Genomic DNA, 57,671 nt, shown 5'->3' on the forward strand with positions numbered 1-57,671 from the left:
CAGGCCCGGCAGCTGGCGGTGTGTGACAAGCTGGACGTGGTGGCGCCGGAGTCACTGGACTGGGCCGTGATTGATGCGGTGCTGACGTCGGCGACGCAGGTGAAGGATTTAACCGCGCTGGATGCCCTGATCCCGCTGTCGGCTTGCTTGAACTGGCAGAAAGTCGCGGCGGCGGTGGCCCTGACCCGGCAGTTTGCGGTAATTTCCGGCGGACCGGGGACCGGAAAGACCACCACGGTTGCTAAGCTGCTGGCCGCGCTGGTGACTCAGGCGATGCAACAGGGCGAGCGTGATCCACAGGGCCAGATGCTGTTGCCGGAAACCAAGTTGCCGGAGATCAAGCTAGTGGCGCCGACCGGTAAAGCGGCGGCACGACTGACCGAATCCATTGGTGCGGCGGTGGCCTCGCTGACCGTTGACGCGGCGGTGAAGGAAGCGATCCCGACCCAGTCCAGTACCTTACACCGCCTGCTGGGGGCGATCCCCGAGCGGGTGGCGTTTCGTCATCACCGCGACAACCCGTTGCACCTGGATGTGCTGGTGGTCGATGAAGCCTCGATGGTCGATTTGCCGATGATGGCGCGTTTGCTGGATGCGCTGCCGCCGCATGCCCGGCTGATCCTGCTCGGTGATCGGGATCAGCTGGCGTCGGTGGAAGCCGGTGCGGTGCTGGGGGATATCTGCGCCTTTGCCGGGCAAGGCTACAGCCCGGCGCACAGCCAGTTGCTCAGTCAGTTGACCGGGTTTGCGTTTGCCCCCGGGAATGGCGAGCAGAGTGTGGTGAGCGACAGCCTGTGTATGCTGCAAAAAAGTTACCGCTTCCATGCTCAGTCCGGTATTGGTCAGCTGGCCAAAGCGATCAACGCCGGTCAGCCGCATTTGGTAGATCAGGTGTGGCAGCAGGGCTATGCGGATATTCAATTCCATCCGCTGACCACTGACCATTACCAGGCGATGATCAACCGGACGGTGACCTTTTATATCAATTATCTCGATGGGATCCGGGACGACTTGCCGCCGGGCGACGTACTCAAAGCATTTTCACAGGCGCGTCTGCTGTGCGCGCTGCGGGATGGGGATTTCGGCGTCACCGGGTTGAACCAGCGTATTGAGCGAGCGCTGGCGAAACGAGGTCGGATCAAACCGGACGATGAAACCTGGTATCTGGGGCGTCCGATTATGATCACCCGCAATGATCACGGCCTCGGGCTGTATAACGGCGATATCGGCATCGTGATGCGCGATCCGGCGGCGGATCCAGAGAGCGGCGAGCGTCGGCTGCGGGTGTTTTTTGAAATGCCGGATGGCTCGATCCGTGGTGTGCTGCCGAGCCGGTTGCCAGAGCATGAAACCGTCTACGCGATGACGATCCATAAATCCCAGGGCTCGGAATTTGCTGATACCCTGATGGTGTTGCCGGCCGAGTTCAGCCCGATCCTGACCCGTGAGCTGATCTACACCGGGGTGACCCGGGCCAAGAAAAATCTGTATCTGTACGCCCAGCCGGAGGTGGTCAGTCGTGCGGTGCGACTGCGGACCGAGCGGGCCAGTGGTCTGGCCCAGTTGTTGGCGTAAAAGAACGTTATTCGTCGCTGCGTGTCGAAGTGACGTCACCAAAGAGAGTGCGCAGCTCGGGGAAACCTGAGCTGCGCTTTTGTCTTGTTATCCCAATCGCAGTAAATAACGGGTCATCCTAGCTTGTTAAAATGCTCGATAACTGCGTTACAATTTTTGATTGTAGAATAACTACTTATCAAAAAGTTCTGCCTTGTTCTCAAACATTTTTCCTGCGCTATTTCTGATCACAGACTTACTTTGATTGGTATTAGAGATCCAGCATCAGGATTTTGGAGCGGCGCTGGAAGTTATACAGTGCTTTTTTCGCCATCGGTAGCTGCTCGACATCACACTCGTAAAAGCCCTGCTCCCGGAACCAGTGCAGGCTGCGGGTGGTCAGGACAAATATTTGCGTCAGTCCCTGGGCCCTGGCCTGTTGCCGGAGGCGGTTGAGGAGCAGCACACCGCGGTCGCCATCACGGTAATCCGGGTGAATGGCCACGCAGGCCATCTCTGCCATTTTCTCTTCTTCAAACGGATACAGGGCCGCGCAGCCGATGATCAGGCTGTCACGCTCGATAATGGTAAACTGTTCGATCTCCCGCTCCAGCTGCTCCCGGGAGCGGCGCACCAGCAGTCCTTCCTGCTCCAGCGGGCGGATCAGCTCTAGGATCCCGCCGATATCATTGATCCCCGCCTGATGGACTTTCTCGGCGCTGGCCATCACGATTTGGGTCCCGATCCCGTCAAACGAGAACAGCTCCTGGATGAGGGCACCGTCTTCTTTGTAGCTGATCAGGTGGCTGCGGGGGACACCGGCCAGGCAGGCGGAGATGGCCCCGCGCAGGAAGCGCCCGGTTCCGCTGCCGGCGGCGCCGCGGGCGATCAGTTTCTGGAGTGCATCTTCTGCTTCGCTCGGCAGCATTTCCGACGCCACGCTGCCGTCTTCGGTTAATACGCCTTGCTCAGAGCAAAAGCCGATGAGCTTATCGGCCTGCATTTTGATCGCCAACTGGGTGGCAATCTCTTCCGAGGTCAGGTTAAAGCATTCGCCGGTCACCGAGCTGGCGATTGGCCCCAGTAGGACAATCGCCCGCTGATCCAACTGGCGGCGAATCCCTTCGATATCGATTCGGCGCACCCGGCCGCTATGGTGATAATCGACCCCGTCATCGACGCCTAACGGCTGGGCAATAACGAAATTGCCGCTGACCACATTGATCTGCGCTCCGGCCATCGGGGTATTATTCAGCCCCATCGAAAAGCGGGCGGTAATATCGAGCTGCAACTGGCCGGCGGCCTGTTTGGCCAGCTCCAGGGCGCGGGCATCGGTGATCCGTACCCCTTTGTGATAGGGCGTGGTGAAGCCGTGCGATTCAATTTGCTGGGTGATTTGCGGCCGGGCGCCGTACACCAGGACAATCCGCAGACCCAGGCTGTTGAGCAGGGCAATGTCATTGACGATATGGGCAAAATTACTGTGGGCGATCGCCTCTCCCCCAAGCATTACAATGATGGTCTTCCCGCGGTGGGAGTGCATATAGGGGGCGGATTGGCGAAATTCCTTCACCAGATCAGTACTTCTGAGCTTCACTGTGCAACATCCATGATTGGTCGCGGTCATTAGCGATTGGAGGGGAACCCTAATGAGCGATGGGTGTATAAGTATTCAGTATTATTGGCTAACTATGCCTTTAACTTCAAGCAAAATGAAATTTGGGGTGCATGATTTTTGGATACAAGATCTCGTTATTGTATGACAAGCACGGGATTTCCCTGAATTATTCAAGGAATGAGGTATATTGTTTTTAATAATAGGTAGTTAGGCTCGGAATGACAAAAGTTCAGTACAAAACATTGCAAGCAACCCTGTTGCTCGCGGTGGTATCCACCGGACTGGTTTTCTCGGCGCTGATGGCCATGGGGGCGATCGGGCGGGAATTTCTGGGCGGCTTCGGTGGTACTGATATTAATATCAATGGGGTCTGGGTCGAGCGCAATGTCGCGCCTTATGTGGCGGAGCAGTTTGAGCTGCGCCCGGAAGGGGTGTTTGTCAACGGCCGCCAGGTGAGTACCCGTTATGAATGGGACGGTACCACCTTGAGCTATCGCCGTGGCGAAGATCTCTATATCTACACCTATCTGCCGGGTGAGTTTATCCGCCAGCAGCCGGCGCACTATATCTCCTCCTTTACCCGCCAGGGCACGACGCTGAGAGACATCAAAGCTGCGCGACAGGAAATGCGGCTGTAATACTCATTTTAATAACGATCTGGCAAGGTGGTGAGCTATCCGCTCTTGCGTCAATTGCGCTTTGCTGGATCTCCTTGCTTTCTATCACATCCCGCTGACATCCGACCGGACATCTTTTGTAAACTATCCCCTCTTTCTTGCGTTGGACGCTTTGGGCATACTCAGCAACAGCGCTTTATTTTATTTCATAGGTTTTTGACTGTGCTTCGTAAAGCAACAATTGCAATGATGATTCTGGGGTTGGCCGGATGCGCCAAACCCACCGACCGCGGCCAACAGTATTTAGATGGTGAATTTGAGCAGGTGCTAAACCCGGTGCCGGTTATCAGCTCTGATAAGTCCCGCGACTTCAGTCAGTTTAGCGGCCAGATGGTGAAGGTGTTGGAACGCTCGCCGTCTATGGCAGCGCAGTATGAAATGCTGTATCAGCAACTGGAACAATGGATCGCACAGGGCGGCGATCCGGCGGCGCTGGGTAATTTCGGGATTGAGGCAGCCCAGATGGGCGGCGGTGACGGTTACGGTAACGTCATGTTTACCGGGTACTTCTCGCCGGTGATTGAGCTGCGCCATGAGCCGGACCCGATTTTCCGCTATCCGGTCTACGCCATGCCGGCTTGTGAGCAGCAGTGTCCGACCCGGGCCGAAATTTATGCCGGGGCGCTTGAGGGGCAGGGGCTGGAGTTGGGCTACAGCGCATCGATGCTGGATATATTTATGATGGAAGTGCAGGGCAGTGGCTTTGTCCATTTTGAAGATAATGATCAGTTGCAGTACTTTGCCTACAACGGCAAGAACGGTCATCCGTACGTGAGTATCGGCAAGGTGCTGATCGAGCGTGATGAAGTGCCGCGCGAGAAGATGTCGCTCAAGGCGATTGAAGACTGGGTTAAACAGCAGGATGAGGACACTGTCCGCGAGCTGCTGGAGCAGAATCCTTCGTATGTGTTTTTCCAGCCGCAGGCCAGCCTGGATGTGATGGGGACCGCCGGGATCCCGCTACAGGCGCATGCGTCGGTGGCTGCCGACCGGGATTATTTACCCATGGGCAGCGTGTTGCTCGCCGAAGTGCCGCAGCTCGACCGCGACGGTAACTGGAACGGTCAGCATGTGCTTAAATTACTCATGGCGCTGGATACCGGCGGCGCGGTGAAGAAAAATCACCTCGACCTTTATCACGGCATGGGCACCCAGGCCGGGGTCGATGCCGGCCATTACAAACATTTCGGCCGGGTGTGGAAGCTGGATCTGCAACACCCGGCGGCAGCGCCGCAGTTGCTGACCGCCCAGGAGTAGGCCTGCTCGCCGCGAGTCTGGACAATTGTGATCAGAGCGCGTATAAAACGCGCTCATTCTTTTTCTGAACGACTGAAAGTTATGCGCGAATTAGACACCCCGGCTTCAGACCAATACAGCCAACGCTTCGGCGGCACCCGACGTTTATACGGCAACAGCGAAGTAGAGATCCTCCGCGCGGCCCATGTGTGTGTGATTGGGATTGGCGGTGTTGGCTCCTGGGCAGCTGAAGCCCTGGCGCGGACCGGGGTTGGTGAGCTGACGCTGATTGACATGGATGATGTCTGTGTCACCAATATTAACCGTCAGATCCACGCGATGAGCGGCACGGTCGGTCAGAGCAAGATTGAAGTGATGGCCGAGCGGATCCGGCTGATTAATCCGGAGTGTCAGATTAATCTGATTGATGATTTTATTACCCCGGAAAATATCGCGGAGTACATCGACAGCCGTTATGACTATGTGCTGGATGCCATCGACAGTGTGAAGCCGAAAGCGGCGCTGCTGGCGTACTGTAAGCGCAACAAAATCAAGGTGATCACCACCGGCGGGGCCGGGGGACAGACCGATCCGACCCAAATCCAGATTGCCGATTTGACCAAGACAATTCAGGATCCGCTGGCGGCAAAAATTCGTAACATGCTGCGCCGGTTCCACAATTTCAGCAAAACCCGTAAGTTCGGGATTGAGTGTGTCTATTCGACCGAGCAGCTGAAGTACCCGCAGGCTGATGGCTCGGTGTGCAATGTGAAAGCCACCGCTGAAGGGCCGAAGCGGATGGATTGCGCCAGCGGCTTTGGTGCCGCGACCATGGTCACGGCCACCTTTGGTTTTGTCGCGGCTTCACGCATCGTGCAAAAGCTGATTGATAAGCACCGGAAGTAATTTCGGCGGTGTCAGCCCCCAGGCTTGGAATCAAGCCAATAAAAAACGACCGCCAACCGGCGGTCGTTTTTTATTGGAGAGCGGGGAGGGGCCGGAAGCGATCAGCTCGCCGCCAGTTGCTTGATCTGCTCGACAATCGCTTTCAGGCCGTTGCCCCGGGACGGGCTCAGGTGGGCCATCAGCCCCAGGTGGTCAAAATAGCCATCGATATCAAAGTCGCGGATGGCTGCGGCATCTTGGCCTTCATAGGCCGCCAGCACCAGGGTGATCAGGCCACGCACAATCCGGGCATCGGAGTCGGCCGCAAAGTGAAACACTTCACCGCGTTGCTCGTGGGCCAGCCACACCTTGCTTTCACAGCCGCTGACCAGCAATTGAGCCTGTTTATATTCCTCCGGCAGTGCCGGCAGTTTTTTCCCCAGCTGGATCACCTGGCGGTAGCGGTCTTCCCAGCCTTGAGCGGCCTGCATCTGGGCCACAATGGTGTCGGTGGTGATCTCGGTCCCGAATGGGTGGGCTGGTAAGGTCATGCGTTTTCTCCTCAACCTAAAGCCTAAAGTAAATCGCAGGCTTTGTGCAGTGCGGCGACAAAGCGGGCAACGTCTTGTTCGGTGTTATACAGCGCCAGTGATACCCGCAGTGTGCCGCTCAGGCCGAGGGCATCGAGCATCGGGTGGGCACAGTGATGGCCGGCGCGCAGGGCGATCCCCTGCTGATCGAGCAGGGTGGCGATATCCTGGTGATGTACACCCTCGACAACGAAGGAGAATAGGCTGGCATCGGGTTGCAGGCCGACAACCCGCAAGCCGTCGATCTCCCGGATCCCGTCAATGGCCAGCTGGCGCAGACGGTGAATATGCGCTTCGGCAGCGGTGTGGTCAATCTCGCTCAGCCAGTCAATGGCGGCTGCCAGGGCCAGGCTGCCGGCGACATTCGGGGTGCCGGCTTCAAATTTGCCGGGCAGGTCGGAAAAAGTGGTGCCGTCAAAGGTCACTTTCTCCACCATCTTGCCGCCGCCATGCCACGGCGGCATAGCATCAAGCAGGGCCCGCTTGCCGTACAGCACACCAATGCCGGCCGGGGCAAAGAGTTTGTGGCCGGAGAAGACATAAAAGTCGGCATCCAGCACCTGCACGTCAATTTTTTCGTGGGCCACGGCCTGGGCACCGTCGACCACCACCACTGCGCCTTGCTGGTGGGCGGCGGCAATGATGGACTCAATCGGGTTGCGGGTGCCGGTGACATTGGTGATATGGGCTACGGCGACGATCTTGGTGCGTGGCGTCAATAACTGCGCGAAGGCTGCCATATCCAGGGTGCAGTCCGGTTGCATCGGTAGCTTGACGACTTTGGCGCCGGTCTGTTCGGCGACGATTTGCCACGGCACGATGTTGGCGTGGTGCTCCAGCTCGCTGACCAGGATCTCATCGCCCGGTTGTAATTGCTGGCGAGCGTAGGTCTGAGCAATCAGGTTGAGGGCTTCGGTCGCGCCGCGGGTCCAGATGATCTCTTCCCGTTGTGCCGCATGGATAAAGTGTTGTACCGTGGTGCGTGCCTGCTCGAACTGCGCGGTGGCAGCCGCAGTCAGACTGTGACTGCCGCGATGGACATTGGCGTTGTGGCCGCTGTAGTACCGCTGGATGGTTTCGATCACCACCAGCGGTTTTTGGCTTGTGGCGGCGCTGTCTAAATAGACCAGGGGCTGGCCGTGACATTGTTGGGCCAGGGCCGGAAACTGTTGGCGAATCATGTCGATATCAAATTGCGCAGTCATGGGGAGTCACATTGCTGATCAGAAGGAGGCGATCATGCCATTATTTGCGCCAAGAGCAAGGGCTAAGGTCATTTGTTACTGGTAATTATAGGGGGAGTGCCAGGGGCAGGCAGAAAAAAAGCACTGCGTTGGGGCGCAGTGCCAATCAGAAACTTTGACAGACAGGTCAAAAAATACAGGAAGTAAAAAACGGTAGATGGACTACCCGTCCGGCACAACCCGGACAATATGCAAACACAACATCGCAACTCGAGTGAAAATTCGTCAAACGATCGGTTAAAACGAAGCCTCGCTCACCGTTGCGGTGCAAATCATATGGTTTATGTAGCACTTGAACAATCGACAATTTATAATGTTTAGCATAAAAAAATCTAATGCAGGAAGGCCATGTCGAGACGTTTACCGCCGTTGAATTCGCTCAAAGTGTTTGAGGCTGCCGCCCGACACTTGAGTTTTACCCGGGCAGCTGAAGAGTTATTTGTCACACAAGCTGCTGTAAGTCACCAAATTAAAGCCCTGGAGGAATTTTTAGGGCTCAAATTATTTCGCCGGAGAAACCGATCTCTGTTGCTGACCGAGGAAGGGCAGAGCTATTTTCTCGACATCAAAGACATCTTTTCGGCCATCTCTGATGCCACGGATAAAGTCCTGGAGCGGGGATCAAAAGGAGCGTTAACCATTAGTTTACCTCCTAGTTTTGCCATCCAGTGGCTGGTACCGCGCCTGGCGGATTTCAATGAGAAGCACCCGGATATTGATGTGCGGATCAAGGCGGTCGATCTGGATGAGGGATCGCTGACCGACGACGTCGATGTCGCCATTTACTATGGCCGGGGCAACTGGCCGGGACTGCGTGCCGACAAGCTTTACCAGGAGTTCCTGCTGCCGGTGTGCTCGCCGATGTTGCTGACCGGTCCCAAGCCGCTGCGCTCGCTGGCTGACCTCAAGCATCACACCCTGCTGCACGATACTTCGCGCAAAGAGTGGAAGAGCTTTGTCCGCCAGCAGGCGCTCGATGGTATGAATGTCAATCAGGGGCCGATTTTCAGCCACTCCACTATGGTGCTGCAGGCGGCGGTGCATGGTCAGGGGATTGCGCTGGGTAATAACGTGCTGGCGCAGCCGGAGCTTGATGCCGGGCGTCTGGTCTGTCCGTTTGATGAAGTGCTGGTGAGTAAGAATGCATTCTACCTGGTGTGCCAGGAGAAGCAGGCGGAAACCGGCCGGATCCAGATCTTCCGCGACTGGGTGCTGGCCAAAGCTGCCCGTGAACAGGAGGATATGCCGGATGTCTGAGCTGGCTGAATATTTGATTGACGGTCCGTCGGCTGAGGCGGCACAAGCGACGTTTCTGTTTGCTCACGGTGCCGGCGCCGGGATGGATCATGCTTTTATGACCACCCTGGCCGAGGGGCTGGCGGCGCACGGGATCCGGGTGGTGCGGTTTGATTTTCCGTATATGGTCAAACGCCGGGAAGACGGCAAGAAACGGCCGCCGGACCGCCAGCCTAAGTTGTTGCTGGACTTTCAGCGTCATATCGATACCTTTGCCGCCGACGGTAAGCTGGTGATTGGCGGCAAGTCCATGGGCGGGCGGATGGCCAGTTTGATGGTCACCGAGATTGCCGCACAGACGCCGGAGGTGCAGGATTGTCGCGAGCAGGTCAAAGGTGTGGCTTGTCTCGGCTTTCCGTTTCACCCGCCAGGGAAACCGGAAAACTTCCGTGGCGATCACCTGCGGGATATTGCAGTGCCGACTCTGATCTTGCAGGGCGAGCGGGATACTTTTGGTACGCGCGCCGAAGTGGAAGGCTGGTCTTATGCTGACACGGTGCAAACCGCGTTTTTACCTGATGGCGATCACAGCTTCAAACCGCGCAAAGCATCCGGTCATACGGAAGCGGATAACCTGGCGCTGGCGATTGCGCAGTTGGCGGCGTTTATCAAGGAATGTGTCAATGATTAATGGATGGAGCCGCGGTTTACTGGTGTTGGCCGCATTAAGCGGGGCGGTGACGGTATCGCTCGGGGCCTTTGCTGCCCATGGCCTGAAAGGCCACTTGTCGCCGTATCTGCTGGGCGTGTTTGAGACCGGGGTGCAATATCAGGCCTGGCACACCCTGGCGATCATTGCTTGTGTGATCTTGGCACGCATTCTGTCGTCAAAAGCGGTATTATACGCAGCCCTGTTTTTCGCGGCGGGGATTGTGCTGTTCAGCGGCAGCCTGTACGGCTTGGCGCTGAGTGGTATCAAGTGGTTTGGCCCCATCACTCCGATGGGCGGCGTCTGTTTTATTATTGGCTGGGTGGCCCTTGCGGTAGCTGCCTGGCGTTCAGCTTGAGGGTAGAAAGTGAATCACGTTCTGTTGTACTGCCGTCCCGGCTTTGAGAAGGAATGTGCCGGTGAAGTTCAAGACAAAGCCAATACACTGGAATTGTTTGGTTTTCCTCGTGTCAAGAATAACAGCGGTTATGTGTTGTTCGAGTTCTATCAGCCGGGTGATGCGGAGCAGTTTATTCAGCGTCAGCCGTTCTCAGAGCTGATTTTTGCCCGCCAGATGATGGCGGTGGTGCCGATGCTGGCTGATTTGCCGCCGGACGATCGCATCTCCCCAATCCTGGAAGCCGTGGCGGATTTCCCGCGCTGTGGCGATCTGCGGGTTGAGACGCCGGATACCAATGAAGCCAAGGAGCTGCTGAAGTTCTGCCGCAAATTTACGGTGCCGCTGCGTCAGGCCCTGCGCAAGCAAGGGGGCATGTATGCCAAGGACAATCCCAAGAAGCCGGTACTGCACCTGTGCTTTGTTGCGCCGGGTTGCTGTTTTGTCGGCTATTCGTACAGCCATAACAATTCGGCGTTCTTTATGGGGATCCCGCGCCTGAAGTTCCCGGCCGATGCGCCGAGCCGCTCAACCCTGAAACTGGAAGAAGCCTTTCACGTGTTTATTCCGCGCGAGGAGTGGGATACGCGTCTGGCCTCCGGGATGTGGGGGGTGGATTTGGGGGCTTGTCCGGGCGGCTGGACCTATCAGCTGGTAAAGCGCTCAATGTTCGTCCATGCAGTGGATAATGGCCAGATGGCGCAAAGCCTGATGGATACCGGCCAGGTGAAGCATCATGAAGCCGACGGGTTTAAGTTTGAGCCGCCGCGCAAGAACGTGACCTGGCTGGTGTGTGACATGGTCGAGAAACCAGCCCGGGTCGCGCACCTGATGGGCAGCTGGCTGATCAAGGGCTGGGCCAAAGAGAGCATTTTTAACCTCAAACTGCCGATGAAAGGCCGTTATGATGAGGTGCTGCAGGATATCGAAAATCTGAAACTGTACCTGATTGAGAATGGGGTGAAGTTCAAGCTCCAAGCCAAGCACCTGTATCATGACCGCGAGGAAATCACGGTGCATATTCAGCGTCTGGACAATCGCGCACCGTACTAAGTCGCTCCCGGCATCCAGCTAAATCAAAAACGCCGTCACTGCAAAAGGACGGCGTTTTTTGTTGCGTGGCTTTGGTGACTGCTTGCCTTGGCTTCGCGGTATCGCACAATCGCGAAGTGCTCAGGCGTTAGGCTCCTCGCTCGTCACCGCCTGACGGAAGCGGATATCCTGAAGGTTGAAGCCCAGCTGGAGGTCAGTTTTCAGGGCAGCGACCTGTTTGCAATGGGTCGCTTGCTCGCGGTATGGGTCGATTTTCTTGTGCCACTTGTCAGGGAGATCATCGGCAGCCAGGATCGCTTCCAGGCTGGGGTAGTGGCTGAGGAGCTCAACTGCCGCCTTGGGGCCGATGCCGGGTACGCCGGGAATTTTGCTGGAGCTGATCCCGGCCAGGCCCCAGTAATCGCTCAGCTGCTCAGGACGCACCCCGAACTCTTTTTCGATATACGGACTGTCGAGCCAGCGTTGCTGGAAATAATCGCGGATCCGCAAGGTCGGACGCAGGAGCTGGCAGTAGCCTTTGTCGGTCGAGACGATGGTGACCTGCTGGCCGTGATCGGCCACTTTCAGGGCCAAAGTGGCGATCAGGTCGTCGGCCTCATCCCCGTCGGAGAGCAATGAGTCAACGCCCATTGCCATAAAGGCGTCTTGAATGAGATCCATCCCGGCCAACAGTTCAGGCGGCATCGGCTTGCGGCCTTCTTTGTAGCGCGGCAGCAACTCGGCCCGCCAGCCCCGATCCTCTCCCAAGTGATCAAACACGGCGACGATATGGGTCGGCTCACTGACGGCGATGATTTTAGTCAGGGCTTGGCAGCAAACCCGGGCGGTATTCTGGACATCCGGCTCACCCGGTTGGGCGGCATGGACGCGGCGGATCAGGTTCAGGGCATCAATGATGACAAGATGGATAGACATAGAACTTCAGATAATGAAAAGGGCCGACTCAGGCCCTTTATTGTACATCTGTGCGTGAAGCTGTCACCCCCGGTCGGGGAGCTGGGGTCATTTCCCACCTATTTCCCGCCTATCGGGGTGGTGAGGATTTCGTAACAGGGCTCGTAATGAGAGCCGGGCAGTTTCATCCGCTGTTGCTCGACAAAACTTCTGAGCAATTTGTCCATTCGTTTCATCAACGCTAAGTCGCCGTTGATTTGGAACGGCCCCTTGCGCTCGATGAGTTTTATCCCTTCTTCCTTCACATTCCCAGCGACAATCCCGGAAAAGGCCCGGCGCAGGCTGGCTGCCAGGTGCTCCGGCCGCTGATTCATATGGAGATCCAGGCCGGCCATGGTTTCGTGGTTGGGCTCAAACGGTAGCTGGAACTCCGGCGGAATTTTCAGCGACCAGTTGTAGCTGTAGGCATCCCCGGTGGCCTGGCGGTGTTCTTTGATGATCGGCATCGCCGATTTCATGATCCGGGCGACCTCGACCGGGTCATCGATGACGATTTCGTAATGGCGGGTGGCATCTTCCCCCAAAGTGTCGCGGATAAAACTGTCGAGTGTGCGGAAATATGGCTCGCTCTCGCGTGGCCCGGTTAGCACGACCGGCAGCGGCTGATCGGCGTTTTCCGGTTCCATCAGGATCCCGAGGATGTACAACAACTCTTCGGCTGTCCCGGCCCCGCCGGGGAAAATCACAATACCGTGACCGGAACGCACGAAGGCTTCAAGGCGTTTCTCGATATCCGGCAGGATCACCAGTTCGTTGACAATCGGGTTCGGCGGCTCGGCTGCAATAATGGACGGTTCGGTCAAGCCGATGAAGCGGCTGTGTTGGAATCGTTGCTGGGCGTGGCCGATGGCGGCGCCTTTCATCGGCCCTTCCATCGCACCCGGCCCGCACCCGGTACAGATGTTGAGCTCGCGCAGGCCCAGTTCATGACCGACTTCCCGGGTGTACTGATATTCCACCGGATTGATCGAGTGGCCGCCCCAGCAGACCACGACGTTGGGTTCATGGCCGGGGCGAACCACTCGGGCGTTGCGCAGGATACTGAAGACAAAGTTGGTGATATGCGGGGCACTGGTCAGGTTGATGTCTCGGCGTTGCTCGAGATGCATATTGACGTAAATAATATCGCGTAGGACGGCGAACATGTGCTCCTGGATCCCGCGAATGATTTTGCCGTCGACAAAGGCGTGCTCTGGCGGGTTCATCAGCTCCAGTTTGATCCCGCGCTCGCGCCGCAGCACGTTGACGTCAAAACTTTTGTGTTTTTCCAGCAGCTCTTTGGAGTTGTCGGTGTGGCTGCCGGAGTTGAGCACCGCCAGTGAGCAATTGCGGTACAGGCGGTACAAATCGCTGGATGCTGTTGCTTTGAGCAGGTCAACTTCCAGTTGTGACAGCAAATCCATCGCGCCAACAGGACTGATATGCGTGATCATGGTTACCTCCCTGGTCAAGATAAACGGCTGCGTTCATGATTTCGAATAATTGGATGCGGTATTGAACCAGCCGGAGAGAGAACATCGCAGAGGGTTTTTAAGCCTGAGACCTCAATCGTTGAGATATCGGTGTCTTAAAAATCAGTCTGTTATTTCAACATACACAGAGAAATGCGATTTGACCAGTAAATGATGAGTCAGATGATAACCGGGCAGGAGATTCAGGTGATCCAGATGATGCGGCCTTTACCGGTTTGCTGGGCGCTGTGCAGGGCTTTTTCCGTGCGCTCGACGACGTCGCTTGGAGTATCGTTGCCGTCAAACACTGTCGCGCCGATCGAGACCGAGACGGAGACGTTCTGCTCCCTGAACCGGAACGGCAACTGGGTGATGGCTTCGCGTACTTTGCTCAGGGTTTTGTTGCGGCTTTCTTCGCTGGCATCGGGCAGGAGCAGCATGAATTCATCGCCGCCGAAACGGGCGATGAACTCGGTTTCGCCAAGCTGCTGGCGGATCGCCCGGGCAATGATTTTCAGCATCTTGTCGCCGGCCAGGTGGCCGTAGCTGTCATTGATATCCTTGAACTGATCGATGTCAATGAGCGCGACGCACAGCGGGTGCTGGTAACGCAGCCAGCGGCGGTACTCATGCTCCAGCCGCTCGTTGCAGGCCGCCCGGTTGTAGACCCGGGTCAGGGGATCGAGGAACATCCGGCGTTCCTGATCCTGCAAGCGCTGGCGGTAGCTTTGGGTTTGTTCGAACAGTTGGGTGATCTTGTTCTGGTTGTAGCCGAGTTGTTCAATCAGGGCTTTTTCCCTTTTCTCTAGCGCTCGGTGGCGCTCGGCCAGCACCAATAATTCCTTGGTCAGGGTGGTCAGCGTCGGGCGCCAGTTCTCGAGATTATCCTGATCCTGCAGTCCCTGGCGAATGTGCCCGGCCAGTTCCGTCAGCTCGCCAGTCATTGCGCTGCGATGTTCATACAGGGTACTGCTTTGTTCGACACTCTGGCTGGTGGTTTTCTGCAGCGTCGCCAGATCGCTGTTGACGCCGTCGAGGAATTGCTGGGAGGTGTGGCGTTCCTGGCGCGTGCCATCAACCACCAGGCGCAGGACGTCCAGCGACAGCTCGACCAGGGTTTGCGGCACCACGCCGTGCAGCAGCTGACTCCGGATCGAGTGCAGCTTGTCGCCGGTTTCCCCGTCGAAGTCCAGTTCCGAAATCAGATGCTGGAGTTGCTCGCTTAGTTGCAGCAGGAGATCGTGCTCGAGGGCGTCTTTTTTATCCATTGCATCGCTGGATACCGCGGTCAGCTTCAGTGCCCGTTCGTACAGCGCCATCAGGCGAATGGCCTGATGGTGGGTTTGGGCCAGGGTATCAGCTGGCTGGCTGAGGAGGTTACGTAGCTGGCGCTTCAACTGGGCGGGCAGGCCGTGCACGCGCTTGAGGGTTTCCCCGCTCTGGCGGCATTGTTGCCCCAGTTGATGGTTTTCCTGATTGATAAAGTTGGCCTGACGGATCACCAGGCGCTCAATCACAGCCAGCCGGGGGATCAGACGACTGACATCGCGTTGTTGCTCAAGCTCCGTGCGCAGTTGGTCCATTTTCTGGTCCAGCTCACTGTCCAGGCCGCGACAGGCCACGGATAACCGGCTGAGCAAACGTTTCAATATCACGATTTCGCGGCGCGCCTTCAGCGAGGCATCGCGATAGGTGAGTTGAGCCTGGTCAAGACGCAGCCTCAATTTACTCACTTCGGAGGCGACGGCGGTTATATCAGTCACGTTAGATTCACATTACCCAGCATGAACGCACTTCTAATTCAGCAGTTTAGTTGTGGCAGGACGAAACATACTAACAAAATAGCGAAAATACTGCATTGTTATCGATGATCAGAAAGAGAACTGGTGAACTCTAGCTGATATTTTTGTCAGATTCGTGATCATTATTCCAGATGATCTCTTCGGCGGACGAACTTTGAACTTTCACTAGGCCGTTATCAATCCCCTGCAGGCAGGCGTTGCGGATATTGTCGCAGGCAAAGCTGGCGGCCGGCGCTGCGTCAATAGCGCTAAGGTGGACCCACTGGCTGCCCGGTTCTTTTTTGCTGAGCAGCCTGGCGGCATTGGCGGCCATCAGCAGAATATCCAGCAGCTCATGGTCGTTGATCGCGGTATAGGCCCGGGGCAGGAATGGGTATTCGGCCATGCCGATCCGCACTTGGTTGTCCAGTTGGTGTTTGATGAGGAAATTATCGACCAGCTGCTGGATCGAGTCGGCCAGCTGTGCCGGTGCGGTTTCCAGGCGGGAGTTCGGCTCAATATAGAGGAACATGGCATCGGAGAAATGATACAGCCGGGCAGGTTTGCACACCTGTGCTTTTAAGTATTCGCCGAATTGTCGCTCCAGCTCCAGCCCTTTCTGGTAGCCGTGCTCGAGGTAGATTTGTTTCAGTGACGGCACTTCAAACAGGGCGAATCGCAGCCGGTCACTGAGCGGCTCATTGATGATTTCACCCAGGTGCCACTGCTCAAAGTTGGCACTGCTTTGTTGCAGCGAGTTCGGCAGGCGAATGGTCAGCATCCGCAGGTTGCGTAGCCCGCTGCGCGGGTGGGTGTAGAACTCAGTGCGCAGGAGGCGCAGGCGCTCTTGAAATAGTTTGGCCGTTTTGTGGCGCCGGAGCAGCACGAGCAGGACGACAGACAGGATGCTGACCAGCACGATTGAGATATTTTTCTGTTTATACAGCGCTTTGTCACTCTCGAATTGTTTGCGCTCCATCTCTTCGAGTACCAGTGAGCGCTCCAGCATTCGCTGTTGCTGTTTGAATACGGCGACATTGCTCTTGACCTGATCTTCCTGCTTGCTGGAAAACAGCTGTTCAAAGCGGCGCTGGCTGAGCAGGGCATTGTAGTAGTCGTTTTGCTGCTCGAACGCATGAGAGAGCACCGACTCGCCCATGAGTTGCAGATCACGATCGCCAATCCGGCTGGCGGCGATTAGTCCGGCCTGTAAGGTGGACACCGCGGTTTCCGTGCGTCCCTGGGCCAGTTCCAAGCGGCCTTGCAGCAGTTGGGATTCGATCTGGATTGCTTCGTTACCGCTCTGCTTAGCCAACTGGCGAGTATGTTGAAGGTACTGCTCGGCTTTCGGGTAGTTGTAGAGCTGGAGATAGACCCGGGCGATGTGGAGCCGGAGCTTGGCCGATCGGGCATCGTGATTGAGCCGGGTTTCCTGATCCAGGGCGTTGAAATAATGGACCAGAGCTAGGTTGAAACGGCCCTGTTGTTCGTAGATTGAGGCGATGAGCGCCAGGGTTTTGGCCAACGGGCGGGCCTGGTCGAAGTGCTCAAAGAACTCGCCGGCCTGGGTGGCGTGCTCCAGGGCACGGTCAAACACCTTACGTTGCTCAAATAGGGTCGCCAGTGCCAGGTTGGTTTGTGCCACCATGGCGTTGTTTTCTTGCTCGACCGCCAGCCAGTGGCTGCCCAGCAATTGATCCAGCGCCAGATCATAGTGCTGATGGCGCAGGTAGTGCTGTCCCAGCGCCAGCTGGTATTCAATCATCGCCCCGCTTTCTTCCAACGACGGCAGATAGCGTTTGGCCTGGGTGAATAATTTCTCGGCATCGCCCTCATTCTCCAGGCTGGAGGCGATTTCGGCCCGCAGCATCACGGACTGGTACTGCAAGACTTTGACCTGCTTGGTCAGCTGCAGGGCTTCCGATTTGGCAATATCCTGGTCGATTTTATCCAGCATCCGCAGCGCGGTGGCGCTGTTTTTCAGGTTTTCCCAGAAAATCTGGGCATGGATCAGGCGGGTTTCCAGAATCGTAAAAGCCAGCGTGTTATCCTGCGCCAGCCGCTCGGCTTCGCGCACGGCGCGAATCGCCTGCTCGGGCTGGTTCAGCAACGAGTAGGCCCGGGCTTTGATCTGCAGCGCATTGATGGTATTGAGCGGGGTGCGCACTGTGTGATCGGTTTCGTCATTCACGTGCACCCGGGAGAGCTCTTTGGGATTACTGAGACGGCGCTGCGCTAAATAGCGGTTGGTCATCTCCAGGGATTTTTCCGGACTGGTGAGGAGCAGCTCGTTGGCGTCGGCCAGGATCGGCGTGGTATAGATTTTTGCGTGCGAAGTAAAAGAGGCGGCCAGGATCACCAGCGCGCTTACCAGCCAACGGCTCAGACTCATCGTATTCCTAAATTCCTAAAAAACGTTGGTCTAATATTACTGGCTCCGGCAACCAAGTCCAGCAAACGACACGGGTTTGCCGGACTTATTCTGCGTCATTGGGGATTATTGACGCGCTAAGCGGAAGTTATTGCTTGGCGTCTTGCCCATGTTGGTGCGGTACGGGTTGATGTCCAGGCCACCGCGGCGGGTGTAGCGGGCATACACGGTCAGCAACTCCGGCCGGCAGTACTTCATCAGATCGGTGAAGATCCGCTCGACGCATTGCTCGTGGAACTCGTTGTGGTTGCGGAATGAGATCAGGTAACGCAGCAGTTTTTCGCGGTTGATCTGCTTGCCGGTGTAGGAAATCCGCACGCTGCCCCAGTCCGGCTGGCTGGTGATCAGGCAGTTGGACTTGAGCAGGTGGCTGTGCAGCTCTTCGGTGACCACCTCACCCTCGGCCGCGTTTTCCAGATATGCCGGATTGAAATCATAGTTGGTGATCTCGATATCCTGGTTGTCAATGCACTCGCCGCTGAAATTGACGATGGCTTGGTCATCAAAATCTTCCAGCGGTTGGATGGTGACATCCACCTCAGCGCCGGCACAGGCCGACAGATCTTTTTGCAGGGTATCGGCAATGTGTTGCCAGCTGTCAAAACGGGTTTGGTTGAAGCTGTTGAGGTAGAGCTTGAACGATTTCGATTCGATCAGATTCGGGCTGGTGGCCGGCAGGCGCACTTCGCCGATGGCGACCTGAGGTAGCCCCTTGCTGTTTAGCCACGACAGCTCATACAGTGTCCAGATATCATAGCCGGTAAAAGGCAGCGACTCGCCCAGATCCAGGTCGTCGCGGTTGAGGCTGCGCGGCACGGGCTGAAGCAGTGAAGGGTCGTACTGATCTTTGTACTCGGTACGCTGGCCGAGAGTTAAACCTGCTAATTCTTTAGCGTCTTTATATTTGCTCATACTGTCCTGGACACTCTTGGATTAGAATGTGCAAAGTGTACTTAATCTTGAATGAGGTTGCGAATGAATCATCCTGTTGCGGACGCTTTATCTGCGTTCTCCGCGCGCTTTTTGCAGGCCTGGCGTGATGCCGGTCACGATTTTCCGGTCAGTGACGATCTGGTGGGGCTGGACTCGCCCTGTGTGATCCAAGATTCCGGGGATGTGGTGGCCTGGCAACCGGTCGTGCGGGAGCCGATGGGCGATCTGGCGGCAGTGGAGCGGGGCATTGAGCTGCGGTTGCACGAAGACATTAAAGTTTTTTACGGTGCCCAGTACAGCGGTGATATGGCGGCCCGGTTCCGGGCGCTGACGTTTGATTTGCTGCAGGCCTTCAGTGCCTCCGACGAGCAGCGACTGCAGGAGAATATTCTGGGGCATCTGGTGATGCAGCGCCGGCTGAAACAAAAGCCGACGGTGTTTATCGGCGCGCTGGACAGCGAATCTCAAGTGGTGGCGATCTGCAACCTGACCGGCCAGGTGATCCTGGAGACGCTGGGCAAGGATCAGCGCGAGGTGCTGGCGGCGGATGTCGAGAGCTTCCTGGCGCAACTGGAGCCGGTGGTGAGAGCGAGCTGAGCCATGTACGTTATCGAGATGCAATTTGAGTGTTTTGACAACACTACCGTTTCCGCAGTTGACGCTGCCGTCAATGGCCTGATGGATGCACTGCGCTATAACGGCCAGATCCTCGGCCGTGAGTTTCCGATCGTGATGGACGAGGGGATGTTCCGGGTTCGGGTGGTTTGCCCCGAGCAAGAGAGCCTGCACCCGGAGTTCCACAGTGCGCAGGTGAAAGCCTGCCTCAAGCGCCTGAGCCAGGCGAGCCTGCTGGCGCCGAAGGTGAAACTGCTGGGGCGGGATATCAATTCGGAAGCCGCGGCGGAGGACTTTACCCCGTCGTGGCAGATCATCTATACCACCTATGTTCATACCTGCTCGCCGCTGCGCTGCGGCGAGACCCTGATGCCTATCCCGCTCTATCGCATTCCGGCAACATTTAACGGCGATCATAAAGCGGTGGTGAAATGGCAGACCGAGTGGCAGGCCTGCGATGAAATCCAGATGGCCGGCGGTTGCCAGGCCGAGCATGCGGCGCTGCACGAGATCCGCGATGTCGACAGCGATCTGTTCCGGCGTGGTTGGGACTTACGCGGCCGGATTGAATACCTGACAAAGATCCCGACTTACTATTACCAGTACCAGGTGGGCGGACAAAGTCTGGCCCAGGAGCAGCAGCGTCCTTGTCCGAAGTGCGGCGGCGCCTGGTTCCAGGCAGAACCACTCCATGGCATTTTCCACTATAAATGCGATGACTGCCGCATTGTGTCGAACCTGTCGTGGGATTTTCAGTAACTGCAGGCAAGCAGCGCATCCGGGTGATGCCGGATACGCTGCTTAGGAGAGTGTGCGACCAAGCGGTGCTATGATGAGCCCGATTGTTGTTCAAGCTGCTCCAGCCTTGCGGCCAGTGATGCGACTTGCTGCTCAAGCTGGGCAATACGGGCCTCCTGATTCTGCGGCGCCGGTGTCTGCTCGATGTTCGGCACCCTGGCATTTTTCTTCCAGGCCTGCAGCGCCTGAATGATCAGTGGCATCGGTAGTGGCCGGGACAGGCGGGATTTGATCAAGGCGACTGAAGGCTCCTTGCCTTCGGCAATAAGGGAGGCAATGGCTTGCTCCAGGGCCTGGGTGATCTCGGATGACATAACGCTTCCTGACGTAGTGAAAGAGGGGCTATTTTCTTAGCAAAGCATCCAGTTGATCAATCACTTCGCACCAATCGGCATCTTCAGCCACCGATTCTTTGAGAAATCGCTGCTGGGCGGGGTGCCAGAAATGGGCGTCCGCCAGTTGCTCATGGGCTTCCAAGTGATGTTTTTTCACGAACTCCTCAATTGATTCTTTTGAGCTGTTCATGCCTAACTGATTGAACAAGCTGGGTAAATTGTGATTGAACGTCTCCATTGCGCACTCCTTTATCATAGTTATCATCACCGTTTATGCCTAAGTATAGAGAATATTTGTGTCCTGTTATCTGCTGTGCTTGTGAGAGATCGCTTACACAGATGTAGGACATTGTAAAAACGTGCGCGCGGGAATATCGCATGGTTCGTGTTTAACCTTTTGTTTTTATTGGTTATTTATCTTTTTTTCTTGAGGGTTGCCTGTAATGGCACCTGCCTGGCAGAAGTGCGGGTGTTGTTCGGCGGCCAGGAAACCGTATGATGAACCCTGTCGGAAGGAGCTGACGGAACGGAACAGGAACTTTGCCAGGGAAACGGGCAGTCTCAGGATGAGGCCGGTGTACCAGGATGGTATATCGAACATGGACTGTGAAGGGAACCACCGAAGGACTCGGTATAGCAGGCAGGACGTTTGCTGGTCAGGAAGACACAAGGATTGCTTCAGGAAGAAGCCAGGGACACCGCCAGGATGGTCGAGAGAGTCAGGACAGGATGGACTGACGGGTCAGGAGACCAAAGGACATCTTTAGGACGAAGACAAAAAAGGATTGCTGAAGGATTCAGCACACAACGGAATGTTGCAGGGAGCACTATCGTAGCGGGAATGCTGCATGTAAGACCTAAGGGCGCGACGAAAGTCGCGCCCGTTTCTTTATTCAGGAGCTGGCTTTTCTGCTCTGCTCGATTTGTCATCCTATTTCCCCGGCCTTCCATTAAGTATGTCCTCCATCAGGGCTACCGTTCTGTTTTGCCAGCCATTCAATACCCACCCTCAGCGCCGCTGTCATCGCAGCGCTTATTCATTTCATTAACCCTGGCTTAACAGGTGATGGGCTTATGTAATCGTTTACTGCCCATATGCCAGGGTGGCTGTGAGAGATCTCTTACATCACTGTGGGAAAAAGGTGTTCTTCATTGCCGAGACTTACCTGGGGCTTGTTTAAAAATCTTTTTAAATCAGTGATTTATTGTTGTTGTTACAGTGTTGATCGCCAGCTTGAACAGGAAGGGAGAGATGGCTGTGTTGTTCCGCCAGGCGAAAGGCGTAATATGTTTCGTGTCGCAGGGAAAGGGGCATATGGATCACAGCAGTTCAGGATGAACTGACCTCAGGAGGAGGCGTTGCCGGCAAGGTGGGCCGGCAGCCAGGATGGCAGGAACGAGCAGGATATCGACAGCAGGTAGGATACCGGCTGATCAGGAAGAACCAAGGACCGTGCCGGGATGGCATTTTCAGGAACCGCTTCGGGATGAAGCCAGGGATTGCACCGGGATGGTGTTTCAGGAACAGCTTCGGGATGAAGTCAGGGATCGCACTGGGATAGTGTTTTAAGGAACTACTTCAGGAAGAAGTGAAGGGACACCGCCAGGTAAGGAAGAGAGAGCTGTCATCGGAGATGGCGGCGGGTCAGGGTTTGACCAAAGGACACTCTGGGATGAGTTCAGGGACGGTCGCAAAGGGATGCGTAGAACAAGGATGCCGGCAGGGAGCATCAAGCGTGGCGGGAGTGCTGCAGAAAGACCTCAGGGCGTGACGTAAGTCACGCCCGTTTTTTTATGGATCAGAAACTGCCTTGCTGAGGTGGGGCGGCAGCGGGTACGTAGCTGGACAATATTTCTCGATTGTCTCATGAGTTTGTAAGAGATCTCTCACAAGGTTGTGGGATAAACGGGAAGTTGGGTGTGGCAAAGTACTATGATATTTAATATAAGCTTTTGATTTAAGATAATTTTCAATCTATTTTGTGGTGGCCGTGAGATGTCGAATACAGATTTTTTCTGTCGGCCTGGTTCTTTTCCGGCTGAAACTGCGTAATCTTAAGGGTGTCGGAAGGAGCTGACGGAACGGAACAGGAATTTTGCCAGGGAATTGGGCAGTCTCAGGATGAGGCCGGTGTACCAGGACGGTATATCGAACATGGACTGTGAAGGGAACCACCGAAGGACTCGGTACAGCAGGCAGGACGTTTGCTGGTCAGGAAGACATCAGGACCGCTTCAGGAAGAAGCCAGGGACACCGCCAGGATGGTCGAGAGAGTCAGGACAGGATGGACTGACGGGTCAGGAGACCAAGGACATCTTCAGGACGAAGAGACAAGGATACTGCTGAAGGATTACAGCATATCAACGGAATGATGCAGGGAGCACTTTCGTAGCGGGAATGCTGCATGTAAGACCTAAGGGCGCGACGCAAGTCGCGCCCGCTCTTTTTTCAGGCCCGGTAAAATTCATCGCGTAGGGTCAACAACTATTCCGGCATCCGGTGTGGGGGGACCTGAAACTGGCTGGGCCGGAAACCTTCCATCACCACATGGCCCTGATAGGCATCCGCCCCGTTTACCGAAAACTCAAATACATACACTGTATGCCAATGCCAGCGTCCCTGCTGATCTTTCAGTTTGTGTGCTCCGCGGGCAATACTGAGTAGTTGCAGGCCCAGGTGCTCGCAGCGCTGTTCAATAAATCGTTGCGCAAACTCGGTTTGACGGCGCTGTTGCCAGTACAGGTAACCAAACAGCGCCAAGAGTAAAATCCCCAGTAAATTATCCATCGGTTTTCATTATCCTCCGTCCTTGGCAGGCTGGCTTCAGGCTTGGCCGCGAGCGTGTTGCTGCAACTGGGCAATGGCTTCAACCAATGCCGGATCCGCCTGGCCGTGCAGGATCTGTAGCATCATGCCGCGCAGGGCCGGTAGCATCACCAAATCGGCAAATAGCTGATTGAATAGCGTCTGATCGCCAGCTTGTGCCAGGCGCAGCAAGAAAGTACGCGCGATGTCAGGATCCGTCAGTCCTTGCCAGCAGCGCCCGGCAATTGCAACCAGGATCTCAGGATGGCACAGGGCCGGGGTCGCCAGCAGTCGGGTGAGTTGGTGCTGTAGTTGTGTCGTTTCGGCGCCCGACAGGGCCCGGATTAGCGCTGCAATCAGGAACAGATCCGGCTCTGGCTGCTCGCTTTCGCTCTGAAGGCGCTCCATCAGGCGCTGGCTCAGGCTGTCCGGCAGCGTACAATGCTCCAGGCAACCCAGCAGGGCATAGAAGGGAGTCATCGGCAGATTGGCCACGGCTTTTCGCAACTGGGTGCTGTTGTTTTCCTGCTTCATCCGGGCACAGACATCCGCCAGTCCTTGCAGGCCGACGCCCTGCCACTGCGCCCAGCCCAAGTCGCCGGTCAGGTAGTGCTGAGCATGCTCATAGTACTGGCTGGCCGGTAGCGCGAGCTGATGACGCAAGTGGGCGTGAAAAATCGCCATCTTGTCGTCTTTGGGCTTAAAGGTGTAGGGGTTGGCCGCCAGTTTTTCCTGCTCTTCCTCTGTCGGCGTACTGTTGAGCGTCGCGCCCATGGCCTCAATCACATACTTGATGAAATCGCCGACCGCGGCTTGTTTGAGCAGGCCGCGCTCATCGAGCGGCAGGCGCAAAAACCAGATCCATGGCGGGTTGTTTTCCTGCCAGAAAGAGATCGACAGGTGCGCATGTTGCTGCAAGGGCCATGGATAGGGTTGGCGGTTGTCTTCGACGGCTTTGAAGTGGTCGATATCGATTTCACTGACACGGCGGCCGAGATCAAAAATTTTATACTGGCAACCGGCGTTATCCAGTAGCTGGGTCAGGGTATGAAATTTATCCATGGACATATTGTTTACTCCTCAATGGTGTGCGGATTATAACCCCAAGTCCGTCCAAGATGCTCGCCCGACCATGACTTTCTCGAACCGGCCGGTGCTACCGGAAGACGGATTTCAGTGGTATCCTTGCGCGCTTTTAGCAATGGTTGATGTGGACTGCGGGGAGAAATGATGGACAGATATCGTCAATGCCGGGATTTGCTGACGGCGCTTGAAACGGCCTTGCGTCAGGCCGGGTTATGGGAAAGCGAAGCGCCTGCACCGACAGCACTGGCCAGCACGGCCCCCTTTGCCGTCGATACCCTGACGGGCAGCCAGTGGCTGCAGTGGGTTTTTCTGCCGCGGATGTGTGCCTTGGTGAGCGCACAGGCGCCTTTGCCGGGCCCGTTTGCGATCTCCCCTTATCTCGAAGAAGCACTCAAAGAGCATCCCGGTTGTGAAGCCGTTCTGGCAGTCACCCGCCAGCTGGACGCGCTGTTTGGCGCCAGCGAATAACCGAAAGCGAAAACATGATGGAATTAGAAATCCTGTATCAAGACTCAGACCTGGTTGCGGTCAACAAACCAGCCGGGATGCTCGTGCACCGTTCCTGGCTGGATCGGCACGAGACGCAATTTGTGATGCAAACCCTGCGCGATCAGATCGGCCAGCACGTGTTTCCGCTTCACCGGTTGGACCGCCCGACGTCCGGGGTGCTGCTGTTTGCCTTGTCGAGCGAAGTGGCGGCACAAATGATGCCCAAGTTCGCCGGACGCGACATCAAGAAAACCTATCATGCGGTGGTGCGGGGCTGGATTAAGGAAGCCGCTGTGCTGGATTATCCGCTCAAAGAGGAGCTGGATAAAATTGCCGATAAGCAGGCGGCTCAGGATAAGGAAGCCCAGGAAGCGGTGACGGCGTATGCGCCGCTGGCCCATGTCCAGACGGATATTGCTGTCGGGCGTTACCCGACCAGCCGGTATACCCTGGTTGAAATGAAGCCGGAAACCGGACGGAAGCATCAGCTACGCCGCCATATGCACCACCTCAGCCACCATATTATCGGTGATGTGAACCATGGCGATGGGCGGCATAACCGCAGCTTCCGCCAGAACTATGACTGCCACCGGTTGATGTTGCATGCTTCGCGGCTCCAGTTAACCCATCCGGTGACTGGGGCGGCGCTGGATATCCGGGCTGGTACCGATGCCGCCTGGGGGCGGGTGATGACTGCGTTTCACTGGCCGGAGCGCTTGATGCACAGCGGGGCCGGGGAGTCATGCCTGCGCTCGGAGGTTCATTCTGATCCGGTTGTTTAAGCTGTGATAGCGGGTTGATTTTGCTGGCTGCTTTGTGTGTTGCCCGGGATTTTATTTGCATCCGCTGGCATGAACCTTCACAGTAGGGGCAACATGAGTAACGCGGAGCTGGAGTTGATGGCAAAAATCGGTGTATTTGTAGGAACCGTATATGGCGGCGCGGAAGAGGTGGCCCATGAGGCGGTGGATCTGCTGATTGATAAGGGCCATGCCGCCCAGATGTACCTTGAGCCGAAACTGGAAGACTTTCTCGAATACCAGCATGATGTGGCTTTGGTGATCACCTCAACCACCGGGCAGGGCGAGATCCCGGAGAACCTGTTGCCGTTGTTCGCAGCGCTCAATGATCGCTTTCCGCTGATGCCGGAGTTGCGCTTCGGTGTGATCGCCATGGGGGATTCCAGCTATGGCGAAGAACGCTACTGTGGCGCCGGACGACAGTTCGAGGTCCTGTTGACGGAGTTGCAGGCCAAGCCGCAGGTTGAGCGGCTGGACGTCGATGCCTGTATCCACTTTGACCCGATGGAAGTGGCGATGCCCTGGCTTGAGGGTTTGATTGAACAACTCAGCTAGTTGGCGGATGTATTTTTCGTTGAGGCCCCGGGGGCGGGGAAAAATAGTGAGGCTGCGCCGTGGGAACTCCCGTTGACGCAGCCGGCCGGGATCACTTCAGCTTATCTAAATCCGCTTCAATCTCGGCAATTTTGTGGGTAACCACCTGCTCTAAATGACGCAGGTCTTTCAGAATCTTCTTCTTCAGGTCGACCTCGGTGTGTTTGCGCTGGGTGATCTGATCCAGCTCATCAATAATGAACGTCAGGTTGCGGTTAATTTCCGTGATTTCCTTGTACTCGCGGCTGCCGCTGTTCACCACGACGGATTTACGCTGGCGGGGAAACTTGAATTTCACGCTCTTGGCGAATAGCTCGCCTTTCTGCTTGGCAAAGTAGACCTTCAGAATATCGTTGGTCGCTTCCTGACGCAGGCTGTAGCGTTCGATGGATTTAGGGTTTTCAATACCGATACTGGTGAGGTGCGGATACATAGGTGCCTCTTTGCTCTACTGCTTTGACTGCTTGGATTTTATTCAATGTAACAATAACCGGCCCCGCTGTCTCGAAGCCACACGTCATGTTGTGATGTGGGTGTTAATGCAGCAGGAATGGCGGGCCGGACCTGAAGGAACAGGCCCGGCGGCGGGTTATTTTTTCGCCTTGTCGATGCGGGTGATCAGGGCTTCGCGTAGTTGCGCCTGCTGGGTGTCGGTGAGTTGGGTGCCTTCCTCATTGACTAGAATGAAAAAGTCTTCGGCCCGCTCACCGATGGTGGTGATCTTTGCGGCCTGGAGGCTGATCTTCTGGCGGGCAAACACCGAGCCGACCCGGGCAAGCAGGCCGGGCATATCCAGCGCAACCAGCTCCATCAGGGTTTTTTTGCCGTTTTTGGTCGGCAGGAAATCGACCCGGGTGTTGACGTTAAAGTGCAGCAGCTTGCGCGGCGGCCGCTTGCGCTTGCGCTCCGACTTCATGTGAGTTAGGGCCTTGGTCAACGCCCGGCGCACCGTGCTGTGCCGATTGGCCGTCAGGGCCTCACCGTTGTGATCCAACACCATAAAGGTATCGAGGGCATAGCCGTCCTTGCTGTTCATGATCTGGGCATCATGGACACTGAGATTCTTTTTATCCAGCTCGGAGACCACCAGGGCAAACAGCTTCGTCTTGTCCTTGCTGTAGACAAATACCTCGGTTCCGCCCCGGGTCGCTTTCTTGCTGATCAGGATGAGGGGCTTGTCCGGATCGTCATGGCGCAGAATCGCTTCGGCATGCCAGGCAATCTGCTTGTGGGTGTGGCGCAGGAAGTAGTCGGCCTTGAACCGTTGCCACAGCACTTCAATTTCACGCGGGGCAAAGCCCTGGCTGCGCAGCAGCGCGGAGGCCATCTGCTGGTTGTGGCGGATCCGCTCGCGCACATCCGGCGGGTTTTCCAGCCCGCGGCGCAACGCTTTCTGGGTCGAGTAATACAGCTCGGCCAGCAGGGTCCTTTTCCAGCTGTTCCACAGTTCCTGGTTGGTGGCACAGATGTCGGCGACAGTGAGGCAGATCAGATAGTCCAGCCGCTCTTCGTCGCGGACTTTTTTGGCAAACTCGGTCACCACATCCGGATCATAGATATCCCGGCGCTGAGCGGTGACCGACATCAGCAGGTGCTGGTTGACCAGCCATTTGACCAGGTTGGCCTCAGGCTTCGACAGTCCATGCTCAAGACAAAACTGGTAGGCATCTTCGCCGCCGAGCTTGGAATGATCGCCGCCGCGGCCCTTGGCGATATCGTGGAAGATGGCCGCTAAAATCAGCAGCTCTTTTTTGACAATCCGCGGGTAGACCTCACAGCAGATCGGATGGCGCTCGCGGTTGGCCGGATCGCTGAACTTGTTGAGGTTTTTCAATAGCCGGACACTGTGCTCATCGACAGTGTAGACATGGAACAGGTCGAACTGCATCTGGCCGACAATCTGGCTCCAGGCCGGCAGGTAGGCCGACAGGACACCGTGGCGGTGCATCAGGTGGAAGGCGCGCTGCAGGGCATTGGGCTCGCGTACCAGATCCATGAACTTTTCCCTGGCCGCCGGAATATCGACCAGGAACCGGTTGAGCCGGCGCCGGGCCGTGCGCAACTGGCGCAGGGTCGGGGCGGCAATACCTTCGATAGTACTGTTGCGGGCGACATGCAGGCACATATCCAGGATGGTTTCCGGCCGGGCCTGGAACAGGGCCGGCTTGGTGGCCTCGATCAGGTGGCCACGCAGCTGGAAATCATCATCCAGCGGGATAGGCTCGGTGACCTGGCCGTTGTTGAGGATCGCTTGATCAAACAGCTGTAATAGCATTTTGTTAAGCTCTGAGACTCGCCGCAGGGTGCGGTAGAACTCTTTCATCATCATCTCGACCGGGCGGTTGCCTTCGCCCTGGTATCCCAGTTGCTTGGCGACAGAGGCCTGATGTTCGAACGTCAGCCGGTTGTCATATCGGCGCAACTCGCAATGGAGGGCAAAGCGGATCCGCCATAGCGAGTCCTGGCACTCGACCAGTTCGCGGTATTCGGCATCGGTCAGAAAGCCGAAGCGGCTCATCTCCAGCAGGCTGGTGGCGCCGAAGTGACGGCGGGCCACCCAGCTCAGGGTGTGAATGTCGCGCAGGCCGCCGGGGCTGGATTTGATATCCGGCTCCAGGTTGTAGGTGGTGTCGTGGTAGCGGGCGTGGCGCTCGCGCTGCTCCTGCAGCTTGGCCTGGTAAAAGGCTTCACTGGGCCAGAACTTGCCGGAGTTGACCCGTTCTTCCAGGCACTGGAAGGTTTCCGCGTTGCCGCATAACAGGCGGGATTCCTGCAGGTTGGTGGCGACGGTCAGATCGGCCAGGCCAATCTCAATACAGTCATCGATCGTACGCACGCTGTGGCCGACCTCCAGCTTCAGATCCCACAAGAAAGTGAGAAACTCACTGACGGTGCGCCCGGTTGCCTCGTCCAGGGTGGTCGTGCTCAGCAGCAGAATATCGACATCGGACAGCGGGTGCAGCTCGCCGCGGCCATAACCGCCGACGGCCACCAGAGCCAGCTCGGGGTGGGTATTGAGGCCGAAGTGTAACCACAGGCGCTGCAGCAGGCTGTCAATAAAGCCGGACCGGGCTTCAACCAGCACAGTTACCGGGGTCTGTTCGGCAAACAGCTGCTGTTGCTGGGCGCCGAACTGGTCCAGCTCATGGCGCAGGGATTCCTGGGTCAGGGCTGTGGCGGCAAGTTGGGGGGAGGCTGAGAAAGTATCGGTCATCGCAATCCGTGCCATGTGGTGAAGTAATGGTCTTACTATAACGGTAAAGGCGGAAATAGAAAGGTGTAAAAAAGCCGGCGGGGAGCCGGCTTGTGGATTTAATTGACGTGATTAGTTGTGCATGATGCGCGGAATGCTCTCTTCCTTGCGCAGGGTCAGCACTTCGCAGCCGGTGTCGGTCACCAGCAGGGTATGTTCCCACTGGGCGGATTTCTTGCCATCGACCGTATAGACCGTCCAGCCATCGTTTTCATCGATGTCGCAGCCAAACTTACCGGCATTGATCATCGGCTCGATGGTGAAGCACATTCCGGCTTTCAGCACGGTACGGTCGTTGTTTTTGTAGTGGACCACTTGTGGCTCTTCGTGGAACTCGTTGCCGATGCCGTGGCCGCAGAAGTCCTTGACGATAGAGAAGCGGCTGTTGCCGTTTTTGACAAACTTCTGGATCGCGGTGCCGATCTCACCCAGTTTAGTGCCCGGCTTCACTTTTTTCATCGCCAGGTACAGGCTTTCCTGAGCCACGCGGCACAGGCGCTTGTCTTCCAGCGACACTTCACCCACCTCGAACATCTTCGAGGTATCGCCGTGATAGCCGTCTTTGATCACCGTGATATCAATGTTGATGATGTCACCGTCTTTTAATACAGCCGGTTTATTGTATTTGCCGTTCACCGGTTCGTCCTGCTCGGCCGGAATGCCGTGACATACGACATGGTTGATCGAGGTGCAGATCGATTTTGGGAAGCCGTGGTAGTTCAGCGGTGCCGGAATTGCGCCTTGCTCTTTGGTAATGTACTCGTGGCAGATGCGGTCCAGCGCTTCGGTGGTGACGCCCGGTTTGACGTGCGGCTCAATCATTTCCAGCACATCGGCAGCCAAACGGCCGGCGACCCGCATTTTCTCGATTTCTTCAGCCGTTTTGATCTTGATGCTCATTCAATCTTCTCTACATGATGGACTGTTGCTGTTGTTTACATGGTAACAGTGAGGGGCCGGGATGGAAACCAAGTTTATCGGCCTCAACTATAATTAGGCTAGATTTTTGCTGGCAAAATATGGTATAAAGCGCGCCGGAATTGTCTGATGTGTGTTTCGACCCATCGGCTAATTTCACTAACTTTATATTTTTAATCACTCACACATATCGACACGTTCTCCGGGGTGCTCATCAGCCAAATGGCTGTCCGTTTGCCAGTCTGGCAGGCGATATGGGTCGGTAGAATGGGGTATGTGGACGCCTAACCCCATAGAGGAATATTCAATGGCAACTGTATCAATGCGCGACATGCTGAAGGCTGGTGTTCACTTTGGTCACCAAACTCGTTACTGGAACCCTAAGATGAAGCCGTTCATCTTCGGTGCTCGTAACAAGGTGCATATCATCAACCTTGAGAAAACTGTACCAATGTTCAACGACGCTCTGGCTGAGCTGAACAAGATCTCTGCCCGTAAAGGTAAAGTTCTGTTTGTTGGTACAAAGCGTGCAGCCAGCGAATCTATCAAAGAAGCTGCAATCAGCTGTGACCAGTACTACGTAAACAACCGCTGGTTGGGCGGTATGCTGACAAACTGGAAAACTGTTCGCCAGTCAATCAAACGCCTGAAAGATCTGGAAGTTCAGTCTACAGACGGTACTTTCGACAAGCTGACCAAGAAAGAAGCGCTGATGCGTACGCGTGAAATGGAGAAGCTGGAAAAATCTCTGGGCGGTATCAAGAACATGGGTGGTCTGCCAGACGCGATGTTCGTTATCGATGCTGATCACGAGCACATTGCGATTAAAGAAGCGAACAACCTGGGTATCCCAGTATTTGCAGTTGTAGATACGAACTCTAACCCAGATGGTGTTGACTTCGTTGTTCCAGGTAACGATGACGCAATCCGTGCTATCCAGCTTTACACTGGTGCGGTTGCTCAAACTGTGACTGAAGCGCGTAACCAAGACATCGTTGCTCAAGCTGAGCAAGACGGTTTCGTAGAAGCTGAGTAATAGCCGGCTCCTTTGAGCATCTTAAGTTACCTTGTGTAAACTAAGAATGGTTACCAGGGGCCGATCTAGGCCCCTGATTTTTACACCAAGTATTCAAAACTGAGGATATAACAATGGCAACAGTTACAGCTGCCCTAGTTAAAGAACTGCGTGAGCGTACTGGCGCAGGCATGATGGAATGTAAAAAAGCGCTTGTTGAAGCGAACGCTGACATCGAGCTGGCGATCGAAAACATGCGTAAGAGCGGTGCTGCGAAAGCTGCTAAAAAAGCCGGTAACGTCGCTGCTGAAGGCGCAATCATCATCAAAGCAGGCGAAGGTGTAGCTGCACTTCTGGAAGTGAACTGCCAAACTGACTTCGTGGCGAAAGACGGCAACTTCCTGGCATTTGCAGACGAAGTCGCAGAAGCTGCTCTGGCGAACAAATCTGACGTTGCAGCGCTGCAAGCACAATTCGAAGAGAAGCGTGTTGCTCTGGTTGCTAAGATCGGTGAGAACATCTCTATCCGTCGCGTTGATTACATCGAAGGTGAGAACGTTGCTTCTTACCGTCACGGCGACCGCATCGGTGTTGTTGTTGCGGGTAACGGCGACGCAGAAACTCTGAAGCACATCGCAATGCACGTTGCTGCGTCTAAGCCTGAGTTCGTGAACCCAGAAGACGTACCTGCTGACGTAGTTGAGAAAGAGCGTCAGGTTCAGGTTGAGATCGCGATGAATGAAGGCAAGCCTGCTGAAATCGCAGAGAAGATGGTTATCGGCCGTATGAAGAAATTCACCGGCGAAATCTCTCTGACTGGCCAGCCATTCATCATGGAGCCGAAGAAGTCTGTTGGCGACTACCTGAAAGAGAAAGGCGCAACTATCTCTAGCTTTGTACGTCTGGAAGTCGGCGAAGGCATCGAGAAAGCAGAAGGCCTGAGCTTCGCAGAAGAAGTTGCACTGGCGCAAAAAGGTTAATCCTTAGCGAATTTGCTTATTACAGAAGACCGTGGCCTTGGCTGCGGTCTTTTTACAACTCCCTATCTCAAAATAAGCCTGGAAGGTAACATTAATGACCACGAATCCTAAACCGACTTATCAACGAATTTTGCTTAAGCTGAGCGGTGAAGCGCTGCAGGGCGATGAAGGTTTTGGTATTGACGCACATGTTCTTGACCGTATGGCGCAAGAAATCAAAGAATTGATTGAACTGGGTGTACAAGTTGGCCTGGTTATCGGTGGTGGTAACCTGTTCCGTGGTGCAGGCCTGGCTGAAGCAGGGATGAACCGAGTTGTGGGCGACCACATGGGCATGCTGGCGACCGTGATGAATGGCCTGGCTATGCGCGATGCGCTGCACCGTGCCTATGTGAACGCCAAGTTGATGTCAGCAATTCCGCTGAACGGTGTCTGTGACAGCTACAACTGGGCTGATGCGATCAGCCAGCTGCGTCAGGGGCGCGTGGTAATTTTCTCTGCCGGTACCGGTAACCCGTTCTTTACCACGGACTCAGCAGCGTGCCTGCGCGGGATTGAAATTGAAGCCGATGTGGTGCTGAAAGCGACAAAAGTTGACGGTGTGTTCACAGATGACCCAGTGAAGAACCCAGAAGCTGTTCTTTATGATAAGCTAAGCTACAATGACGTTCTGGACAAAGAACTGAAAGTTATGGACTTAGCTGCATTTACGCTGGCACGTGACCACGGTATGCCAATTCGTGTTTTCAACATGAACAAGCCGGGTGCACTGCGCCGCGTGGTGATGGGTGAGCAAGAAGGCACCCTAATCAATAACGACTAAGCTGCCGACGAGTAGGTTCTGATCACTTTTTCAGACCGGGAGCGACGCCTGCTCCCGTATTCGCCGAATCATTAAGGGTATAAAACCGTGATTGATGAAATTAAACAAGACGCCAAAGAGCGCATGGGCAAAAGCGTTGAAGCGCTGAAAAACCAACTGAGCAAAGTTCGCACCGGTCGTGCGCACCCAAGCCTGCTGGACGGTATTCAGGTTGAATACTATGGTTCAAACACGCCGCTGCGCCAGGTTGCCAACGTTGTTGCAGAAGATGCCCGTACACTGGCTATCACTGTGTTCGACAAAGAGCTGACGCAGAAAGTTGAAAAAGCCATCATGATGTCTGATCTGGGTCTGAACCCAATGTCTGCCGGTACGGTGATCCGCGTGCCGCTGCCACCGCTGACAGAAGAGCGTCGTCGTGATCTGGTGAAGATTGTGCGTGCCGAAGCCGAGCAAGGTCGTGTTGCCGTGCGTAACATCCGCCGTGACGCCAATGCAGATGTGAAAGCGTTGCTGAAAGATAAAGAAATCTCTGAAGATGATGATCGTCGCGCTCAGGACGACATTCAGAAGCTGACGGATGCTGCGGTGAAAGACATCGACGCAGTGCTGGAAGCGAAAGAAAAAGAGCTGATGGAAGTATAAGACCACCGTCGTCTTGTACCCATTTGCGAAGAGAGGTTAAGGCGCTGTGCGTGCAGCACAGCGCTTTTTTTGTTGAGGAAGCTCTATGGCAGAACCCGAAATAACACTTTCTGCTGATAAGCTGCCCAAGCATATTGCTGTGATTATGGATGGCAACGGCCGCTGGGCGAAATCGAAGGGAAAAGCCCGGGTATTTGGTCACAAGGCCGGTGTGGAAGCAGTGCGAAAAACCGTGTCGGCTGCCAGCCGGCTAGGGATCGAAGTGATCACCCTGTTTGCCTTCAGCAGTGAAAACTGGCGCCGCCCGGAAGAAGAAGTCTCGCTGCTGATGGAGCTCTTCATGACGGTGCTTGGCCGCGAAGTCAAACGCCTGCACAAAAACAATATTCGCCTGTGCATCATAGGTGATACCACCCGCTTTAGTGCGCGCCTGCAAAAGAAAATCGCAGAAGCACAAGCGCTGACAGCCGACAATACGGGCCTGGTCCTGAATGTCGCGGCGAACTACGGTGGCCAATGGGATATTTTGCAGGCCGCCCGGCAGCTGGCTCAGCACGTTGCTGATCAGGCGATGCCGGTGGAGGCCATTACGGAAACCACGTTGGCTCAGGCTTTGTCGACAGCAGGTCAACCGGATGTCGATTTACTGATCCGAACCAGTGGCGAACGTCGGATCAGCAACTTCATGCTCTGGCAGATGGCCTACGCTGAGCTGTATTTTACCGAACAACATTGGCCGGACTTCGATGAGCAGAGCCTGGCCGACGCGATTGCCTGGTATGTCAACCGCGAACGACGGTTCGGTTGTACCGGTGAACAGATACAGGCTTTATTAGAGTCATAGCCACAACGATATTATCCGTATCATCAAGGTGGCTGAAACCAAGGCACAACTGCGCGCAGTGCGTGCCTTGTGATTCGCTGCCACGGCAGCACATACAGCAAAGAATATGCTGGGCTGTTACCGAATATAATAAACAATGAGAGGACGCAGCTTGCTTAAGCAACGTATTATTACCGCGCTCATCCTCGCGCCGTTAGTCATTGCAGGGATTTTCTACCTTCCTTTTCCTGCGTTTGTCTTTGCATTAGCGGCAGTGACTTTGGCCGGTTTCTGGGAATGGACGCAGTTTGTTGATGCTAAATCGCGTTGGGGCGCGATGTTAGTCCCTACTTTGGTGCTGGGGGGAACCATGATGTGGTTGCCGCTGGATGTCGCCACACTTTCTCAATTGGCTCCGCCGCATCAGTCTATGCTGTTGGTGGGGGGGATTTGGTGGCTGGTGGCGTCGCTGCTGGCAATGACTTATCCGTCCAGCGCCACGCTTTGGTCAAAAGCTACCTCGTTAAAATACCTTTTCGGGCTGTTGACCTTAATTCCTTTTTTCTGGGGCGTGCTGATGCTGCGTGCCGTCAATTATGCCGAGTCGCCGTATCACGGGGCCAAGCTGGTACTCCTGGTGTGTATTTTGGTTTGGGCTGCGGATACCGGCGCCTACTTTACCGGCAAGCGTTTCGGAAAGCGGAAAATGGCACCGTCGGTTAGTCCGAACAAGACGGTTGAAGGGTTGATTGGGGGCGCGACGCTGGCTGTGGTCGTGACCTGGGGCAGTGCAGCCCTGATGGATATCCCATTTGTGAGCGTGGGCAGCTTGTTGCTGATTTCGGTGATCACTGTGATGGCGTCTGTACTCGGTGATTTGGTCGAGAGTATGTTTAAGCGTGCCGCTGGCGTCAAAGACAGCGGGAATCTTCTGCCGGGCCACGGCGGGATCCTGGATCGTATCGACAGCCTGACTGCCGCCCTACCTGTTTTTGCTTTGTTCTATCTTTGGCTAGTATGATGAGCGATAGTCGGCCGGGGCGGAGAACCGCTAATATACGGTTCTCCGCCCCGGCCGGCGTCGACGCTCTGCGCCTGGCAACTCCCCGTGTTTTTGAGCAGCCTGAAGGCTGCTTTTTACAGTGAAATGTAAGTGATTTTATGCGTAAGTTAACGATTCTTGGTGCGACCGGATCTATTGGCGGGAGCACGTTAGCAGTAGCGGCCCAGAACCCGGAGCTGTTTGAAGTGGTGGCGTTGGCGGCCGGGACAAACTGCGACAAAATGTTTGAGCTCTGCCGGCAATGGCGGCCGAAGTATGCGGTGATGGCATCAGAGTCGGCGGCTGCAACGCTGAGACATCAATTGAATCAGCATCACTTACCGACTGAGGTGCTGGCCGGAGTCGATGGCATGTGCCAAGTGGCGGCTCTTGATGAAGTGGATACGGTGATGGCGGCGATTGTGGGGGCGGCTGGGTTATTGCCGACCATGGCCGCGGTTCGCGCCGGTAAACGGATCCTGCTGGCCAATAAAGAAGCTCTGGTGATGTCGGGGCAGCTGTTTATCGACGCCTGCCGGGCCAGCGGCGCTGAGCTGCTGCCGGTCGACAGCGAGCACAATGCGATTTTCCAGAGCTTGCCGGCGCAAGTGCAGCAGAGCCTGGGCCACTGTGATCTGGCTGCGCACGGGATTCGTAAAATTCTGCTGACTGGCTCCGGCGGCCCGTTCCGCTATACCGATGTCAGTGAACTGGCCACCGTCACTCCGGCGATGGCGATTGCTCACCCGAACTGGTCCATGGGGCCCAAGATTTCCGTTGATTCGGCCACTATGATGAACAAGGGGCTTGAATACATTGAAGCGCGCTGGTTGTTCAATGCCACGCGCGAGCAGATGGATGTTATTATCCATCCCCAGTCGGTGATCCACTCGATGGTGCAGTATAAAGACGGCTCAGTGCTGGCGCAGATGGGGCTACCGGATATGCGCACCCCAATCGCCTGCGCGATGTCCTATCCTGAAAGGGTAGATGCTGGCGTGGCGCCGCTCGATTTCAGTCAAATCGGTGAGTTCACCTTCCTTCAGCCTGATTTTTCCCGCTATCCGTGTCTGAAGCTGGCCATGGATGCCTGTTACAGCGGTCAGGCTGCTACCACGGCGCTCAATGCTGCCAACGAAGTTGCTGTAGCCGCCTTCTTGGATCATCAGCTCACGTTTACGGACATTGCCCGGGTGAACCAACAGGTTCTGGAGCTGGCGCAAATGACGGAGCCGACTGACTTGGAAAGCGTGATTGAGCTGGATAGAATGGCGCGTATTTTGGCTCGGGAAGTGATTGGTAAGGTATCGCTATGATGGGTGTATTGTGGAACCTGGGCGCGTTTTTAGTTGCCCTCGGAATTTTGATTGCCGTCCATGAATATGGTCATTTCTGGGTCGCCCGGCGTTGCGGCGTTTATGTTGAGCGCTTCTCGATTGGCTTTGGCCGCGCGCTGTGGCGCAGAGTCGGTAAAGACGGTACGGAGTACACCCTGGCGATGATCCCGCTGGGTGGTTATGTGAAAATGCTCGACGGCCGGGTTGATGAGGTTCCGCCTGAAAAGCGGCACCTGGCGTTTAATCACAAACCGCTGTGGCAGCGCAGCGCCATCGTGGCTGCTGGTCCGCTGGCTAATTTCCTGTTTGCAATTTTTGCCTACTGGGTCGTCTATCTGATTGGGGTGCCGGCAGTGCGTCCGGTGGTGGGCGAGGTTGCTCCGCAGTCGATTGCGGCCGAGGCAGGAATTCGTAGCGGAATGGAACTAAAATCCATTTCGGGAATCCAAACCGCTGATTGGGAATCGGCTAACATGGCGATGATTTCCCATATCGGTGATCAGGAAATGGTGATCACGGTTGCTGAGCCGGATGGTGGTTTTGCGACTCGTCGGACACTGGATTTGAGTTCATGGTCGTTTGATCCGGAACGTGAGCAAGTCCTGACTTCGCTGGGGATCACGCCGTATTCCCCGCCGATCACTTTAGAAATTGCTCGGCTGGTTGAAGGGGGGGCAGCCCTGGCGGCCGGATTACAGCTTAAGGATCACATTGTGGCGATTGAGCGGGCGCCGGTCACTGAGTGGCAGCAGGTGGTGGAGGCCGTGCGTTCCCACCCGCAGCAGGCGTTGGCACTGACAGTTCGTCGAGACGGACAGACTGTGCCGGTGACGCTGATCCCGGACAGCAAAACATTAGCGGACGGGCAAGTGATTGGTTATGCCGGTTTTGCCCCGAAAGTTGAGCCGTGGCCGGAATCCTACCGGATCAATTTGCAATACGGTCCGATTACGGCAGTAGGTAAAGCGGCTGAAAAAACTTGGCAGCTGGTGACCCTGACCTTTGATATGGTCACCAAGCTGGTAACGGGGGACGTTGCCATTAAAAACCTCAGCGGGCCGATTTCCATCGCCAAAGGCGCGGGGATGACAGCCGATTACGGGGTGGTTTACTTTCTGGGGTTCCTGGCGCTCATCAGTGTCAACCTGGGGATTGTGAATCTGTTACCGCTGCCAGTGCTGGATGGTGGACACTTGATGTTTTTCGCCATCGAAGCGGTAACGCGTCGTCCTGTTTCTGAACGTGTTCAGGAGATAGGCTACAGAGTGGGATCAGCCATTTTGGTTGCGTTAATGGCCGTTGCGCTATTTAACGACTTTGCCCGCCTTTAAGCAGTGCATAAGCGCGATATTTAGCAAGGAATAATCAGAACACTAATGGCGATAAAAAAATTATTGGTCGCATCACTGATACTCGGTAGTAGTGTTGCGCAGAGCGCGGAACAATTTGTAGTTGAAGACATTCGTTTTGAGGGCTTGCAGCGCGTCACCTTGGGGGCGGCTTTGTTGGCCATGCCGGTCCGGGTTGGGGATGGCGTGGATGAGCGTGATATCTCGGAAGTGATTCAATCGCTTTTTGCCTCCGGTAACTTTGAAGATATCCAGGTGTTCCGCGATGGAGATACGCTGCTGGTGAAAGTGCTGGAGCGTCCGACGATTGCCAGTATTACTTTCTCCGGTAACAAGGCGATCAAAGAAGAGCAGCTCAAGGAAAACTTAGATGCGTCGCGGATCTCGGTGGGCGAAGCCCTGGATCGCACCACCCTGAGTAAAATCGAAAAAGGACTGGAAGACTTTTATTACAGTGTCGGTAAATACAATGCGACGGTGAAAGCTGTGGTGACGCCGTTGCCACGCAACCGGGCTGATCTGAAATTTGTCTTTACCGAAGGCGTCTCGGCCAAAATTCAGCAAATTAACTTTATCGGCAATACCGTGTTTACCGATGAAGAACTCCAGGACAAATTTAACCTCCAGGCCGAAGTACCATGGTGGAACTTCCTGGCAGATGAAAAATATCAGAAACAAGTGCTGGCCGGCGATTTGGAAATCCTGCGCTCGCAGTACCTGAATAACGGTTACCTCAAGTACAAACTGGAATCGACCCAGGTGGCGATTTCCCCGGATAAGAAAGGGGTCTATATCACCCTCAAAATCCATGAAGGGGAGCAGTACCGGGTCGAGGATGTCAGCTTCCGTGGCAACCTGATGGACAAAGGCGATGAGCTCGAAAGCCTGGTAACCATCAAGGCCGGTGAAGTTTACAATGGTGCCAAGGTGACGGCACTGGAAGAAGCGGTCAAGCGCAAGCTGGGTGAGCTCGGTTATGCTTACCCGCAGGTGAGCACGATTCCGAATTTTGACGATGATAGCCAGCAGGTATCGTTGATCGTCAATGTCGATCCGGGTAAACGGATTTATGTGCGTAATATCGGCTTTTCCGGAAACGTTTCGACCAAAGATGAAGTGCTGCGCCGGGAAATGCGCCAGATGGAAGGCAGCTGGCTGAACTCTAAATCGGTCGAGCGCGGTAAGGAGCGTCTGAACCGGACCGGTTTCTTTGAAACCGTGGATGTTCAGACGGTTCGGGTACCGGGGACCGATGATCAGGTCGATCTGCAATACACCGTGAAGGAAGCCAATGCGGGAAACATTAATTTCGGCATTGGTTACGGCACCGAATCCGGGATCAGCTTCCAGGCCGGGATCCAGCAGGATAACTTCCTCGGTACCGGGAATCGCTTCGGCATCAGCGCGATGATGAACGATTACCAGAAAAATATCAGTATGGAGTATCGTGATCCGTACTTCACGCTGGATGGTGTCAGCCTGGGCGGCAAGGTGTACTACAACGAGTTCGAAGCCTCGGATGCCAATATTTCGGACTATACCAACCAAAGTTACGGCACCAGCCTGACCTGGGGGTTCCCGTATGATGAGCTGAACTTTTTCGAGTTCGGCCTGGGCTATGATCACAACAAGATCTCCAACACTCAGGAGTATTACCAGATCGAGAAATTCAAAGCCATCCACGGTTTTGATCGCGGGGATAGCGTGATCGAACTGGATGACTTCGACTGGTCAGTGTCCTGGACCCGCAACAACCTTAACCGGGGTTATTTCCCGACCGCCGGAAATCACCAGCGGGCGTCGTTCCGGATGACGGTTCCGGGCTCAGATGCCCAGTACTTCAAAGCGCAGTACAACGTGCGTCAGTACTATCCGCTGGATGAAGACCACCATTTCAGCCTGCTGCTGCGCGGTAAGCTGGGCTATGGGAATGGTTACGGCACCACCGACAACGGCAGCGATCACCTGTTGCCGTTCTATGAAAACTTCTACGCTGGCGGTTTCTCAACCTTGCGTGGTTTCCGCTCGAATACCGTGGGCCCTAAAGCGGTTTATGTCAGCGGTTGTCCGACCGGCGGTATTGGCGGCGGCGGCAATAACAGCTGTGCAACCGGGACCGATGATGCCGCAGGCGGTAACGCCGTGGCGTTGGCCAGTGTCGAGCTGATCGTCCCGACTCCGTTTGCTTCGGAGGAAGCCCAGAACCAGCTGCGGACCAGTGTGTTTGTCGATGCGGGAACCGTGTGGGACACCGAATATGATCTGACGGACGATGATGGGAGATTCTTGAATGATTACTCCGATCCATCACTGATCCGGGCATCTTATGGTGCAGCATTGCAATGGATGTCGCCGATGGGGCCGTTGGTGTTCTCGATTGCCCGCCCAATCAAGAAATACGAAGGCGATGATGAAGAGTTCTTTACCTTCACTATCGGTCGCACATTCTAATCAATTAAGGAGAGTCTTTTGAAACAGTGGATTAAAGCGGCAGGCCTGAGCCTGGTGATCATTTCTTCATCAATGTATGCGCATGCCGCGGAAGCTGCGCAAAAAGTCGGCTATGTCGCAACTGGTCAGGCTATGGCTCAGCTGGCAAAACGGTATAATGTGCCGCAAAAGCTGCGTAGTGAGTTTAAAGATCGCATTGATGAGCTACGTGGGATTGAAAGTCGCATGAAGGGCAAAGTCGATAAGCTCAAGCGTGACGGCGAGCTGATGAGCGCTGCCGATCGCACCAAGCTGCAGCGTGAGATGGCGGCACTGGAGTCTGATTATAAGCTGAAGGCCAAGGCGCTGGCTGAAGATCAACGCCGTCGCGGCGCTGAGGAAGAGCAGAAGCTGGTCCAGAAAATCCGTAAAGCCATTCAGGATGTGGCTAAGCGTGAAGGCTATGATCTGGTGCTAGATGCCAATGCCGTGCTGCATGCGAGCCCGAAAGATGACTTGTCTTCCAAAGTAATTGCTGCGGTGAAATAAGCGCAGCATTACGCCTTGCAGGCAGTGAAAGCGATTAAAGTCGAAAGCGGATGGTGACCACCGGTGGCCATCCCTTTCGCTTTGCTGTTTCTGGGGACCTGCGGGTCGTCGCTCACTGCGAAACCATGACAAAAATTTAAGGTAACACATGGCTGGAATTACTCTTGCTGAAATAGCAACGAAACTGGGGGCAGAGCTACGCGGAGATGGCGCTGTCAGCATTGAATCGATCGCGGGCACCAACCAGGCCGGGCAGGGCGATATTACGTTTTTGTCGAGTAGTAAGTACCGCAAGCACCTGGCCGAATGCCAGGCTTCAGCAGTGATCCTGAAAGAAGCGGACCTGCCTTATTTTGACGGTAATGCGCTGGTGATGAACGACCCGTACCTGGGTTATGCCCGGGTTGCTCAACTGCTGGATACCACGCCGGCTGCGGCGAGCGAGATTGCCCCAAGCGCCTTTGTTGCCGATGATGTGGTACTGGGTGAAGGTGTGGCGATCGGCCACAATGCCGTAATTGAATCCGGTGCCAAGATTGGGGACCACGCCCAGATTGGCCCGGGTTGTTTTGTCGGTAAAAATGCCGAGATTGGCGCGCGAACCAAAATCTGGGCCAATGTGAGCATTTACCATAACGTGGTACTGGGCAGTGACTGTCTGGTCCAGTCCGGGACCGTGATCGGTGCGGACGGCTTCGGGTACGCTAACGACAAAGGCGAGTGGGTCAAGATCCCGCAATTGGGGACGGTACGGATCGGCAGCCGGGTTGAGATTGGTGCCTGTACCACGATTGATCGCGGCGCCCTGGAAGACACCATCATCGAAGATAACGTGATTATCGATAACCAGATGCAAATTGCCCATAACGTGCAGATTGGATACGGCACCGCGATGGCGGGCGGCACGATTGTGGCCGGCAGTACCAAGATTGGCAAATACTGTATCATTGGCGGCGCTTCTGTGCTCAACGGTCACATTGAAATCGCTGATGGCGTGACGATTACCGGCATGGGCATGGTGATGCGTAGTATCGAAGAGAAAGGGATGTACTCCTCGGGGATCCCGCTGCAGCCGAATAAAGAATGGCGTAAGACCGCAGCGCGCACGATGAAGATTGACGAGATGAACAAGCGTCTCAAGGCGGTTGAGAAAAAGCTGGATGAGAACAGCTGAACGCGATAGATGAGATTGAACAGGTCCGCACACTCTGCGGATCTTTTTGCGGTAGAATAAGCCGATATTGACCTTTATTTAAGACAGGAATGCAGTTTTGACGAGCGAAAACAAGACGCTAAATATCACCGAGATTCAGGAACTCCTGCCTCACCGCTACCCGTTTCTGATGATTGATCGCGTGGCCCATTACGAAGAAGGGAAAACCCTGACCGCGATTAAGAATGTCTCGGTCAACGAGCCGCAATTTACCGGCCACTTCCCGAAGATGCCGGTTTTTCCGGGGGTGATGATCCTCGAAGCCATGGCTCAGGCGACCGGCCTGCTGGCATTCAAGACCTTCGGTGCTCCGGCTGAAAATGAACTGTATTACTTCGCCAGTATTGATAACGCCAAGTTCCGCAAGCCGGTGGGTCCGGGCGATCAACTGATCATTGAAGTGGAATTCCTGAAAGAGCGTCGTGGCATTGCTATGTTTAATGGGGTTGCCAAAGTTGATGGCGACGTGGTGTGCTCTGCCGAACTTAAATGTGCAAGACGAGAGTTTTCATGATTCACGAAACAGCCCAAATCCACCCGTCAGCAGTCGTCGAAGCCGGGGCCATTCTCGGTGCGAATGTGACCGTTGGCCCGTTTAGCTACATTGGCGCTGATGTCGAGATCGGTGAAGGGACAGAGATCATGTCCCATGTGGTCGTCAAAGGCCCGACCAAGATCGGTCGTGAGAACCGGATCTTCCAGTTCGCCTCGATTGGCGAAGAGTGTCAGGACCTGAAATATGCCGGTGAGCCGACCCGTCTGGAGATTGGCGATCGCAACACCATCCGTGAAAGCGTAACCATGCACCGCGGCACGGTGCAGGACAACGGGATCACCAAGGTAGGCAATGACAACTTGTTCATGATTAACGCCCACGTAGCACATGACTGCGTGGTCGGTGATCGCTGTATTTTTGCCAATAACGCGACTTTGGCTGGCCACGTGACTGTGGGCAACCACGCGATTGTCGGCGGGATGTCAGCCATTCACCAGTTCTGCACCATCGGTGATCACTGCATGCTGGGCGGCGGCTCGATTGTGGTTCAGGATGTGCCGCCGTATGTGATGGCACAGGGGAACCACTGTGCGCCGTTTGGTATCAACGTCGAAGGCCTCAAGCGCCGTGGCTTTGAAAAAGAAGAGATCAAAGCCATCCGTGCGGTATACAAGGCACTTTATCGTTCAGGCAAGACCCTGGCGGAAGTGAAGCCGGAAATCGAAGCACTGGCGAAAACCCATGCGGCAGTGCAACGGTTTGTCGACTTTTTCGAGCAATCAACGCGCGGAATCATTCGCTGAATATGACCAAGCCACTTCGAATTGGAATTGTCGCCGGGGAAATCTCCGGCGATATTTTAGGGGCCGGATTTATCCAGGCGATCAGACAGGAGTACCCGGACGCCGAGTTTGTCGGCATCGCCGGCCCGCGGATGCAGGCCGCCGGGTGTGAAACCCTGTTTGACATGGAGGAGCTGGCGGTGATGGGGATTGTTGAAGTCCTCGGCCGGTTGCCGCGCCTGCTGAAAGTCAAAGCCGAGCTGGTGAAGTATTTCAGTGATAACCCGCCGGATGTATTTGTCGGTATTGATGCCCCGGACTTTAATCTGCGCCTGGAGCGCGACTTAAAGCAGCGCGGGATCAAAACCGTGCATTACGTCAGCCCGTCGGTTTGGGCCTGGCGCCAGAAGCGGATCTTCAAGATTGAGGCTGCCACCAACCTGGTGCTGGCATTCCTGCCGTTCGAGAAGGCGTTCTACGACAAATTTAATGTCCCGTGTGAGTTTGTCGGCCATACCATGGCCGATGCGATCCCGCTGGAAACCGATCAGCGGGCGGCACAGGACCTGCTGGGACTCGATCGCAGCAAACGCTGGCTGGCGGTATTGCCCGGCAGCCGGGGCAGCGAGATGGGCATGCTGGCCGCGCCGTTTATCGAAACCTGCAAGCTGCTCAAGCAACAGCATCCGGATCTCGGATTTGTGGTGGCGCTGGTCAACCAGAAGCGCCGGGAGCAGTTTGAGCAGGCCTGGCGCGAAACCGCCCCGGAGCTGGACTTTGTGCTGGTGGATGATACCGCCCGCAATGTCATGATTGCTTCGGATGCGGTGCTGCTGGCTTCCGGAACCGTGGCGCTCGAGTGTATGCTGGTCAAACGACCGATGGTGGTGGGCTACAAGGTCAAACCACTGACCGCCTGGCTGGCCAAGCGAATGCTGAAAACCAAGTATGTCTCGCTGGCCAATATTCTGGCCGATCGCGAGCTGGTGCCCGAATTGTTGCAGGACGACTGCGTGCCGGAGAAGCTGTGCCGTGAAGTGGAGCGTTTTTTGAGTTCAGACAACAGTGCGCTGATGGCTGAGTTTTCCCGTCTGCATCAGTTGATCAAATGCGATGCAGACCGACAGGCCGCAGCAGCGGTGCTGAAATTGATAGGCAAGTAAATGGCAACACCTTTGGAACCTTTTGAATACCCGGCGGCTGACTGTATTGCCGGCGTCGATGAAGTCGGTCGCGGGCCCTTGGTCGGCGCTGTGGTGACGGCGGCGGTCATTTTGGATCCGGCCAACCCGATTGTCGGGTTGACGGATTCAAAGAAACTGAGCGAGAAAAAGCGCAACGCCTTGTTTGATGAGATCAAGGAAAAGGCCCTGGCCTGGTCCCTGGGGCGCTGTGAGCCGGAAGAGATTGACCAGCTTAATATTTTGCAGGCCACCATGGTGGCGATGCAGCGGGCGGTCACTGGCCTGTCGGTCGAGCCGGACTTTGTTCTGGTTGACGGCAATAAGGTCCCGCAGTTGCCGATGGCGGCCCAGGCGGTGGTGAAAGGCGATTTGCGGGTGGCGGAGATCAGTGCCGCCTCGATCCTGGCCAAAGTGACTCGGGATCGGGAAATGGAAGCGCTGGATGCCCAGTACCCGGATTACGGTTTTGCCCAGCATAAAGGCTACCCGACCAAGGCTCATTTCGAGGCTCTGGAAAAGCTTGGCGCAATTGACCAGCACCGAAAGAGCTTCAAACCGGTCAAGCGCATCCTGGGCATTGACTGATTTTCCCGCAGGACGTCGCCCCATCGCTGAGGCATTCGCCACGTGTGCGTGGTGTCTTGTCCGATAGCACCACATGCGGTGATGCGCGGCGTCCTTTAGGCTATAATCCTCGCTTAACGATTTAAATATTTATCATATTTGGTTAGTCATGGCTGAACCTCGCTTTATTCATCTTCGTGTCCACAGTGATTTCTCAATGGTTGACGGCCTGTCAAAGGTCCCGCCGCTGGTCAAAAAAGTCGCCGCGATGGGCATGCCGGCCATGGCGCTGACCGACTTTACCAACCTGTGTGGGCTGGTGAAGTTTTACAATGCTGCCCATGGCGCCGGGATGAAACCCATCATCGGGGCGGACTTTAAAGTCCGCTCAGACGAAATGGGTGATGACCTGACAGACCTGACGATTCTGGCGGCAGACAATGACGGCTACCGCAACCTGACCTTGTTGATCTCAGAAGCCTACCAGCGCGGCCATATCCAGCACCTGCCGGTGATCGACAAGGAATGGCTGGTCGAGCACCGTCAGGGGTTGATCCTGCTCTCCGGCGGCAAACGGGGTGATGTTGGCCAGGCTTTGCTCAAAGGCAACCAGAAAATGGCCGAGCGTCTGGTGTCGTTTTACCAGGCGCACTTTCCCGACAGTTATTATCTGGAGCTGACCCGGACCGGTCGCCCGGATGAAGAAGCCTATCTGCACTTTGCGATTGAACTGGCCGAGCAAATGGCCTTGCCGGTGGTGGCGACCAACGATGTGCGCTTTATCTCGCCGGATCAGTTTGATGCCCACTCGATTCGGGTGGCGATCCATGACGGCTACACCCTGGCCGATCCGAACCGGCCGCAGCTGTACAGCGCTCAGCAATATCTGCGCAGCGAAGAAGAAATGTGCGAGCTGTTTGCTGATATTCCGGAAGCATTGGAAAACAGCGTCGAAATTGCCAAGCGGTGTAACGTGACCGTGCGGTTGAATGAATACTTCCTGCCGAACTTCCCGACCGGGGATCTGAGTACCGAAGATTTCCTGATCAAAAAGTCCAAAGAGGGCCTTGAACGACGTCTGGCCTTCCTGTTTCCGGATGAAGAAGAGCGCCAGCAGCGCCGTCCGGAATATGATGAGCGCCTCGATATCGAGCTGGAAGTGATTAACCAGATGGGGTTTCCGGGCTACTTCCTGATCGTGATGGAGTTTATCCAGTGGTCGAAGGATAACGGGATCCCGGTCGGACCGGGCCGGGGCTCTGGTGCCGGCTCCCTGGTGGCTTACGCGCTGGATATCACGGATCTGGATCCGCTCGAATTCGACCTGCTGTTCGAACGTTTCCTCAACCCGGAGCGGGTCTCCATGCCCGATTTCGATATCGACTTCTGTATGGACAAGCGGGATCTGGTGATCGACCACGTGGCTGAAATGTACGGCCGGGATGCGGTGTCCCAGATCATCACCTTCGGCACCATGGCGGCTAAGGCAGTGATCCGTGATGTTGGCCGGGTGCTGGGTCACCCGTACGGATTTGTCGACCGGATCTCCAAATTGGTACCGGCTGAGCCAGGGATGACCCTGGCCAAGGCGTTTGAGGCTGAGCCGCAGTTACAGGAGTCGTATGACGCGGACGAGGAAGTCCGGGATCTGATCGATATGTGCCGGGTGCTGGAAGGGGTGACCCGAAACGCCGGGAAACACGCCGGTGGGGTCGTGATTTCACCCACCACCATTACCGACTTTGCGCCGCTGTACTGCGACGCTGAAGGCCACCACCCGGTGACCCAGTTCGACAAGAACGACGTTGAAACCGCCGGGCTGGTCAAATTCGACTTCCTCGGCCTGCGAACCCTGACTATTATCGACTGGGCGCTGGGGATGGTGAACCCACGTCTGGAAGCGCAGGGCAAGCCGCCGGTGAACATTGCTGCGATCCCGATGGATGACGCAAAATCTTTCGCCATGCTGCAGCGATCGGAGTCCACTGCGGTGTTCCAGCTCGAATCGCGCGGGATGAAAGATCTGATCAAGCGTCTCCAGCCGGACTGCTTTGAAGACATGATCGCCCTGGTGGCGTTGTTCCGTCCGGGGCCACTGCAATCGGGCATGGTTGATAACTTCATTGATCGGAAGCACGGCCGAGAGGCGGTGTCGTATCCGGATGAAAAGTGGCAACACGAATCGCTGAAAGAGATCCTTGAGCCGACCTACGGCATCATCCTGTATCAGGAGCAGGTGATGCAGATCGCCCAGGTGCTGGCCGGTTATACCCTGGGTGGTGCGGATTTGCTGCGCCGGGCGATGGGTAAGAAAAAACCGGAAGAGATGGCCAAGCAACGGGCGATTTTCGAAGAAGGTGCGATCAAGAACGGCGTCGACGGCGAGCTGGCGATGCGGATCTTCGACCTGGTTGAGAAATTTGCCGGGTATGGTTTCAACAAATCCCACTCCGCAGCCTACGCGCTGGTGTCGTATCAGACGCTGTGGCTCAAGGCGCACTATCCGGCTGAATTCATGGCGGCGGTGATGACTGCCGATATGGATAATACCGATAAGATCGTCGGCCTGGTAGACGAGTGCCACCGGATGAAGCTCGAGCTGCTGCCGCCGGATGTCAACAAGGGGCTGTATCGCTTTAACGTTGATGATAACGGCGCCATTGTATACGGCATCGGTGCGGTGAAAGGGGTCGGTGAAGCGCCGATTGAGAATATTATTGCTGCCCGCGAGAAAGGCGGCCACTTTAAAGATCTGTTTGATTTCTGTGCCCGGATTGACACCAAGAAAGTCAACAAGCGGGTGCTGGAGCGGCTGATCAAGTGTGGCGCCATGGATCGCCTGGGCCCGAACCGGGCGGCGATGATGGCCTCGCTGGATGATGCGATTAAAGCGGCGAGCCAGCATCACCAGGCTGAAGCCTTCGGCCAGACCGATATGTTTGGGGTCCTGACCGAAGCGCCGGAAGAAGTCGAGCACGCCTATGCCAATATTCCGGAGTGGCCCGAGAAAGTCTGGCTCGAAGGCGAGCGCGAAACCCTCGGCCTGTATCTGACCGGGCACCCGATCAACGCTTATGTCCCGGAACTCAAGCACTACACGACCTGGCGCTTGAAGGACGCCCACCCGACCGGGCGGGATAAAGTGGTGACGGTTGCCGGGCTGGTGATTGCCGCCCGGGTGATGACCACCAAGCGCGGTACCCGGATTGGCCTGCTGAGCCTGGACGACCGTTCCGGGCGGATGGAAGTGATGTTATTTTCCGATGCGCTGGAAAGATACCTAGATTTGGTCGAGAAAGATCGCATTTTGGTCGTTTCCGGACAGGTCAGCTTTGATGATTTTAACGGTGGCCTTAAAATGTCGGCGCGAGAAGTGCTTGATATCTCAGAAGCCAGAGAAAAGCATTTGCGAGGTCTTGCCATCTCTGTGACGGAGAGGCAAATTGATGAACAGTTTTTTGAGCGTTTCAGCAAAGTGCTGGAGCCGCACCGCGCAGGTACTGTGCCGGTAAATATGTACTATCAGCGCTCTGATGCGCGCGCCAAATTGACCCTCGGGACCGAGTGGCGCGTCACCCCGGCCGATCAGCTAATTACTGATCTCAAAGTCTTGCTGGGTGAAAAGCAGGTAGAGCTTGAGTTTAATTAAATGTGCCCATACTTATTGTGCAATAGCCAATAAGCGTGAGCCAAAGGATTGAAGTGGTATGAGCCTGAACTTCCTTGAGTTTGAACAGCCGATTGCGGAACTAGAAGCCAAAATTGAAGCCCTGCGCGAGGTATCGCGCCGTGAAGAATCAGCATCGGTTGATCTGGATAAAGAGATTGAACAACTGGAAAAGAAAAGCCTGGAGCTGACCAAGAAAATCTTTGGTGATCTCGGGGCCTGGCAGGTTGCTCAGTTAGCCCGTCATCCACAGCGTCCGTACACTTTTGACTACGTCGAACAGATGTTTACTGAGTTCGATGAGCTGGCCGGTGATCGTGCGTTTGCGGATGACAAGGCCCTGGTCGGTGGTATTGCGCGCCTGGAAGGGCGTCCGGTGATGGTGATTGGCCACCAGAAAGGTCGTGAAACCAAAGAGAAAGTGAAGCGTAACTTCGGGATGCCGAAGCCGGAAGGGTACCGCAAAGCGCTGCGTCTGATGAAAATGGCTGAGCGTTTCAAGATGCCGATCATTACCTTCATTGATACGGCGGGTGCCTACCCGGGCGTGGACGCGGAAGAGCGGGGTCAGTCGGAAGCGATTGCCACCAACCTTAAAGAGATGGCAGGCTTGACGGTGCCGGTGATCTGTAACGTGGTTGGTGAGGGCGGCTCCGGCGGCGCACTGGCAATTGGTGTCGGGGATTGTGTCAACATGCTGCAATACTCGACCTACTCAGTGATCTCGCCGGAAGGCTGTGCGTCAATTCTGTGGCGTGACTCCGACAAGGCGCCGCAGGCTGCGGAAGCGATGGGCATGACGGCTGATCGTCTGAAAGAGCTGAACCTGATCGATAATATTATTGATGAGCCGCTGGGCGGCGCTCACCGTAATGTGGTTGAAATGTCTGAGAACCTGAAAAAGCAAATTCTGGCGACGCTGGAAGAGCTGGATGGGTTGGATACAGAAGCCCTGCTGGAGCGCCGCTACCAGCGTCTGCTGAGCTACGGTTACTGCTAATCGCTCAGTCAATTCACAGACTTTGAAAACGGATCACCTTCGGGTGATCCGTTTTTTTTTCGCTATCACTCTGGTATAAGTGCTTCACTTCCATTGAACTGAATTCTCTCATGCTGTATTCCCGACTCACTGCATTTCTTCAGCCCTACTGTCAGCGTCCGCGTCGCTTTGTCCTGGCCCTCAGCGGCGGGTTGGACTCCCGGGTGTTGCTGGATCTGATGGGGCAGTTTATCCGTCAGCATCCCCTGCATCAGTGTCAGGTGGTCCATGTCCATCATGGGTTGAGTCCCAATGCCGATACCTGGCTGACGCGCTGTCGCGACTGGAGTGCGCAGGCCGGCCTGGCGTTTGCGGCGGAGCATGTCACCGTCCAGCAGGGGACCCGGCTAAGCGTTGAACAACAAGCCCGGGAGCAGCGCTATCAGGCGCTGGCCCGGCATGTTCAGTCCGGGGATCTGCTGCTGACGGCCCAGCATGCCGATGACCAGCTCGAGACTTTTCTGCTGGCGCTCAAGCGGGGCAGCGGCCCTGCCGGCCTTGCGGCGATGGCACCGGAGAGTTCCTTTGGCGAGGGGGTGCACCTGCGGCCGCTGTTGAGCACCACCCGGGCAGAGATGGAAACCTATGCGGATGCAAAAGGTCTGGCCTGGGTGGAAGATGAGAGCAACCGGAATACCCGTTATGATCGGAACTTCTTACGCCACGAGATCACCCCGGCGCTGGTGGCACGCTGGCCGGGGGTACGCAAGTCTGTGGCGCGCAGCGCAGCCCTGTGTGGTGAGCAGGAAGCGCTGCTCGAAGAGTTGCTGGCCGACCGGCTGGCACAGGCGGTTCAGGCAGACGGCAGCCTGGCGATTGCCAAGCTCGGCTCGGAGCGAACAGGCAAGCAGCTGATCCGACTGTGGCTGCGCCAGCAGGACGTCTTGATGCCGACGCAGGCACAGCTGGCGCAGATCTGGCACAGTGTGGTTCAGGCCCGGGCTGATGCCAACCCGCAGCTTCGCTGGCATACGGTTGAAGTACGCCGCCACCGCCAGCATCTGTATCTGATCCGCCAGTGGCCGGACATTCGTCACTGGCAGCAGCCATGTGTGCTGGGTACTCCTTGTGCCTTGCCTCAGGGGCTCGGTACGGTGCTGTTGCAGCAGACTGCACAGGGGCAGCTCCGGCTTCCGGCCCCGGATGAGCCGGTGTCTGTACGCTTCAATCCGGAGGGAATTGAAGCCAGGCCCGTCGGCAGGGTGGGGCGGCGTAAACTGAAAAAACTGTTTCAGGAATATGGCGTTCCGAGCTGGAATCGCCGCCGGACACCGTTGATTTTTTATGGGGAGCAACTCGCGGCCGTTGCCGGATTATTTGTCGTTGAAGGGTTTCACGGTCAAGACTGTGACCTGACTTGGCATAATGATGTATTTCATGTGCAATGTTAGGTCAAAGAGTGCACAATTCTAACTGGCTGGTTTTTCATCGTAAATTAAAGCGGCCATCCATTTGAATAAACAGAATTATAAGAGGACACAATGAAAAAAGTTCTTGCAATAGCAGTGTTAGCAACCGTCATCTCAGCCCCGTCCCTGGCAGGGGATGCTGCCGCAGGGAAAGCCAAAGCCGCTGTTTGCGCAGCATGCCATGGCGCTGATGGTACGGCGATGATCCCAACTTACCCGAACCTCAAAGGCCAGAATGAGCAATATCTGGTGAGCGCGTTGAAAGCTTATAAAAATAAACAACGGACCGGTGGCATGGCGGCAGTGATGCAGCCGCAGGCTTCGATGCTGAGCGATACCGATATTGAGAATGTGGCCGCTTATTATGCTTCACTGAAATAATCTTTTTATCGGCCTATGGGCCAGCCGATGAAGAAAGCCGTTTCCCGTCAGGTGAAGCGGCTTTTTTATACCCGTCAGAGATAATTAAAAATCGGCCGAACCTGATATTTCTCGCTAGGTGGTGATGTTTTGTCCAGTCGGACACACTGGTGTTGATTCAAAAATAGGGATGGATTATTGTACTAGCACACTGATACGTTAGGGTGAGGGTTATGGCAGGAAACAGAGAACATTTTGGATCACGGATAGGGTTTGTGCTGGCAGCGGCCGGCGCTGCTGTCGGGTTGGGCAATATCTGGGGGTTTCCGACCCAGGCGGCCAGTAATGGTGGCGGCGCTTTCCTGCTGGTTTACTTGCTGATGATTCTGGTGGTGGCCTTTCCGATGCTGATAGTCGAGATGGCGATCGGCCGTCACGGCCAGGCCAACCCGATCGACAGTATGCGCAGCCTGTCGGACAATCCGGCGGCTAAAAAAGCCGGTGCTTTGGTGGGCTGGATTGGTCTGGCAGTACCGTCGCTGGTCCTGGCATTTTATAGCATTGTTGCGGGCTGGTTGATTTGCTTCATGCTGGCCGCCGTGACCGATATTATCGGCCTTCAGGAGGCGTCTGCGTGGTTAAAAGGTTTCTCGCCTTCACGTAACCTGTTTGGTGCGGTGATCTTTTACCTGCTGACCATTCTGATCGTCCAAAGTGGGGTGAAGCAGGGGATTGAAAAATGGTCCACGCGCTTAATGCCGGCACTGTTTGCACTGTTTGGTCTGTTATTTCTGTACATCATGACTCAGGACGGGGCGATAGAAGGTCTCAAGCACTACCTGGTGCCGGATTTCAGCATGGTGTTTGATCGCCAGTTGCTCCTGGCAGCGATGGGGCAGGGCTTCTTCTCACTGACCATTGGTGGCTGTTCGATGCTGATTTATGGCTCGTATCTGAGCAAGAAAGAGAGCCTGCCGAAAATGGCGCTGAGCGTTACCCTGGTGGACACGGCTGTCGCCTTTATTGCCGGCCTGGTGGTGTTGCCGGCGATGTTTGTGGCGATGAACAAAGGGGTGGCAATTTATGCCGAAGACGGCTCACTACTGAGCTCAGATACCCTGGTGTTCACTGTGCTACCAATGCTGTTTGACAGCCTGGGATTTGTTGGCCAGCTACTGGCGCTGGTTTTCTTTATCCTGATGACGATTGCCGCCCTGACGTCATCAATCTCGATGCTGGAGTGTCCGGTATCGTTGGTGAGTGAGCGCTTTGCTTTAGGCCGCAAGCCAACCAGCTGGTTGCTCGGTGGTGCGATTGCCCTGTTCAGCGTGGTGATTATTTTCAACTTCGGCGCCCTGTTCGGCCTGGTTGCCAAAGTGGCAACCCAATACTTCCAGCCGGTGGCGGCACTCCTGTTCACCCTGTTCGGTGGCTGGGTCTGGTCGCGTCACTCGAAGCTGAAAGAGCTCAGTGCCGGGAGCCCGGATCTGCAACACAGCCTGTTCTGGAAAATCTGGCCGCTCTACGTCAAGGTGGTGTGCCCGGTGCTGGTGGCGACGGTGCTGTACGCCTCTCTGGGATAAGCGGACTTGAACATAAAAAACGGAAGCTCAGGCTTCCGTTTTTGTTTTAGGTGTCGGCGTATGACATGATCTGCCGCGGGCTCAGCGAAACTGTTTGGCGTCCGGCAGGTACTCGAACCCGGCAGTCGCCAGGCGGTCGACCAGCTTATTTTTGTCAATCCCGTAGTATTTGATCAGGGAATCCAGAGTGCCGAACTCGTCGCGGATTTTCATGTTGACGATACTCATCAGCATCACCGGATCCATGGTTTCAAAGTTTTTCACGTCCATTATGCGTCCTCGTGATCGCTCATCAGCAAGTTGGCGGCAGCAAACGCGGCGCGCTCGCGAAACTCCTGTGGGATTTGGTCGTTGGCGGCAATATCGTTCAGTGCCTTGACCGCGCAATGAATTGCATTGGGAATATATCCCAATTCGCCGCCCCCAATCTGGGCATAGGTCATCCGGATCAGCTCGCAGCATTCATAGACTTTCATGGTTATGTCCTTTTTGATTCGTTCACTTCCGATAGACACCGGAATATCTATGGGAAGTGCGGCTGCGTACGCCTTGTCCGGCGATGCGTCACTTCCTGCTATCTTAGCAAACTTGTAGCACGGCTTTGGTGCTGAGATCAAAATCTGGCCGCGTTAGCGGGCTCGTTTGTGGCGGTACAGCTGGCGGTCGGTGCGGTCAACCAGGGTCGTGCTGGTATCTCCTTTCTGGTACGCGGCAAATCCGATGGATACCCCGATCCGTAAGTTGCGCAGAGTCGGGTCTTCCTGCATCAATTGGTCCACCCGCTCACTGACGTGCATAGCAGATTGGTCCGTGGCGGGTTGCAGCAGGACGGCAAACTCGTCGCCGCCGATCCGATAACAACGATCGGAGCTCCGTACGGCCTGTTTCAGCAAGCCTGCAAAACGGCGGATCACTTTGTCGCCGTCCAGGTGGCCGTATTTGTCATTAACCTGTTTGAAGTTATCCAGGTCAAACATCATCAGAACCAGGCCGACAGTGCGCCGCTCGCTCATGGCGATAGCCTGCTGAATATCCTGCTCGAAGCTGCTGCGGTTGCCGAGTCCCGACAGGTAGTCGCGCAGCGCCATATTTTTGACCCGGCGATATTCGATGGCGTTCGCCAGCGGGCCGGCAAAAAGCCGGTGGTAAGTGTGCAGCAGGCTGATTTCATCTTTATCGAGCGGGTAGGGGGTGGCGTATTGCAGTTTGCCCAGCTCGTGGTCGCCGAAACGCAGGACAAAGGTCTGCCGGTTCGGGGTCGTCTGACCGCGGCGGATCAGGGTGGTCGTCTTCTCGAAAGACCACACCAGGCGGCTGATATCGATCTGCTTTTCAACTTCGCGGGCGAATACCTCAAAGATTAAGCCCAGCTCCAGCTTGCCCTGGAATTTTTGCAGGATCAGCAAGCGCTGATCAGCCCCAAGGGGTTTGGTCCTTGGTTTGCTGTTTTCGGCAAAAATATTACTCCAGACTTTCGGATCCATAACGACGTCAAAAAAAGATCAGGGGGTTACTATAGGCAATTATTAAGCCATTTCAACACCTATCATGGCTTTTTATCAATAAATATAAGGATTTATTGCAGGAAATTGCGAAGGACCGTTTCTTTTTCCTGAGCGTCGCGATAACCCAAATCAATCAGGGCATGAATATATGCTGGCTCAAACAAAATATAACTGGTAATAGCCGCATCATCTCTTGGGCTGAGGCCGGTCAGGCGCATTAATGCCCGGGTCATCGGTGGCATATTGCAGTAATACTTCTGCGCCAGGGGCTCAAATGACTGGCTGGGGTAGAGCAGCACATGATCGACGATTTTCATCCCCATTTTCTCTTTTTCACTCGGCGGCAGGGCCTGGATGAGCTGGTTGGAGCGGGTCAGGTGCTCCAGATCCGCAGCCAGGGTGTCACTGAAGATGGTGTCCATCAAATGGCCGCCCAGGGTCGCCAGGCCGGGCGCGGTGGTGTGATCCATTTCGTTGATTTTCTGGTTGATCAAATCGATGATCAGGACTTTGTCGGCGCCCATTTTCAGCGACGGACGCAGGGGGGCGAGCTGGTGGATCGAGCCGTCGCCGTAATAGGCCCGTCCGATCCGTACCGCCGGGAAGACCACCGGGATCGCTGCTGAAGCCAACAGGTGCCCGGTAGTGATCAGCGAGCGGCGGCCTTTGGACTTGGCCCGGTTCCATTCGCTGATCTCCGGCTGACCTTGAAAGAAACTCACGGATTGACCGCTTTTGTAGCTCGAGACGGTCACGGACAAGCCATGAAGGTTACCGGCCAGGATCTGTTTTTCCAGCCGCTCATAGTTAATGACCTGGTTGAGCAACTGGCGCAACGGACGGCTGTCGAGTAACCCAAACGGTGGCCGTTCATGGTAATCGGCCTGCATCCGGGCTAGCCACTGATGGGTCAGATAACCGGTCATGCCCAGGGTACTGGCACGAAAGACCCGGCGGCTGTGCAGCCTGGACCAGATCCATTCCAGCTTTTTGACGCCCAGGCGAAAACAGGAGGCATAGCAGGCCAGGGCGGTGGCATTGATGGCACCGGCGGAGGTGCCGGAGTAGATGGTAAACGGGCTGTGATGGACGCGGGGATACCACTCGGCAATTGCCTTCAGCACGCCGACCTGATACGCGGCGCGGGCCCCCCCACCGGGTAGTAGCAAACTGATCCTGGGCTTATCCTTTGCCATACCACTCCATCCTATTTCCTTCAGGCTAACTATATACCGGAATCACAAGACATTGGACTGCAGCGGGCTGCTTCTGAGATATGCGGCAGCCGGGCTTGGGCTGGGAGGCGGACACAAAAAAGCCTCCGCGCGGGAGGCTTTTTTCAATGTGAGATGCAGATTAAGCCAGCTTCTGCTGAATGAAGTTGACAATCTCTGCCACTGGCACCCCTTCTTTGGTGCCGGCGCGACGGTCTTTGTATTCCATCTCGCCATTTTCCAGGCTGCGGTTACCAATCACGATGGTGTGCGGGATCCCGATCAGCTCGTGGTCGGCAAACATCACGCCCGGGCGCTCTTTACGATCATCGAACAGGACGTCGATACCGGCTGCAGTCAGGTCTGCATACAGCTTTTCAGCGGCGTCGCGGACTTCTTCAGACTTGGCCATGTTCATCGGCACAATCGAGACCTGGAACGGCGCGATCGCATCCGGCCAGATGATACCGTTGTCGTCGTTGTTCTGCTCAATCGCCGCAGCAACCACACGGGTACAGCCGATGCCGTAGCAGCCCATTTCCATGATGGTGTTCTTACCGTCCGGACCCAGAACCGCTGCGTTCATCGCTTCGGAGTAGTTGTTGCCCAGCTGGAAGATGTGGCCAACTTCGATGCCGCGCTTGAGCATCAGGGTGCCCTTGCCACATGGGCTCGGATCGCCTTCTACCACGTTGCGCAGATCTTCAACCTGACCCAGTTCAACGTCACGACCCCAGTTAATGCCGAAGTAGTGCTTGTCGTCGATGTTGGCACCGGCGCCGAAGTCGCTCATCACGGCGACCGTGCGGTCGACGATAAACGGTACCGGCAAGTTGACCGGGCCCAGAGAGCCAGGACCGGCGTTCACGAGTGCGCGGATTTCTTCTTCGGTGGCAAACTCCAGCGGCGCTGCGACGCACGACAGGTTCTCTGCCTTGACTTCGTTCAGCTCGTGGTCGCCACGGATGATGAGGGCAATCAGCTCTGCTTCGACTTCGTCAGAGGCTTTGACAAACAGGGTCTTCACCGTCTTGTCGATCGCGATCCCGTGCTGCTCAACCAGCTCGTCAATGGTCTTGGCGTCCGGCGTATCGACCAGGGTCATCTCCTGGGTTGGGGCGGCGCGCTCAGTCGCTGGTGCCAGCGCTTCAGCTTTTTCGATATTCGCTGCGTAGTCAGACTCGGTTGAGAAGGCGATCAGATCTTCGCCGCTCTCGGC

General features: G+C 55.7%; 53 protein-coding genes (2 of these 53 running past the window's edge). 33 read left to right on the forward strand and 20 right to left on the reverse strand.

The genetic code is table 11. From position 1 onward, the window contains the following. Positions 1–1,575: the 3' portion of an exodeoxyribonuclease V subunit alpha gene (gene recD, locus NNL38_RS02860; protein ID WP_255389552.1), read on the forward strand. Its footprint begins 537 nt before the window's first position; 1,575 of the gene's 2,112 nt are visible here — the last part of the coding sequence; its start codon lies beyond the left edge, outside the window; the stop codon is at positions 1,573–1,575. A gap of 250 nt (positions 1,576–1,825) precedes the next feature. Here the strand turns inward: recD and argA are convergent, their stop codons facing one another. After that, on the reverse strand, positions 1,826–3,151 hold the full coding sequence (gene argA / locus NNL38_RS02865; RefSeq protein ID WP_255389553.1) for an amino-acid N-acetyltransferase: 1,326 nt from the start codon (positions 3,149–3,151) through the stop codon (positions 1,826–1,828). 239 nt (positions 3,152–3,390) lie between these two features. On the opposite strand from argA, the gene NNL38_RS02870 reads away from it, so the two are divergent. The 3 genes from NNL38_RS02870 to tcdA all read left to right on the forward strand — a co-directional run bounded on the left by NNL38_RS02870 (position 3,391) and on the right by tcdA (position 5,991). Further along, positions 3,391–3,810, forward strand: a complete 420-nt coding sequence (locus tag NNL38_RS02870) for a DUF2850 domain-containing protein (protein WP_255389555.1) — start codon at positions 3,391–3,393, stop codon at positions 3,808–3,810. Between the two features lie 201 nt (positions 3,811–4,011). Continuing rightward, positions 4,012–5,106 carry a murein transglycosylase A gene (gene mltA / locus NNL38_RS02875; RefSeq protein WP_255389556.1) on the forward strand — a complete coding sequence of 365 codons (1,095 nt, stop codon included), beginning with the start codon at positions 4,012–4,014 and terminating at the stop codon, positions 5,104–5,106. 81 nt (positions 5,107–5,187) lie between these two features. Further along, a complete protein-coding gene (gene tcdA / locus NNL38_RS02880; protein WP_255389557.1) occupies positions 5,188–5,991 on the forward strand; it encodes a tRNA cyclic N6-threonylcarbamoyladenosine(37) synthase TcdA in 804 nt (267 codons plus the stop codon). Positions 5,992–6,092: 101 nt separating this feature from the next. Here the strand turns inward: tcdA and csdE are convergent, their stop codons facing one another. Together csdE and csdA are read right to left on the reverse strand one after the other, a co-directional pair. After that, on the reverse strand, positions 6,093–6,521 hold the full coding sequence (csdE, locus tag NNL38_RS02885) for a cysteine desulfurase sulfur acceptor subunit CsdE (RefSeq protein ID WP_255389559.1): 429 nt from the start codon (positions 6,519–6,521) through the stop codon (positions 6,093–6,095). A gap of 23 nt (positions 6,522–6,544) precedes the next feature. Then, complete coding sequence (gene csdA / locus NNL38_RS02890) at positions 6,545–7,765, reverse strand: cysteine desulfurase CsdA (protein WP_255389560.1); 1,221 nt, start codon at positions 7,763–7,765, stop codon at positions 6,545–6,547. 387 nt (positions 7,766–8,152) lie between these two features. On the opposite strand from csdA, the gene NNL38_RS02895 reads away from it, so the two are divergent. From NNL38_RS02895 to rlmM, 4 genes are read left to right on the forward strand one after another with little or no spacing between them, the layout of a single operon-like run. After that, positions 8,153–9,061, forward strand: coding sequence for a transcriptional regulator GcvA (locus tag NNL38_RS02895; protein ID WP_255389561.1), 909 nt, complete (start codon positions 8,153–8,155; stop codon positions 9,059–9,061). Further along, positions 9,054–9,731: an alpha/beta fold hydrolase gene (locus NNL38_RS02900; protein WP_255389562.1), complete on the forward strand. Its 678-nt coding sequence runs from the start codon at positions 9,054–9,056 to the stop codon at positions 9,729–9,731. Before NNL38_RS02895 ends, NNL38_RS02900 begins: the two co-directional genes overlap by 8 nt. Next, a complete protein-coding gene (locus tag NNL38_RS02905; protein WP_255389563.1) occupies positions 9,724–10,107 on the forward strand; it encodes a DUF423 domain-containing protein in 384 nt (127 codons plus the stop codon). The genes NNL38_RS02900 and NNL38_RS02905 overlap by 8 nt, the downstream gene beginning before the upstream one ends. A 9-nt stretch (positions 10,108–10,116) precedes the next feature. Next, positions 10,117–11,199 (forward strand): 23S rRNA (cytidine(2498)-2'-O)-methyltransferase RlmM, encoded by a 1,083-nt coding sequence (gene rlmM / locus NNL38_RS02910; RefSeq protein WP_255389564.1) that lies wholly within the window; start codon positions 10,117–10,119, stop codon positions 11,197–11,199. A 120-nt stretch (positions 11,200–11,319) separates the two neighbouring features. On the opposite strand, the gene xni is transcribed toward rlmM, so the two are convergent. The 5 genes from xni to queF form a co-directional block, all read right to left on the reverse strand. Next, a complete protein-coding gene (xni, locus tag NNL38_RS02915) occupies positions 11,320–12,114 on the reverse strand; it encodes a flap endonuclease Xni (RefSeq protein ID WP_255389565.1) in 795 nt (264 codons plus the stop codon). A gap of 98 nt (positions 12,115–12,212) precedes the next feature. Next, positions 12,213–13,586 (reverse strand): nucleotide 5'-monophosphate nucleosidase PpnN, encoded by a 1,374-nt coding sequence (gene ppnN, locus NNL38_RS02920; RefSeq protein ID WP_255389566.1) that lies wholly within the window; start codon positions 13,584–13,586, stop codon positions 12,213–12,215. A 221-nt stretch (positions 13,587–13,807) separates the two neighbouring features. Continuing rightward, on the reverse strand, positions 13,808–15,367 hold the full coding sequence (locus NNL38_RS02925; RefSeq protein WP_255389567.1) for a GGDEF domain-containing protein: 1,560 nt from the start codon (positions 15,365–15,367) through the stop codon (positions 13,808–13,810). Positions 15,368–15,497: 130 nt separating this feature from the next. Further along, positions 15,498–17,777 (reverse strand): GGDEF domain-containing protein, encoded by a 2,280-nt coding sequence (locus tag NNL38_RS02930; RefSeq protein WP_255389568.1) that lies wholly within the window; start codon positions 17,775–17,777, stop codon positions 15,498–15,500. Between the two features lie 105 nt (positions 17,778–17,882). Continuing rightward, entirely contained in the window at positions 17,883–18,728 is an 846-nt protein-coding gene (gene queF / locus NNL38_RS02935) for an NADPH-dependent 7-cyano-7-deazaguanine reductase QueF (protein ID WP_255389569.1), read from the reverse strand. Positions 18,729–18,791: 63 nt separating this feature from the next. Between queF and syd the strand changes: the two genes are divergently transcribed. Together syd and NNL38_RS02945 are read left to right on the forward strand one after the other, a co-directional pair. After that, positions 18,792–19,346, forward strand: a complete 555-nt coding sequence (syd, locus tag NNL38_RS02940; RefSeq protein WP_255389570.1) for a SecY-interacting protein — start codon at positions 18,792–18,794, stop codon at positions 19,344–19,346. Between the two features lie 3 nt (positions 19,347–19,349). Next, positions 19,350–20,123, forward strand: coding sequence for a Zn-ribbon-containing protein (locus tag NNL38_RS02945; protein WP_255389571.1), 774 nt, complete (start codon positions 19,350–19,352; stop codon positions 20,121–20,123). A 68-nt stretch (positions 20,124–20,191) separates the two neighbouring features. Here the strand turns inward: NNL38_RS02945 and NNL38_RS02950 are convergent, their stop codons facing one another. The 4 genes from NNL38_RS02950 to NNL38_RS02965 form a co-directional block, all read right to left on the reverse strand. Further along, entirely contained in the window at positions 20,192–20,476 is a 285-nt protein-coding gene (locus tag NNL38_RS02950) for a hypothetical protein (RefSeq protein WP_255389572.1), read from the reverse strand. Positions 20,477–20,504: 28 nt separating this feature from the next. Beyond that, positions 20,505–20,735, reverse strand: a complete 231-nt coding sequence (locus NNL38_RS02955; protein ID WP_255389573.1) for a DUF2789 domain-containing protein — start codon at positions 20,733–20,735, stop codon at positions 20,505–20,507. Positions 20,736–22,982: 2,247 nt separating this feature from the next. After that, positions 22,983–23,285 (reverse strand): DUF3301 domain-containing protein, encoded by a 303-nt coding sequence (locus NNL38_RS02960; RefSeq protein ID WP_255389574.1) that lies wholly within the window; start codon positions 23,283–23,285, stop codon positions 22,983–22,985. A 36-nt stretch (positions 23,286–23,321) separates the two neighbouring features. Then, on the reverse strand, positions 23,322–24,371 hold the full coding sequence (locus tag NNL38_RS02965) for a DUF3549 family protein (protein ID WP_255389575.1): 1,050 nt from the start codon (positions 24,369–24,371) through the stop codon (positions 23,322–23,324). A 162-nt stretch (positions 24,372–24,533) separates the two neighbouring features. Between NNL38_RS02965 and NNL38_RS02970 the strand changes: the two genes are divergently transcribed. The 3 genes from NNL38_RS02970 (at position 24,534) to NNL38_RS02980 (ending at position 26,233) form a co-directional block, all read left to right on the forward strand. Next, on the forward strand, positions 24,534–24,857 hold the full coding sequence (locus NNL38_RS02970; RefSeq protein WP_255389576.1) for a YqcC family protein: 324 nt from the start codon (positions 24,534–24,536) through the stop codon (positions 24,855–24,857). 17 nt (positions 24,858–24,874) lie between these two features. Continuing rightward, entirely contained in the window at positions 24,875–25,660 is a 786-nt protein-coding gene (truC, locus tag NNL38_RS02975) for a tRNA pseudouridine(65) synthase TruC (protein WP_255390545.1), read from the forward strand. Positions 25,661–25,753: 93 nt separating this feature from the next. Then, a complete protein-coding gene (locus NNL38_RS02980; RefSeq protein ID WP_255389577.1) occupies positions 25,754–26,233 on the forward strand; it encodes a flavodoxin in 480 nt (159 codons plus the stop codon). A 91-nt stretch (positions 26,234–26,324) separates the two neighbouring features. Here the strand turns inward: NNL38_RS02980 and NNL38_RS02985 are convergent, their stop codons facing one another. The 3 genes from NNL38_RS02985 to map all read right to left on the reverse strand — a co-directional run bounded on the left by NNL38_RS02985 (position 26,325) and on the right by map (position 30,425). Next, the gene (locus NNL38_RS02985; protein WP_255389578.1) at positions 26,325–26,705 is read right to left on the reverse strand and encodes a DUF3461 family protein; all 381 of its coding nucleotides are present in this window, start codon (positions 26,703–26,705) and stop codon (positions 26,325–26,327) included. A 156-nt stretch (positions 26,706–26,861) separates the two neighbouring features. Further along, on the reverse strand, positions 26,862–29,486 hold the full coding sequence (gene glnD, locus NNL38_RS02990) for a bifunctional uridylyltransferase/uridylyl-removing protein GlnD (RefSeq protein ID WP_255389579.1): 2,625 nt from the start codon (positions 29,484–29,486) through the stop codon (positions 26,862–26,864). A gap of 111 nt (positions 29,487–29,597) precedes the next feature. Then, a complete protein-coding gene (gene map, locus NNL38_RS02995) occupies positions 29,598–30,425 on the reverse strand; it encodes a type I methionyl aminopeptidase (protein ID WP_255389580.1) in 828 nt (275 codons plus the stop codon). A gap of 325 nt (positions 30,426–30,750) precedes the next feature. On the opposite strand from map, the gene rpsB reads away from it, so the two are divergent. The 20 genes from rpsB to NNL38_RS03095 all read left to right on the forward strand — a co-directional run bounded on the left by rpsB (position 30,751) and on the right by NNL38_RS03095 (position 53,733). Continuing rightward, the gene (gene rpsB / locus NNL38_RS03000; RefSeq protein ID WP_255389581.1) at positions 30,751–31,479 is read left to right on the forward strand and encodes a 30S ribosomal protein S2; all 729 of its coding nucleotides are present in this window, start codon (positions 30,751–30,753) and stop codon (positions 31,477–31,479) included. Between the two features lie 113 nt (positions 31,480–31,592). Beyond that, positions 31,593–32,438: a translation elongation factor Ts gene (tsf, locus tag NNL38_RS03005; protein ID WP_255389582.1), complete on the forward strand. Its 846-nt coding sequence runs from the start codon at positions 31,593–31,595 to the stop codon at positions 32,436–32,438. 94 nt (positions 32,439–32,532) lie between these two features. Beyond that, the gene (pyrH, locus tag NNL38_RS03010; protein WP_255389583.1) at positions 32,533–33,261 is read left to right on the forward strand and encodes a UMP kinase; all 729 of its coding nucleotides are present in this window, start codon (positions 32,533–32,535) and stop codon (positions 33,259–33,261) included. Positions 33,262–33,348: 87 nt separating this feature from the next. After that, the gene (gene frr, locus NNL38_RS03015) at positions 33,349–33,906 is read left to right on the forward strand and encodes a ribosome recycling factor (protein WP_255389584.1); all 558 of its coding nucleotides are present in this window, start codon (positions 33,349–33,351) and stop codon (positions 33,904–33,906) included. A gap of 85 nt (positions 33,907–33,991) precedes the next feature. Continuing rightward, a complete protein-coding gene (gene uppS / locus NNL38_RS03020; protein WP_255389585.1) occupies positions 33,992–34,750 on the forward strand; it encodes an undecaprenyl pyrophosphate synthase in 759 nt (252 codons plus the stop codon). Positions 34,751–34,886: 136 nt separating this feature from the next. Then, complete coding sequence (locus NNL38_RS03025; protein ID WP_255389586.1) at positions 34,887–35,750, forward strand: phosphatidate cytidylyltransferase; 864 nt, start codon at positions 34,887–34,889, stop codon at positions 35,748–35,750. Positions 35,751–35,890: 140 nt separating this feature from the next. Beyond that, on the forward strand, positions 35,891–37,087 hold the full coding sequence (gene ispC, locus NNL38_RS03030) for a 1-deoxy-D-xylulose-5-phosphate reductoisomerase (protein WP_255389587.1): 1,197 nt from the start codon (positions 35,891–35,893) through the stop codon (positions 37,085–37,087). Next, complete coding sequence (gene rseP, locus NNL38_RS03035; protein WP_255389588.1) at positions 37,084–38,439, forward strand: sigma E protease regulator RseP; 1,356 nt, start codon at positions 37,084–37,086, stop codon at positions 38,437–38,439. Before ispC ends, rseP begins: the two co-directional genes overlap by 4 nt. A 45-nt stretch (positions 38,440–38,484) precedes the next feature. Then, positions 38,485–40,908, forward strand: coding sequence for an outer membrane protein assembly factor BamA (gene bamA / locus NNL38_RS03040; RefSeq protein ID WP_255389589.1), 2,424 nt, complete (start codon positions 38,485–38,487; stop codon positions 40,906–40,908). Positions 40,909–40,926: 18 nt separating this feature from the next. Next, positions 40,927–41,436 carry an OmpH family outer membrane protein gene (locus tag NNL38_RS03045; protein WP_255389590.1) on the forward strand — a complete coding sequence of 170 codons (510 nt, stop codon included), beginning with the start codon at positions 40,927–40,929 and terminating at the stop codon, positions 41,434–41,436. Positions 41,437–41,584: 148 nt separating this feature from the next. Beyond that, the gene (gene lpxD / locus NNL38_RS03050) at positions 41,585–42,610 is read left to right on the forward strand and encodes a UDP-3-O-(3-hydroxymyristoyl)glucosamine N-acyltransferase (RefSeq protein WP_255389591.1); all 1,026 of its coding nucleotides are present in this window, start codon (positions 41,585–41,587) and stop codon (positions 42,608–42,610) included. A gap of 97 nt (positions 42,611–42,707) precedes the next feature. Continuing rightward, a complete protein-coding gene (gene fabZ, locus NNL38_RS03055; RefSeq protein WP_255389592.1) occupies positions 42,708–43,163 on the forward strand; it encodes a 3-hydroxyacyl-ACP dehydratase FabZ in 456 nt (151 codons plus the stop codon). Next, positions 43,160–43,948 carry an acyl-ACP--UDP-N-acetylglucosamine O-acyltransferase gene (gene lpxA / locus NNL38_RS03060; RefSeq protein WP_255389593.1) on the forward strand — a complete coding sequence of 263 codons (789 nt, stop codon included), beginning with the start codon at positions 43,160–43,162 and terminating at the stop codon, positions 43,946–43,948. Before fabZ ends, lpxA begins: the two co-directional genes overlap by 4 nt. Positions 43,949–43,950: 2 nt before the next feature. Continuing rightward, entirely contained in the window at positions 43,951–45,090 is a 1,140-nt protein-coding gene (gene lpxB / locus NNL38_RS03065; protein ID WP_255389594.1) for a lipid-A-disaccharide synthase, read from the forward strand. Beyond that, the gene (gene rnhB, locus NNL38_RS03070) at positions 45,091–45,696 is read left to right on the forward strand and encodes a ribonuclease HII (RefSeq protein ID WP_255389595.1); all 606 of its coding nucleotides are present in this window, start codon (positions 45,091–45,093) and stop codon (positions 45,694–45,696) included. Between the two features lie 148 nt (positions 45,697–45,844). Beyond that, entirely contained in the window at positions 45,845–49,324 is a 3,480-nt protein-coding gene (dnaE, locus tag NNL38_RS03075; protein WP_255389596.1) for a DNA polymerase III subunit alpha, read from the forward strand. Positions 49,325–49,382: 58 nt separating this feature from the next. Then, positions 49,383–50,342 (forward strand): acetyl-CoA carboxylase carboxyl transferase subunit alpha, encoded by a 960-nt coding sequence (gene accA, locus NNL38_RS03080; protein ID WP_255389597.1) that lies wholly within the window; start codon positions 49,383–49,385, stop codon positions 50,340–50,342. A gap of 110 nt (positions 50,343–50,452) precedes the next feature. Further along, positions 50,453–51,772: a tRNA lysidine(34) synthetase TilS gene (tilS, locus tag NNL38_RS03085; protein ID WP_255389598.1), complete on the forward strand. Its 1,320-nt coding sequence runs from the start codon at positions 50,453–50,455 to the stop codon at positions 51,770–51,772. A 90-nt stretch (positions 51,773–51,862) separates the two neighbouring features. Then, positions 51,863–52,171 carry a c-type cytochrome gene (locus NNL38_RS03090; protein WP_255389599.1) on the forward strand — a complete coding sequence of 103 codons (309 nt, stop codon included), beginning with the start codon at positions 51,863–51,865 and terminating at the stop codon, positions 52,169–52,171. A gap of 212 nt (positions 52,172–52,383) precedes the next feature. Next, positions 52,384–53,733 carry a sodium-dependent transporter gene (locus NNL38_RS03095; RefSeq protein WP_255389600.1) on the forward strand — a complete coding sequence of 450 codons (1,350 nt, stop codon included), beginning with the start codon at positions 52,384–52,386 and terminating at the stop codon, positions 53,731–53,733. 81 nt (positions 53,734–53,814) lie between these two features. Here NNL38_RS03095 and NNL38_RS03100 read toward each other — a convergent pair whose 3' ends face one another. From NNL38_RS03100 to NNL38_RS03120, 5 genes are all read right to left on the reverse strand, one after another. Next, complete coding sequence (locus tag NNL38_RS03100) at positions 53,815–54,003, reverse strand: DUF4250 domain-containing protein (RefSeq protein WP_255389601.1); 189 nt, start codon at positions 54,001–54,003, stop codon at positions 53,815–53,817. Continuing rightward, entirely contained in the window at positions 54,003–54,209 is a 207-nt protein-coding gene (locus tag NNL38_RS03105) for a YaeP family protein (RefSeq protein WP_255389602.1), read from the reverse strand. The genes NNL38_RS03100 and NNL38_RS03105 overlap by 1 nt, the downstream gene beginning before the upstream one ends. A 153-nt stretch (positions 54,210–54,362) precedes the next feature. After that, the gene (locus tag NNL38_RS03110) at positions 54,363–55,217 is read right to left on the reverse strand and encodes a GGDEF domain-containing protein (protein WP_255389603.1); all 855 of its coding nucleotides are present in this window, start codon (positions 55,215–55,217) and stop codon (positions 54,363–54,365) included. Between the two features lie 92 nt (positions 55,218–55,309). Next, on the reverse strand, positions 55,310–56,434 hold the full coding sequence (locus NNL38_RS03115) for a patatin-like phospholipase family protein (protein WP_255389604.1): 1,125 nt from the start codon (positions 56,432–56,434) through the stop codon (positions 55,310–55,312). Positions 56,435–56,594: 160 nt separating this feature from the next. Then, on the reverse strand, positions 56,595–57,671 hold the 3' portion of the coding sequence (locus tag NNL38_RS03120; protein WP_255389605.1) for a proline--tRNA ligase. Its footprint extends 639 nt past the window's final position; the window shows 1,077 of its 1,716 coding nt (coding positions 640–1,716); its start codon lies off the right edge, out of view — the gene reads right to left on this strand; its stop codon occupies positions 56,595–56,597.

The organism is Photobacterium atrarenae, from assembly GCF_024380015.1.
GTDB classification, from domain to species: Bacteria; Pseudomonadota; Gammaproteobacteria; order Enterobacterales; family Vibrionaceae; genus Photobacterium; species Photobacterium atrarenae.

Excerpts from the sequence above, each read along its gene's own strand:
- NNL38_RS02870 (WP_255389555.1), top strand. The coding sequence starts at position 3,391 with ATGACAAAAGTTCAGTACAAAACATTGCAAGCAACCCTGTTGCTCGCG.
- tcdA (WP_255389557.1), top strand. The coding sequence starts at position 5,188 with ATGCGCGAATTAGACACCCCGGCTTCAGACCAATACAGCCAACGCTTC.
- csdE (WP_255389559.1), bottom strand. The coding sequence starts at position 6,521 with ATGACCTTACCAGCCCACCCATTCGGGACCGAGATCACCACCGACACC.
- csdA (WP_255389560.1), bottom strand. The coding sequence starts at position 7,765 with ATGACTGCGCAATTTGATATCGACATGATTCGCCAACAGTTTCCGGCC.
- NNL38_RS02895 (WP_255389561.1), top strand. The coding sequence starts at position 8,153 with ATGTCGAGACGTTTACCGCCGTTGAATTCGCTCAAAGTGTTTGAGGCT.
- NNL38_RS02900 (WP_255389562.1), top strand. The coding sequence starts at position 9,054 with ATGTCTGAGCTGGCTGAATATTTGATTGACGGTCCGTCGGCTGAGGCG.
- NNL38_RS02905 (WP_255389563.1), top strand. The coding sequence starts at position 9,724 with ATGATTAATGGATGGAGCCGCGGTTTACTGGTGTTGGCCGCATTAAGC.
- xni (WP_255389565.1), bottom strand. The coding sequence starts at position 12,114 with ATGTCTATCCATCTTGTCATCATTGATGCCCTGAACCTGATCCGCCGC.
- ppnN (WP_255389566.1), bottom strand. The coding sequence starts at position 13,586 with ATGATCACGCATATCAGTCCTGTTGGCGCGATGGATTTGCTGTCACAA.
- NNL38_RS02930 (WP_255389568.1), bottom strand. The coding sequence starts at position 17,777 with ATGAGTCTGAGCCGTTGGCTGGTAAGCGCGCTGGTGATCCTGGCCGCC.
- queF (WP_255389569.1), bottom strand. The coding sequence starts at position 18,728 with ATGAGCAAATATAAAGACGCTAAAGAATTAGCAGGTTTAACTCTCGGC.
- syd (WP_255389570.1), top strand. The coding sequence starts at position 18,792 with ATGAATCATCCTGTTGCGGACGCTTTATCTGCGTTCTCCGCGCGCTTT.
- NNL38_RS02945 (WP_255389571.1), top strand. The coding sequence starts at position 19,350 with ATGTACGTTATCGAGATGCAATTTGAGTGTTTTGACAACACTACCGTT.
- NNL38_RS02950 (WP_255389572.1), bottom strand. The coding sequence starts at position 20,476 with ATGTCATCCGAGATCACCCAGGCCCTGGAGCAAGCCATTGCCTCCCTT.
- NNL38_RS02955 (WP_255389573.1), bottom strand. The coding sequence starts at position 20,735 with ATGGAGACGTTCAATCACAATTTACCCAGCTTGTTCAATCAGTTAGGC.
- NNL38_RS02960 (WP_255389574.1), bottom strand. The coding sequence starts at position 23,285 with ATGGATAATTTACTGGGGATTTTACTCTTGGCGCTGTTTGGTTACCTG.
- NNL38_RS02965 (WP_255389575.1), bottom strand. The coding sequence starts at position 24,371 with ATGTCCATGGATAAATTTCATACCCTGACCCAGCTACTGGATAACGCC.
- NNL38_RS02970 (WP_255389576.1), top strand. The coding sequence starts at position 24,534 with ATGGACAGATATCGTCAATGCCGGGATTTGCTGACGGCGCTTGAAACG.
- truC (WP_255390545.1), top strand. The coding sequence starts at position 24,875 with ATGGAATTAGAAATCCTGTATCAAGACTCAGACCTGGTTGCGGTCAAC.
- NNL38_RS02980 (WP_255389577.1), top strand. The coding sequence starts at position 25,754 with ATGAGTAACGCGGAGCTGGAGTTGATGGCAAAAATCGGTGTATTTGTA.
- NNL38_RS02985 (WP_255389578.1), bottom strand. The coding sequence starts at position 26,705 with ATGTATCCGCACCTCACCAGTATCGGTATTGAAAACCCTAAATCCATC.
- glnD (WP_255389579.1), bottom strand. The coding sequence starts at position 29,486 with ATGACCGATACTTTCTCAGCCTCCCCCCAACTTGCCGCCACAGCCCTG.
- map (WP_255389580.1), bottom strand. The coding sequence starts at position 30,425 with ATGAGCATCAAGATCAAAACGGCTGAAGAAATCGAGAAAATGCGGGTC.
- rpsB (WP_255389581.1), top strand. The coding sequence starts at position 30,751 with ATGGCAACTGTATCAATGCGCGACATGCTGAAGGCTGGTGTTCACTTT.
- tsf (WP_255389582.1), top strand. The coding sequence starts at position 31,593 with ATGGCAACAGTTACAGCTGCCCTAGTTAAAGAACTGCGTGAGCGTACT.
- pyrH (WP_255389583.1), top strand. The coding sequence starts at position 32,533 with ATGACCACGAATCCTAAACCGACTTATCAACGAATTTTGCTTAAGCTG.
- uppS (WP_255389585.1), top strand. The coding sequence starts at position 33,992 with ATGGCAGAACCCGAAATAACACTTTCTGCTGATAAGCTGCCCAAGCAT.
- NNL38_RS03025 (WP_255389586.1), top strand. The coding sequence starts at position 34,887 with ATGAGAGGACGCAGCTTGCTTAAGCAACGTATTATTACCGCGCTCATC.
- ispC (WP_255389587.1), top strand. The coding sequence starts at position 35,891 with ATGCGTAAGTTAACGATTCTTGGTGCGACCGGATCTATTGGCGGGAGC.
- rseP (WP_255389588.1), top strand. The coding sequence starts at position 37,084 with ATGATGGGTGTATTGTGGAACCTGGGCGCGTTTTTAGTTGCCCTCGGA.
- bamA (WP_255389589.1), top strand. The coding sequence starts at position 38,485 with ATGGCGATAAAAAAATTATTGGTCGCATCACTGATACTCGGTAGTAGT.
- lpxD (WP_255389591.1), top strand. The coding sequence starts at position 41,585 with ATGGCTGGAATTACTCTTGCTGAAATAGCAACGAAACTGGGGGCAGAG.
- lpxA (WP_255389593.1), top strand. The coding sequence starts at position 43,160 with ATGATTCACGAAACAGCCCAAATCCACCCGTCAGCAGTCGTCGAAGCC.
- lpxB (WP_255389594.1), top strand. The coding sequence starts at position 43,951 with ATGACCAAGCCACTTCGAATTGGAATTGTCGCCGGGGAAATCTCCGGC.
- rnhB (WP_255389595.1), top strand. The coding sequence starts at position 45,091 with ATGGCAACACCTTTGGAACCTTTTGAATACCCGGCGGCTGACTGTATT.
- dnaE (WP_255389596.1), top strand. The coding sequence starts at position 45,845 with ATGGCTGAACCTCGCTTTATTCATCTTCGTGTCCACAGTGATTTCTCA.
- accA (WP_255389597.1), top strand. The coding sequence starts at position 49,383 with ATGAGCCTGAACTTCCTTGAGTTTGAACAGCCGATTGCGGAACTAGAA.
- tilS (WP_255389598.1), top strand. The coding sequence starts at position 50,453 with ATGCTGTATTCCCGACTCACTGCATTTCTTCAGCCCTACTGTCAGCGT.
- NNL38_RS03090 (WP_255389599.1), top strand. The coding sequence starts at position 51,863 with ATGAAAAAAGTTCTTGCAATAGCAGTGTTAGCAACCGTCATCTCAGCC.
- NNL38_RS03095 (WP_255389600.1), top strand. The coding sequence starts at position 52,384 with ATGGCAGGAAACAGAGAACATTTTGGATCACGGATAGGGTTTGTGCTG.
- NNL38_RS03100 (WP_255389601.1), bottom strand. The coding sequence starts at position 54,003 with ATGGACGTGAAAAACTTTGAAACCATGGATCCGGTGATGCTGATGAGT.
- NNL38_RS03105 (WP_255389602.1), bottom strand. The coding sequence starts at position 54,209 with ATGAAAGTCTATGAATGCTGCGAGCTGATCCGGATGACCTATGCCCAG.
- NNL38_RS03110 (WP_255389603.1), bottom strand. The coding sequence starts at position 55,217 with ATGGATCCGAAAGTCTGGAGTAATATTTTTGCCGAAAACAGCAAACCA.
- NNL38_RS03115 (WP_255389604.1), bottom strand. The coding sequence starts at position 56,434 with ATGGCAAAGGATAAGCCCAGGATCAGTTTGCTACTACCCGGTGGGGGG.